This window comes from Bacillus cereus group sp. N12 (assembly GCF_016483575.1).
In the GTDB taxonomy this organism is placed as follows: Bacteria; Bacillota; Bacilli; order Bacillales; family Bacillaceae_G; genus Bacillus_A; species Bacillus_A toyonensis.
Genome location: NZ_JAEHBO010000028.1, coordinates 1 through 57,299, shown reverse-complemented (window position 1 = coordinate 57,299; position 57,299 = coordinate 1). Strand labels below are relative to the sequence as shown.

The following is a 57,299-nucleotide window of genomic DNA, read 5'->3' as shown; positions in this document are numbered from 1 at the left end:
CTTCTAGCTTCGTCGGCAGCGTCAGATGTGTATAAGAGACAGAGTTAACAGATATCTGAAGAAGAGGGATTAATCATTTATTAGGTCAGAGAGTTGTTTGAAGAAATAATTGGTCTATAGATGATTGCAAATTCAGTATTGACTTTTATCATTGGGAGGGTTGATAGCTGTGTGATTAGCATATGAGATACCTATCAACCATCAATACAATTTAAATAAGAGGAGAGGAATGCTTTATGAAAAAACGCAGTAAAATTACATGTGCCAGTCTAGCACTTTTAATAGGTGGAAGTTCCCTGTTATACATAACATCAAACTCAATTGTAAAAGCAGAATCTACGCAAAATGTATCTAGTTCGTTACAAACAAGTACTCAAAGCGATCGTACTTCCGTTAAGAACGCAATACGGGATGCACTACAACTTGGATACCCGGGAATACTCGCTAACATTTCTAAGGGTGGTAAAACTTGGAGTTATGCCGCTGGGATAGCGGATGTGAGAACCAAGAAACCAATGAAAGCAGATTTTCGCTTTCGTATTGGCAGTGTGACGAAAACGTTCATTGCAACAGTTCTACTTCAATTATCTGGAGAGAATCGTTTGAATTTAGACGACTCCATTGAAAAATGGTTGCCTGGTGTCATTCAAGGAAACGGATATGATGGTAACCAGATTACGATCCGGCAAATATTGAATCATACAAGTGGTATTGCTGACTATATGAATTCAAAAGACTTCGATATTATGGATACAAAAAAATCGTATACGGCTGAAGAATTTGTAAAGATGGGGATTTCACTTCCCCCAGAATTTGCCCCAGGAAAGGGTTGGTCTTATTCAAACACAGGATACGTATTACTGGGGATCCTTATTGAAAAAGTAACTGGCAACAGCTATGCGGAAGAGATTGAAAATCGGATTATTGAACCGCTTGATTTGTCAAATACATTTCTACCTGGTAATTCAAGCGTAATTCCAGGCACGAAGCATGCCCGTGGCTATATCCAACTAGACGGAGCAAGTGAGCTAAAAGACGTTACGTATATTAACCCAGGTAGCTCGGATGGGGATATGATTTCTACTGCTGACGATTTAAATAAATTCTTCTCATACTTACTCAGTGGTAAATTGCTGAAGGAACAGCAGCTAAATCAAATGCTTACTACAGTTCCTACAGATAGAGAAGGAACGGGATATGGTCTTGGAATCGTTGAATTTAAGCTTCCGAATGGTGTCTCGGTATGGGGACATAGAGGTAGCGTTCTAGGGTTTTCCACTTTTGTTGGTGGAACACTTGGAGGCAAACATACATTGGCCGTCAATTTGAACAGCTTTAACTTTAGTAATCCTGATCCTTTTAAAAGTATTTTACTTGCTGAATTTAGGAAGTAGGCAAAAAGGCGAAATGGATAAGTTTTGTCATAGGTTTATAGTTTAAAATATATCATTTTGGTGCAAAAAACAACTTGCTCTAAAAAATTTAATACTCGTAATTAAGTATAAAAGAACGCTATCGTTTTAAGAAAATATTTCAGGAGGGTTTTATGAAAAAGAAAATGATTACTGCATTTGGTGTTTCTGCTATAATACTGACTAATTTTGTAGGAAGTACTTATGCAGACTCGAAAACAGGAGTTTCTGTTACAGCTCCCTACAATAAAAATCAAATAGCGGAATGGTTAGAAATGCACGCGAAGCCTTTAAGAACAACGAATCCAAATTCACCTTTTAATGATTTAAAACCACTTAAGAATATGGTAGGTTCAGCTTCAATTGTAGGTTTAGGTGAAGCTACGCATGGGGCTCATGAAGTTTTTACGATGAAAAACCGTATTGTGAATTATTTAGTATCTGAAAAGGGCTTTACCAACCTAGTTTTAGAAGAGGGGTGGGACAGAGCTTTAGAACTTGATCGATATGTTCTTACTGGTGAGGGAAATCCAAGCCAACATCTATCACCTGTATTTAAGACGAAAGAAATGTTAGATTTACTTGATTGGATTCGGCAATATAATGCTAATCCAAAACATAAATCTAAAGTGCGTATCATCGGGATGGACATTCAATCAGTAAACGAGAATGTTTATAATAATATAATAGAATATATTAAAAGAACCAATTCAAAACTTGTGCCGAGGATAGAAGAGAAGATAAAAGGTCTTATTCCTGTAACAAAGGATATGAATACTTTTGAAAGTCTTACGAAAGAAGAAAAAGAAAAGTATATTTCAGATGCTAAACAAATTAGTGCTTTATTAGAGGGAAATAAAAGTTATTTAAATGGGAAATCTAAAGAGTTCGCATGGATAAAACAAAATGCTCGTATTATTGAACAGTTTACTACAATGTTAACGTCACCTCCTGATAAACCATCTGATTTATATTTGAAACATGATATCGCAATGTATGAAAATGCGAAGTGGACTGAAGAACATTTAGGAAAAACTATTGTATGGGGGCATAATGGCCACGTTTCGAAAACAAATATGCTTCCTTTTGTATACCCTAAAGTAGCTGGGCAGTATTTAGCAGAGTATTATGGAAAACGGTACGTATCTATTGGAACATCAGTTTATGAAGGACAATACAATGTCAAGAATAGCGATGGTGAATTTGGCCCATATGGAATATTAAAATCGGATGATCCAAACAGTTATAACTACATCTTTGGACAAGTTAAAAAAGATCAATTTTTTATTGATTTACGTAAGGCAAATGGCGTGACAAAAACTTGGTTGAACGAACAACATCCAATTTTCGCTGGAGTAACTACCGAAGGGCCTGATATACCAAAAACAGTTGATATATCATTAGGTAAAGCGTTTGATATACTTGTTCAAATTCAAAAAGTGAGTCCATCTCAACTACATCAATAAATTTAGAATAATGTGCCTTAATGAAGTGTTGTGTTGATGGTAGTGGACATTTCTTGAAAATGGTTCATAACGGAATTGAGTACGGAATGATGCAGGCAATCGCTGAGGGATTTGAAGTGCTAGATAAAAGTGATTTTGATTTCAATTATGAAGATGTTGCAAAAGTATGGGCGAACGGATCAGTTATCCGCGGCTGGTTAATGGACTTAACTGAAAAAGCATTTGCAGAAGATCCAAAACTGGATGGTATTAAAGGTGTAATGAACTCTTCAGGAGAAGAAAAATGGACTGTTGAAACTGCGCTTGAGTTACAAGCAGCGGCACCAGTAATCGCAATGTCATTATTTATGCGCTATCGTTCTCAAGAAGATGATACATTCCACGGAAAAGTAGTTTCAGCGCTACGTAATCAGTTCGGTGGACATGAAGTTGTAAAAAAATAAGTAATGCTTTTGAAAAGAAACTTGTGCATAAGCGCAAGTTTCTTTTTTTTATATAGTGTAAGAAACTCCTATTTTAAAAATACTAATCAACCATCGTTTTTTTACAAATGACAGCTTCAACGTTCATTGATTGAACAATGTATTCTATATGTTCATTTTGTACGGATTGTATCAAATATAAAGCGAAGCATGAAATATGTCCCAACATAAAAGTAAGAATAAATAAAATGAAGTTTTCATAAATAGTAAAAGGGTGCTTATGTCATCAGTATAGCTAAGAAATGTTGTTACATACGAGGAGAGCGTGTTAATAAAATATGAGGTGGTTAAATGGGAAATGAGCAAGTGAAGTCTGTAAAGGAAGAAAAAAAGTTATGTCTTTGTATGATCGTCAAAAATGAGTCTAGAATTATGGAAAGATGTTTAAATGCAACGAAATCAATTGTAGATTTTGTTTCTATTTGTGATACTGGATCGACGGATAATACGCCTGAAATTATTGAAAATTGGTGTAAGGAAAATGAGATACCTGGGACGGTTCATCATGAGCCGTTTAAAAACTTTGGTTATAACAGAAGTTTAGCTGTTTCATTAGCGCAAAAAACATATCCAGAAGCAGATTATTTATTAATATTAGATGCGGATATGATTTTAGAGGTTGATCCGAATTTCGATAAAACGAGCTTAACGGAAGATCATTATCTTACATTGCAATATGATGTTCATATTAAATATTGGCTTACACGTCTTTTGAAAGCTTCTTTACCATGGAAATCTGTCGGCGTTACTCATGAGTATTGGGATATAGATCGCTCAAAAGTTGGAGCGAATTACAATACGAGGGTAGATCGGTTAGAGACTCTTGTCGTGAATGATCCCGGAGATGGCGGGAGTAAAGCTGATAAATTTGAAAGAGATGAGAGGTTGTTGTTACAAGGAATAAACGACCCAGAAACAACGCCAGATTTGCATATAAGATATTTATTTTATTTAGCTCAGACTTATTTTCATTTAAGTCAATTTGAAGATTCGATTAAATGGTATAAAAAACGAGTGGAAGCAGGGGGTTGGGTTGAAGAGGTATTCTATTCGTTATTGCGAATAGGATTTTGTTATGAGCAGTTAGCAAATCGTTCAGCAAATAAACAAAATGAAGTGACAGATGCTGATGAAAAAGAAAATGTTAAAGGGCAAGAAGAGAAATATTTAGCATTAGCTGTTTTTTATTTTCAAAAAGCGTGGGAATATAGACCAACTCGGGCTGAACCATTATACCAACTTGCAAGGTTGTATCGATTACGATCTCAAAACAATATTGCTTTGATGTATGCTCTGCAAGGGAAGGAAATTCCTTTTCCAAAGGATGATCTTCTATTTGTAGATTATCATGTGTATGATTACTTATTTGACTATGAAATTTCTATTAGTGCTTTCTATATACCTCATAAAAAACATTTAGGGGCGGTGTCGCAAAAGTATTTGGAATCGATAAAAGAAGAGATTCCATTTCATATAGCAACTGTGGTAGAAAATAATGCGAAATTTTATTAAATACATTTCCGGTTAAAGGAGTAGTGGAATAATCATGGAATTAATACGATGGGCGATTGAACTTGGGGAATCGGTGCATGGAAATACGTATGAAGAATTGATGCCACTACTAGACTATTATTATGATCGTGATCATTTAAAAGCGTATTGTATCGCAAATCTTCTTTTAAACATGGATGTATTAGATGAAGATCGGGAAAGAATCGAATTAAGAAGATGCATCGCTGCTTATTATGCTGGATTATATAAAGTGGCAAGAAAACATGCAAATGAGTTGGTACTTAAACATCCGGATGTAGATTTATATAAAAATAATTTAAAATTAATGGAAGTTTATTTGAATAAAGAATATGATTATTGTCTTTTTATATGCCCGAAGACGTACGGTAGTTTCATAGATGTTGCGCGAGCTTTGAAATGGAGGTTGGAGCAGGAGGGAAATACAGTAATTATATCAGAAACAATACTGGGAAATGTAAAGAATACAGTTGTTTTTGGAGCGCATACATACGCTTATAACCCGAATCTCCTTCCGCAAGATGCAATTATTTATAATTTAGAACAGCTATACGAAGGAAGTCCATATGCGCACCCCCTTTATTTAATATTATTAAAAGATAGAGTGATTTGGGATTATAGTAAACAAAATATAGAATGGCTAAAACAAAAAGGGGTAGGAAAAGACATAAAACATGTAAAAATGAACTATGCTCCAACTTTGGAAATAAAAAAAGATGCATTTGAAGATGACATTACTGAAGATATTGATATTCTGTTTATAGGTGCTCTTAATCCGAGGCGGCAAGCTATTTTTGATCATCTAAAAGCGATTGCCCCAAATTTAAATATAGTTTTTAAAAATAATGCGTGGGGAATTGTTAGAAATGAATTGATTGCTAGAGCTAAAATTATATTAAATATTCATTTTTACTTATCAGGAATTCTTGAAACACCTCGCGTGTCTTATGCAGTCGCAAATAAGAAATTTATTATTTCTGAAAATAGTAATCCAGAAGATGAGGTAGAGTGGCCGGGAATTGTATTTACTCCGTACGAAAAAATAATTGAAAACGTAATGAAATATATAGAATTACCAGAAGAACGAAAAGAATTAGCGGAAAAAGCATATTACCATTTTGAAGCAAATAAAAGCATAGGTACAATAAGTCAGAATGGTGAAACAAAGTAATAGCGCGAAACTCATACGAAAGTATGAGTTCTTTTTTCGTGTATCATACTATTTGATTAAGGAAGTTCCCTCTTTATATTGTGTTTTGTATAGAAATTTCTGATAATATATAAGTAGAATTTGAAAACAAAGGGGAGAATTGTTTATGAAACTAGTCGTTATTAACGGTACACCAAGAAAATTAGGTAGAACTCGCGTTGTGGCAAAATATATTGCAGATCAATTTGAAGGGGAGTTATACGATTTAGCAATAGAGGAATTGCCTTTATATAATGGCGAAGAATCGCAACGTAATTTAGAGGCAGTAAAAAAATTAAAAGCGTTAGTGAAAGCAGCAGACGGTGTAGTACTATGTACACCAGAATATCATAATGCGATGAGCGGAGCGCTGAAAAACTCGTTAGATTACTTAAGTAGTAGTGAGTTTATCCATAAACCTGTCGCATTACTAGCTGTTGCGGGGGGCGGTAAAGGAGGAATTAACGCATTAAATAGTATGCGAACTGTTGCTAGAGGTGTTTACGCAAATGCAATCCCAAAACAAGTAGTACTTGATGGACTTCACGTACAAGATGGTGAACTTGGAGAAGATGCAAAACCATTAATTCATGATGTAGTTAAAGAATTAAAAGCATATATGAGCGTATATAAAGAGGTGAAAAAACAACTAGGAGTGGAGTGATATGTCCTCGCTTTATCATGATTCTCGCTTGTATTACATTCTAGGAGCCAATAGTTTATCAGCTATTGGTTCCGGGATTGTTATGATTACGATCCCATGGTTGTTAATTAAAGAAGGTGGGGGAGAGACAACGTTTGGTTATGTTTCGATCGTTGCAACCCTCATTATGTTTTTATTCACACCATTCATTGGGCAAAGCATTGATCGTTTTTCAAGAAAATCTTTATTGTTATGTAACGAAGGTATAGGGATAGCCGTTATAGGAATGATGACTATATGGGGATTTGCCGGGCAATCTTATCATTCTATTCATTACATTATTATTTATATAGCAGGGTCATTCTATTATCTATTATTCTATCCTACAATTTTTGCATTTAACCAAGAAATATTTCAAGCAGAACATTATAAAAGTTTAAGTGGAACGATGGAGATACAAGGACAGTTAACACAAGTTATTTCAGGAGCAGCTGCGAGTTTTTTAATTGAAATTGTTTCTTTGAAATGGATCTTGTTAGTAGATATGTTAACTTTTGCAGGAGCATTTTTTCTTTTCTTATGTATACCGTACGTAAAGAAAAAAGAAGTGAAACGGAAAGTACCGTTTAAGAAGCAATTGTTCGAAGGAATTCACTTTATGAAAAAGTGTCCTAAGCTTTTTTGGTTTTTACTTGCCACTTATATGCCGTTTATCGGTGTTATGATGGCAAATTATTTAATACCAGTTTATATTTCAGATATACTTAAAGCCAATGCTTCTGTATACGCAGTAGAAGGTATGATGTACGGTGTCGGAGCGGTTATTGCGGGAATCAGTATTCCACTCATAATGAAGTATGTCAAAACAGAAGTTTCAATCGTTTTGACGATGATCATTTATGTAATTTCAATTACCATAATGATCATTGAACCGTCCGTAATGCTGTTATATGGACTAGCGATTTTTCATGCGATTGGAAACGCTGGAACAAGAGTGGCGAGAAATGTATTGATGATGGAGGAAATCCCAAACGAAGTAATGGGACGAGTGGACAGCTTATTTCGCTTAATTGGTACAGGAATACGAATAGTATTATTAATGGTGTTTACAGCAGGTGTATCTAAAGTTGGGGTAATGCTCCCATTTTACCTATTAAGCTGTATATTGATCCTATCATTAGGAATCGCTCTTTACTATGTGATATCACAACGTAAAATCAGAGCGGATGTTCCGAATAAATCACTCGTTTAAAAATTACTTCTGCCTCCCTTTCTTTTTCTATATAATAAAAAGAAAGGGAGTGTTAACTTATTTATGAACAAATGGATATTACTTATAATCTTATTACTACCGCCACTATACATTATTTATATGACGTTTCGAATGAATAAAGTTGCTCGTGAGAAATTGAGTAATCACTCTCCATACGTTCTTATATTAGGTGCAAAGTTATTTGGAGATAGACCGTCTTTATCACTTCAAAACCGTTTGGATGTAGCGTTGGAATATTTATATTCTCACCCTGAGGTGAAAGTAATTGTTTCAGGTGGTCAAGGAGAAGATGAAGATATACCGGAAGCTCACAGTATGAGAAACTATTTAATGGTACACGGTATAGATGAGAGTCGTATTTTAATGGAAGACCGTTCGACAAATACGTATGAAAATTTGAAGTTTAGTATGGATTTATTTGATGTAAAACATGCGGTAGTTGTCAGTAATACGTATCATTTATATCGAACAAAAATAATTGCGAGGCGTTTAGGAATAAAGATGGAGGCATTAGCTGCAGAAACGCCAATGCGTTCTAAGAGAAAAATGTATGTGCGTGAATATGCTGCTATTATGAAAACAATATTGTTCGACCGTTAGAGCTCAAATGTGAGCTCTTTTTTATATAGAAATAATGCGTATCATTTGAAATGAATTCCATATTCCATCAAAATAAAGGAAACAACAATAAAGGAGTTGTATTTGTGATTCAATTTAATCATGTGTCAAAAGCGTATGAAGATGGCACAAAAGCAGTGGATTCATTGTATTTAGAAATTAAAAAAGGAGAATTTTTTGTTCTCATTGGTCCGAGTGGTTGCGGGAAAACAACGACAATGAAGATGATTAATCGTTTGATTGAAACGACAGAAGGTTCAATTTTAATCGATGGAAAAGATATTCAACAATATAATATAAATGAATTACGTTGGAATATAGGATACGTGTTGCAGCAAATTGCTTTATTTCCACATATGACAATCGCTGAAAATATTGCAGTTGTTCCTGAAATGAGAAAATGGAGCAAAAAAGAAATAAAAGCACGTGTCGATGATTTGCTACAGATGGTTGGGCTCGATCCAGATGTGTATCGTGATCGTATGCCTGATGAATTGTCAGGAGGGCAAAAACAACGTGTCGGTGTCGTACGGGCATTAGCCGCAAATCCGAAAATTGTTCTTATGGACGAACCATTTAGTGCGTTAGATCCGTTAAGCAGGGAGCAACTTCAGAAGGATATCGTACAACTGCAAAAAAAGATTCAAAAAACGATCGTGTTTGTAACGCACGATATGCAAGAGGCATTATCACTTGGTGATCGCATTTGTGTAATGAGAGCAGGAAAAGTTGTTCAATTAGATACACCTGAAGGTATTATACATAATCCGAAAAATGAGTTTGTTGAGGAGTTCATTGGAAATCGTGGACGACAATGGTATGAGGGAATAATTATAGAAGATGTAATGCCACTAGACGATCATACACGAGTAGAAGGGGCTGCTTTATCTTTACATGCTCCTTTACAAGAAGCACTAGTCCGTTTACAAACTGAAGAATCAGTGCCGGTTGAAAAAGATGGTCAATATGTTGGTATGTTAACAAGTCGTCATATTGTCAATTATATTGTTGAACAAATGAAGGAAAGAGGCTAAACAGTGACTGATTTTATTCAAACGTTCCAAGAAAGAAAAATAGAATTGCTAAGTGCATTAAGTGAGCATTTACAAATATCGCTTATTTCACTATTTTTTGCAGTAATTATTGCAGTGCCACTTGGCATTATATTAACGAGAAAAGAACGAATGGCTGAATTTATAATAGGGACTTCTGCTGTTATGCAGACAGTGCCCTCACTTGCTTTACTTGGACTATTAATTCCGTTAGTAGGAATTGGAAAACTGCCAGCTATAATCGCATTAGTTGTGTATGCACTATTACCTATTTTACGAAATACATATACAGGAATACGGGAATTAGATGAATCACTTATAGAAGCGGCGAGAGCTATGGGGATGAATAGCTGGAAAAGGTTATGGAAGGTAGAGCTTCCGCTCGCGTTGCCAATTATTATGGCTGGTATTCGTACAGCGATGGTATTAATTGTTGGAACGGCTACATTAGCTGCTTTAATAGGTGCTGGTGGGCTCGGTAAGCTCATACTACTCGGGATCGATCGAAATGACCATGCGCTTATCATTTTAGGGGCCGTACCAGCTGCGTTACTCGCTTTATTCTTTGATATAGTACTGCGCATACTTGAGAGTCCAAAACGCTCTTCTAAGCGCGTTATATTGACGATATGTATAGTTGTAGTTATGATTGCTACTCCATTTCTATGGAATACACAAAAGAAAGATATAGTTATTGCTGGAAAACTTGGATCGGAGCCAGAAATTTTAATTCAACTGTACAAACAACTTATTGAACAGGATACAGATTTACAAGTAGAATTAAAGCCGGGTCTTGGGAAAACAGCATTTGTATTTGAAGCGTTAAAATCAGGTGAAGTAGATATATACCCAGAATTTTCAGGAACAGCCTTATCTACTTTCGTGAAAGAAGAACCGAAAAGTACAAATCGTGAGGAAGTATATGAACAAGCTCGCGTTGGAATGGAAAAAAAATATAATATGGTTATGTTAAATCCAATGGAGTATAACAATACATATGCACTAGCGATGCCGAAAAAAATAGCAGATCAAAAGAATATAAATACAATTTCTGATTTAGGAAATATTGCACAGGAAGCTAAAGTAGGATTTACATTAGAATTTGCAGATCGTGAAGATGGTTATAAAGGAATGCAAAAGTTATATAACTATAAGTTTTTAAATGTTAAAACGATGGAACCGAAACTGCGCTATAGTGCAATTCAATCTGGTGATGTGAACGTAATCGATGCATATTCAACGGATAGTGAATTGGAGCAATACGGACTTAAAGTGCTAAAAGATGATAAAGGATTATTCCCACCTTATCAAGGTGCGCCGTTATTAAGAAAAGAGACATTACAAAAATATCCTGAACTTGAAAAAGTATTAAATAAATTAGCTGGAAAGATTACAGATGAAGAAATGCGAAAAATGAATTATGAAGTAAATGTGAATGGTAAAAGTAGTGAAGAAGTAGCGAAACAATTTTTACAAAAAGAGAATTTACTTCGTTAATTTTACAAGAAATATACAATTTTATATGTTTAAAATGACCGCTCATTACAAAATGAGCGGTTTTTTTGTGCATACTTATACATTTTTTCAAAAAAGTATTCCATTTTTCTTCATTTTCTTTTAGAATAAGTAATGTTTTCCTGAAAAAATATAAGAGAAACGTCTATTAGAGAAAAAGGTGACTTTAATAGTTGAACGAACATAACACCTAGAATGACAGATGGGGTGGTACAAATAGAAAAGAAGTTAGGATTTTTTCCGTTAATCGCATTAGTAGTTGGAACGATGGTTGGTGGCGGTGTTTTTAGTTTACCGCATGATTTAGCAGTAGGAGCAAATAGTGGTGCAACGATAATTGGTTGGTGTATTACAGCAATGGGAATGATTCCACTTGCGCTCGTATATCAAACGTTAGCAAGACAAAAACCGGAGCTTGAGGGCGGAATTTATAGTTATGCACGAGCTGGATTCGGTGAATATATTGGTTTTAACAGTGCTTGGGGATACTGGCTGGCAGGGATTTTAGGAAATGTTGCAACAATTATGCTACTGTTTAGTACATTAGGTTACTTCTTCCCAATTTTTAAAGGTGGAAATAATGTTGCGTCAATCGTAGGTGCATCACTTTTACTATGGACACTTCATTTTCTAATTTTATTTGGAATTCGTGAAGCTTCCATTATGAATGTTATTGCAACAGTAGGGAAATTAGTTCCGATCTTATTATTTATTGTCGTAATGGTAACAGCGTTTCGCTGGGATACATTTACACATGATTTTTGGGGAGAAGGAACAATCTCACTTTCCGCTATTCTTGGTCAAGTGAAAAATACAATGCTTGTAACGCTATGGGTGTTCATTGGGGTTGAAGGAGCAGTTGTATTATCAGGAAGAGCAAAAAATAGTAGGGACGTTGGAAAAGCGACAGTACTTGGATTAATTTTAGTTATGTCTATTTATATTTTAATTTCTGTTCTGTCAATGGGAGTAATGACGCGAGGAGAACTTTCCGTTTTAGAAACTCCTTCAATGGGACATGTATTAGAACATGTTGTTGGGCCATGGGGTGCAATGGCAATTAATATTGGATTAGTTGCGTCACTTGTAGGTACATTAATTGGCTGGTTTTTACTTGTTTCGGAAATTTCTCACGTAGCAGGAAAAGATGGCGTGTTTCCGAAGGTCTTTACGAAAACAAATAAAAAGCAAACGCCACACATGGCATTATGGATTTCAAATATCGTTGCTCAAATTATATTTATAATTGTTCTGTTTTCAGAATCGACATATCAAATTATGTATTTTATTGCGTCAACATCAATATTATTACCATATTTATTATCAGCGCTATACCAATTCAAATTAGTAATTACAAATGAACTAAAAGATGCAAAAGTAAAAAATGGCTCGTTAGCTTTAATTGCCTCTATTTATTCTGTATGGCTTATTTATGCAGCGGGTTTAAAGAATTTATTACTCGTTTCAATCGTATATGGAATTGGGATTATCGTTTACATGTTTGCACGAAAAGAAAAAGGGAATCGTTGTTTTGTAGGTATAGAGAGATATGTGATGTGGGCAATTGTTGTCGCAGCTATCACATCACTTTATCTGTTGATAACTGGAACGATAAAAATGTAAAAGTCCTTTTCATTTAAAGGGCTTTTTTCTTTGTGTAGAGAATATTTAATACATAAGATATTCAGGAGGGATGAAAATGGAAGAAAAAGAACAGTTGTCTAGAATAATTGATTTAGCTAGTGAGTTAAGGAAAGTATTAGTACAAGAATCTTTTTTTAATCATCATCCTGAACTAAGGGGAGTAATTGAAAATTTAGCGAGTTCTGTTGAGAATTTAGCGGAGTTGCAGCAAAATAAAGATGAAAACGCTGAGGATCGATTACGATATGTACTGGCTAAAATGAAAATTGCTCACAATGCTATTTTACAAGAGAAAAAAGCATTTCCATCTCATTAATATACGTTTTAATTTTGAACCTGGCGGATAACGTCAGGTTTTTTATTTCTAGTTTTTTTTTTCTTTCATACACTAAGAATAGTATGAAAAAAGAAGGTGATTAAGATGAAATTACATAAAGCTCTTCAGCCAAGTTTTATAAAACGAATGTACTATATGAGGTTTATCGGGAAATTTACAAAAGCGGAGAGAGAGAAGAATGGAGAGAATTTTTTTGTACAATGTCTATCGCCAATACCATCTAATTTACAAGAGCAATTTACAAATGAACATTATATATTTGAAGGGTTATGTAGCAATAAAAAGAATGAAAAGATTTTTTCAGAATTAAAGAAGAAGAAATTAGAAAAGCAATTGGTTATGTTTCGTCTTTATTATGAAAGAGGAAATGTATACGTGGAGTTAATATGTACAGAAGAACCTAGAGAAATAGCAACTGGCTATAAAATGATTCCAGCACCTAAAGTTGCAGATAATAAAAAAAGAGAGTCTTTAGAACGAAAGCTTTGTAATGGTTATTTATCATTTCTTATGCCGAAATATCCAAAAGACTTTGAGTCTCCTGAATTACTGTGGCATGATGGAAGGTTATATGGAAATATATTGTTAAAGTCATCAATTAGTTCAATCGCGTATTTTGAACAAAATCGAGAATGTAAATATATAGACTTAAGTGACTGGATGAAGCATGTAGAAATTGCGGTAGAAGAGCAATTGTATTTCGTAAGTGATCAAGTGTATGAGCAATTAAAAAAACGAATAACGGAAGAAGGGAAGCTAGTTGAAGTAGAGGATATAAAAGTACACAAGGAAGTATGGGAATGGGATGAGCGTGAATCATCCTTTTTACAGTATGTACAAAGTACGGTGCGTAATAAAGGGATGTATTTGGACGAAACAGATATTTATAATTTTCATATAAGTGTAAAAACAAATATGTTAACGATTCTTGGTGGTATACCGGGAGTTGGAAAATCACGCTTTGTGCAAGCTTATGCAGAGGCACTTGGATTACAGTATGGAGAAGAATTGGTTTGGATTCCGATTTCTCCATCGTATCAAGAACCACATGATTTACTTGGATATCTTCACCCAAATGGTACTTTTATTGAAAGTGAAACAAAGTTAGTTAGAGCGTTAATGAAGGCAAAAGAAAATCAAAATCAATTGTATATAATCGTTTTTGATGAAATGAACATGTCACATATTGAGCATTGGTTTACTCCATTTCTATCTGTTCTTCAACTTGAAAAGGAAAATCGTATTTTGAATTTGTATGAGGGTGCGCAGAAATTAGAAAACCAAATTCCATCAACAATTGAAATTGGAGAAAATATTATCTTTGTAGGTACTGTGAATTTTGATGAAACAACGAAAGAACTCTCTGATCGATTATTAGACCGAACCAATTTAATTACGTTACAAAAAATTCCGTTTTGTGAGATGTGCATGGTACAAGAGAAAGGTGTATTACAACCACCTCTGAAAGTAACAGCGGGAGAATTTCGGATAAATTGGATCAGAAAGAAATCTATGATTGAAGTGTTTTCTGAAGAAGAGTTAGAGCTATTAGATAAGTTGCATGTTGTATTGTCATCACATGATGCGTCAAAGGGAATTTCTTTTCGATGTGCAAATGCAATTGCTATGTATTTGCAAAATATACCATTTCAAAATAATCATTCTTATATGATTAGCAGAGAAGAAGGTTTTGATTTACAAATAAAGCAACGTGTACTGACGAAATTAAGAGGTACTGAAATGATGGTTGGGTCATTACTTTCTGAAGAAGTAAAAAGGGGAGCGACTTTAGTACCTCTTTTGCAATCGCCACTTGCAAACAGAGTCTCTACATTTGAACACTCTTTAGCATATATAAGAGAAAAACGTAGAGAACTGGAGTTGTATGGATATGCGAAATGAAGAGCGGTATGAAACAGAAATTGTTGATACGAATGAAACGCTCCCTTTTGTATTAAAGTTAATCATAGGAACAGAGGCAAAAGGGGAGTATATTTTATTAAATCGTCTTTGCACATCTACTACAGCATTAGTTCAATGTATTTACAAAGTACAAGAATTAAAACCGATAAGATTGCATTACCATTACGAAAGTCCAATGAATATTACTTTCATATGGAATAAAGTGTATGAGGGCCAGAAAAATATAAAAGAGTCACAATACGAAATAAATGAAAAAAAACAAAAGGTACTAATTTATGAACATGGAAAAACGGAATTCTTTTATCCATGGCGATGTGGTTTATATCATTTTGAAGTTCGTATAGAAGACACAACGTATTATGGTGCTTTTCAAATCGTTCCAAAAAATTTTTTTGATGACCAATTTGAAATGATTCAAAACTATGTAAAGTCAATTTTAAATGAGTTGATTTTAGATAGAGGTTATTATAAAAAGACTTTCTCTGCCCTTAGTGATATTGAGGATTCTTCTTATTTAGTGTTACTTAGAAAGTTGCCGCAAAAAATGAAAAAGATAAAACAAGTTTTTAAAAAGATTGAATCAAGTTCAAAATTTATACATGAATATAAATGGGAAGTGAAGGAACGGAAGGCAACGAGAAAAGGAACAATAATGGCGGAAAGAAAGTCCTATACGAAATATTATAATCGTAAGTTTATTGAACAAAAAAATAGTAGAGAAAATGCATTTCTTAAATTTAAAGCGATGCAATTTTATCATTATTTACTTGAAGCCGAAAGTTTTTTACGTCAAACAATTGAAATATTAGAAAGAGAAAAAAAGAAAAAATTAGAAGAGTTTCAAGCTGTAAAAACGATTATGCAAACAATTGAGCGTAATGGATCTGTGACTGATAGAGAGAAGCAAAAATATAAAAATATACATTTACTAAAAGAAGCCGATTTACGTAAAAGCTCTGTGAAAATACAAGAATATAAAATATTAGCTCATATTGTACGTGAAAGTGTACAATACTTTAAAACTTTAATATATTCCCCCTTTTGGAGAGAAGTTTCTGAAACGGGTAATATGAACTCATACGATTTACCAATTCCACATCAACAATTACTACAGCATTTAAACTTACTTCCACAATATACAGATCAATCTCCATCTTTATTATTTGTATATAAACCAACGTTTTTAGTGTATGAATATTACGCTTTTTTTATCGTTATTTCTATGCTAGAGCAAATTGGTTTTAAAGCTAGAAATCCCATTCGTGAACAAATACAAGAGCATTTTTATGTAGATGGGTTACAAGATGGGACGACAGTAGTTTTACATCAAGATGATATGAAGGTCCATGTTGCATTTAATGACTTAATTGAAACACACCCCCTTATTGCATTAAGTAAAGGGAGTAACTTTTATAATGGCGAGGATACAAAAAAACCAGATATTCGCTTAGACTGTTATGTAAAGGAAGAAGGGAAATACGTATATAAATCTTCTATTATTATTGAAGTGAAGTATAGCCCAATGTACAATATTTTTCAGCACGTTGGAAATACGAAAGCGACTGAGCAAATGTATAAATACTGGTCTATAAAGTATGTAGAAGAACAGAATGGAAAGCGTGTTTTTCATCGACGGGCAATTTATGAAGTTATTTGTGTATATCCAGGAAGTCATATGCATAGTAAAAAAATTGAATCTGGGTGCGGTGTCTTTTTGCAATTATATCCATATAAGACGAAACAAGGAGAAGAGAAATTAGCAGGAAAACATGGGATGGTACAAATCTTTGAGAAGTGGTTAAAAAATAATAAGAAGTAAAAGAAATCCTTTTTCATAAAGGATTTTTTTAGATTAAGAAGAATTATATGCTGTATGGAAGTAGGTAGGATGTAATTTAAAAAGTGATACACATAGGTTATTAGAATAACTGTACATGTGAGGTAAGAGACGACGAAGTTGGAATTTAATTCATTTTGCAGAATATAATAAGTCATAAATATTTTTAGTTGCATACGAAGATTTGTTCTTATATGATAGATAGTGAAAGCGTTATCAAAACAGAGCGACGATGGGAAAGGTGGGGAAATATGTTCCAGCGTGTTCAAACAAAGGAAGAACATTTTTGGTTCGAGCAACTATGGGGAGATTTTTGTGAAGAAAGAAACTTAATGTTCGTAGAACGTAATTTAAATCCAACACGATTTTTATTAATAGAAGATGAGCATCATATAGGTACAGTGGAGTGTATTAAGTATACGGTACCCGAACAATCAAATTCTGAGTTTTTCTATCCGTTTTCTAAAAATGATTTAGTGAAAGATTTAAAAAATGTGTATGAAATAGGCAAGCTAAGTATTGCGAAAACGTCTCGTGGGAGAGGGCATTTCAAAAGGCTAACAGCTATTTTATTTGTGCATGCGTTAGAAACGAAAGCGGAATGGTATATTGCAGCAGTTACAAAAAGAATGTATATGTATCTACTAACACTCGGTTTTCCTATAGAGCCGATAGACAATCCATTTCAGTTTCATGATACTTTACAAGGTGTACCAGTGCGAATTCATGCTCGAAAAGGAGTTACGCATTTGTATTCTTTAAAAGAATTTCGCGATGTGATTCAAGGGAATGCTCATGCACAGGCATTAATCGCGGAATACAGTAAGAATATTATGTTAACAAAATAATTAGAAGTGAATATATATAATATAGAGAATGATATATTAATATGGCAGTATCCTTCATGAAAAAATGACCCTTATTGTTTTAATAAGGGTCTAAAAATCATAATCCAAATATACTAAAAATCATTTTGCGGCGCTTCGGTTTCTTTTCTCTTTCATATGTTGGTTTTGAATCAGGAGTAATATATATGGGCTCTTCTTTTTTGAGGGAAGCTTCTAGCTTTTGGATTCGTTCTAACATTTCCTCCATTTCACGACGGTGTTGCAAAAGTTGGTACGTAACGACATCATTTGCCTTATCTTGCATTTGCTCCTCCATTCGATCTAGCCTTCTTGTAATTGTGTGTAATTGATTAGCTAATTGTTCAAAATCATTTGATGATGTGTTTTGAACAATTGTGTTTACTTGAGTTTTTAATTCTTCAACATCATTTGATGATGTTTTTTGAGTAGGTTGGGAGTTTTGCGAATGCTCAATTTGAGAACGATGGTATTCTAACATTTGATCTACATCATCTTGTTTGAAAATAAAGTGACCATATTTATTTTTTTCTATCGTAAGATTTAATTGTTGTGCAATCCGGACAACAGCCTTGGGGCTAACACCTAACTTTTTCGCGATAAATGGTGTTTTATATTCCAAAATAATCCCTCCTATATATATCCTGTTGAATGATTTCGATTTATGAAGTAAGTTCCCTTCCGGTATGACAAAAGAAGTGTGGAATCGGCAAAGAAAGTGTTTTTTCACGAAATTAAGTTGTGAAGAATATATCGTTTATATAAAAATGATTCATCGTAAGATTTAGAATAATTTGATTTGACGAGGGGAAATGAATTAGATTATCATAATGATAAATATCTTTTTTATGTATGCATATAATATATAAAAAGGTGGTTGCTAATGTAGAATTTTGTTAGAGTATTAGAATGCTTACTTCACTTGAATAAAATTAAGTAGGAGGTGGCTTCCTTGCTTACAATGTAAGTAAGGAAAAGTATTTGGACATATATAGTATAAGTATAGTGATTGTTTTAATTGCCTTAACGGCATTTTTCGTTGCAGCAGAATTTGCAATTGTTAAAGTGAGGAGTTCACGAATTGACAATTTAATTGCAGAGGGAAATAATCGTGCAACTTCTGTCAAAACAGTCATTACAAACTTAGACGAATATTTATCGGCTTGCCAGTTAGGAATAACAGTTACAGCTCTTGGAATTGGGTGGTTTGGTAAACCTGCGCTAAAGCAAATGTTCGACACGCTTTTTGCAAATTGGAACATATCTACTCAGCTCGCAGATATTTTTGCTGTAATTTTAGTATTTTTGTTAATTACTTTTTTACATGTTGTAATAGGGGAATTGGCCCCAAAAACAGTTGCAATTCAAAAATCTGAACAAGTGAGTTTGCTTGTTTCTAAGCCGTTAATTTTCTTTTATCGTATTGCATTCCCATTCATTTGGCTATTAAATGGTTCAGCTCGAATCATTACGAAGCTGCTAGGGCTGAAACCGCCGAAAGGGCATGATGAGGTTCATTCGGAAGAAGAATTACGGTTGTTAGTTTCAGAAAGTTATAAAAATGGTGAGATTAATCAATCTGAATATAAATATGTAAATAAAATTTTTGAATTTGATGATCGGATTGCAAAAGAAATAATGGTACCTCGAACTGAAATGAATATTATAAGTAAAGAAATGCCCGCTGAAGAAGCTTTGCAAAAAATGTCTCGTGAAAAATATACAAGGTATCCAGTTGTTGATGGCGACAAAGACCACGTAATAGGTTTTGTAAATTTTAAAGATATTTTTACTGAGTTTGTACAGCATAAAGCTGTTAATAAAAAGACAGTAGAGCAATATGTTAGACCAATTATTTTAGTTATTGATTCTATTCCAATTCATGATTTGTTTTTAAAAATGCAAAAAGAAAGAACACATATTGCTATATTGATAGATGAATATGGTGGTACATCTGGGCTTGTTACTGTTGAAGATATTTTAGAGGAAATTGTAGGAGATATTCAGGATGAGTTTGATACGGATGAACAGCCAGAAATTCAACAAGTTAGTGAAACAAAGACGATACTAGAAGGAAAAGTACTCGTTAGTGAAGTGAATACGTTATTTGGTCTAGAGATTGATGATGATGGTGTTGATACAATTGGTGGTTGGATATTAACGAAGAATATAGAGATTGCTGAAGAGGATTCCATTGAAATTGAAAATTATAAGTTTTGTGTGAAAGAATTAGACGGGCGCTATATTAAAAGGTTAGAAGTTACAAAAACAGTAGAATCGATTGTCGTTTTAGAAGATGAAAAACAAATTTCTTTACAAGAGCAAATTAGCTCGTAAACTCTGCTATATAGCAGAGTTTTTTTGAGCATAATGTTTTTGGAGGAATACGGGCTATGATACAATTACATAAGTCAGACCTTTCACTAGGTGAAGTATTATTTTATACATATATTTGGAAGGGGAAGAAAGATGAAAAAGCATTTATATATAAATGGAGATTGGAAGTCAGTAAACACGTATAAACCATTATATGCACCATACTCTGAAGAAACGTTAGCGGAAATTGCACAAGGAACGGAAGAAGATGTTCAAGAGGCTGTTACTTCTGCAAAAAATGCAATGAAAAAAATGAATACATTAACTGCATACGATCGGGCAACTATTTTAGAGAAGGTTGCGCAAATAATGGATGAAAGAAGAGAAGAGTTTGCAGAAATTATTGCAAAAGAGGCTGCAAAACCAATACGTGCTGCAAGGGGAGAAGTAGATCGTACTGTTCTAACATATAAATTTGCAGCAGAAGAAGCGAAGCGTATATATGGTGAAACATTGCCACTTGACGCAGCACCTGGTGCAGAGGGGCGAATTGCCTATACGATTCGCAAACCAATTGGGGTTATAGGAGCTATTACGCCATTTAACTTTCCGTTAAATTTAGTAGCGCATAAAGTGGGCCCTGCAATTGCTGCCGGAAACACAGTAGTGTTAAAACCAGCTGATCAAACGCCATTATCTTCTTACGCATTAGTTGAATTATTTGAAGAGGCAGGGTTGCCAAAGGGAGCTTTGAATATCATTTCTGGTCCTGGTGCAACTGTTGGCGAGGCAATTGTTAAAAATGATGATGTTGCGTCCATTACTTTTACCGGAAGTCCGAAAATCGGAATCGGAATAAAGGAAAAGGCTGGATTAAAACGAGTTACGTTGGAATTAGGATCCAATGCTGCCGTTATTATTGATGAAGATGTAGAGTTAACTGATGAGATAATGGAACGCGTGAAATGGGGCGCATTTGTTAATAATGGACAAGTTTGTATTTCGGTACAACGTGTGTTTGTACACGAAAAGAGAATGGATGAATTTCTTTCGAAGCTAAAGAAAGCGATGGAAACAGTTGTTGTTGGTGATCCAATGAATGAGGAAACGGATGTATCAGCTTTAATTTCGAAAAAAGATGTAGAGCGAATTGACATGTGGGTGCAAGAAGCAATTAAGGAAGGAGCAACTGTTTTATACGGTGGTAAGAAGCGTGATGAAAGAATTTTCGAACCAACTGTATTAACAAATGTTCCAGAGCATGTATCTGTACAGTGCCAAGAAGTATTTGGTCCAGTTATGACAGTAAATACATTTAAAGAATTTGATGAGGCGATAGAGAAAGTAAATCATTCACGTTACGGTTTACAAGCAGGCGTATTTACAAATAACTTATTTAAAGCGATGCGTGCAATTGATGAGTTAGAGGTTGGTGGGGTTATGATTAATGATATTCCAACGTTTAGAGTAGATCATATGCCTTACGGTGGTGTGAAAGAAAGTGGCACGGGTCGTGAAGGAATTAAATATGCAATTGAAGAAATGACAGAAATGAAATTAGTGTGTATTAAAAAATAAAGCAAAAGGTACACTTGTTTAATTAAGTGTACCTTTTATTTTACTTCATTTCTTGTTTGAAAATAGCATCTTCTACATAAATTTGTTCTTTATCTACAGCTGTGCTATGAGATAATACTAAACCAATTGGTGTTTCTGTATCTTTATTTTGAACAATTGTAAAAGGAATATTTTTTTCGTTTGCTAATTTAATGTATTTTGATAAATGTGGGTAAGCAATGCCACCGTTTAGGAGGATTTGTAATGATTGAGAAGAGCGTATGCTACTTGCTACTTCAGTATATACATTACTTTGCATTACTTGACCGATAGTTAAAGCGATTTCTACGCGCTCACGTAATGTAGTTAAATACATATTACGTTCTTCTGGTTTGTTTTGCTTTTGGCCATAAATGCCTTCTTGGAGATAGTCTTCCACATTTTTATTTACCATATTTTTCACACCTTTCACTTCCTATTGTACGCAAGAATTAAAAATGATGCAAAAAAAGTCGTTTTGAATACGGAAATAATTAAAAAAATGAGAAGGAAAAAGAGAGATTTGAATATAAATAATTAAATAAGAAAGAAAAAAATAATTTTATCAACAGAAATTAACAAAATGTGACAATAATCTATTAACGAAACATATTTTTTGTGTTAATATTCAAAATATAAAGGGTATTCGTCGTATGGAAATGGAGTGAATGGAGGTTTTTCCAATCGATAAGGATATTAAAGAAGTATTTTGTTCACACTTGAAAAACAACAGGCACCAATTCGTAGAGAACTGGAAAAACAAAATGATAATTTCCGAAAAAGATCCATTTAAACTAGAAGTAGTTCAAAATGGAGAGGATTTATTAGAGTTAATAATCGAACTTACTATGGAAGATAAAGATATAAATTATCTTCAACCATTATGCGAGAAAATTGCAATTGAACGAGCAGGAGCAGATGCGAATATTGGAGACTTTGTTTATAATGCAAATGTGGGAAGAAATGAACTTTTTGAAGCGATGTGTGAATTAGATGTTAGCGCTCGTGAATTGAAACCAATTATGGCCAAAATACATACTTGTTTTGACAAATTAATTTATTATACCGTTTTAAAATACTCGGAAATTATATCGAGGAATTTAGAGGAAAAACAGCAATATATTAATGAAACACATAAAGAAAGGCTGACGATTTTAGGCCAAATGTCAGCTAGTTTTGTACATGAATTTCGTAATCCGCTTACTTCAATTATGGGATTTGTCAAATTATTAAAGGCAGACCATCCGAGTTTATCGTATTTAGATATCATTTCGCATGAATTAGATCAATTAAATTTTCGAATCTCGCAATTTTTACTCGTTTCGAAAAAAGAAATGTGGAATGAATCGGAACGTTTTTGGCTTAATGATTTGTTCCAAGATATTATACAGTTCTTATATCCGAGTTTGGTTAATGCAAATGTTTCGATTGAAAAGAATTTGCCGTATCCAATACCACTTGTTGGTTATCGGAGTGAAGTGAGGCAAGTATTTTTAAATATTTTAATGAACTCAATTGACGCTATGGAAGCAATGAAAGAAGAGCGGAAAATTATCATTGATGTTTTTGAAGAAGAGCAAGCTATTCGAATTGTGATAAAAAATAATGGACCGATGATTCCAGCTGAAAATGTAGAAACGATTTTTGAACCATTTGTAACTACTAAAAAATTAGGAACTGGTATTGGGTTATTTGTATGTAAACAAATTGTAGAAAAACATAAAGGGTCCATTATGTGTCGTTCAGATAGCGATTGGACAGAATTTCAAATTGCATTTCAAAAGTAAACAGTCTACACCAAATAAATGGTGTAGACTGTTTTAATTTGTAAGTATAACGGCTTCTAATTTAGGGTCTTTAGTTGAATAGCCTACTATTGAAATGGTATAAATTATATTCGGTTCAACATCGAATTTAGGTAAAGTTAACAGGATTTTTTTATTATCTGCGAGTGAAACTTCAATATCTGCTGTACCAGGGCTAACTTGTAAAAAATCTGTTATTTGTTTAAAGAGCACATTTTCAAATAAATGATCTCCACCTTTTAAATCTACGTTAACAACAGGGGTATCTGGAGAAAAATGCATAAATCGAATTTTGGCTTGCCCAGATGGTATATGTGTATTATCAAGTATAGGTTGTAATTGTAGGTGATTATCACTATTTATTGCGGCAAGTGTATACGTATGATTTCCCATTATCGGTACTAAAGCTGAAAAAATTGGAGTTTCGTTCCCGACAGGGACGATATCAATGCGATATTTACCTTGCACTAATGATAAATAGGGGCTAAATTGCTTAAATGAAATGTTTTTGATTACCTTTTTTCCATTTACTAAAATGTCAACCGCAGGCGTGTTTGGAGCAGAATGAAAAATTCTTATATGTGACGGTAAAGCGGCTTCTTGTGAATCTCTTTTTTCATATGCCTGTACAAGTTTTGTAAGTGCATCGTAATACTTCATATATAGTTCTACATATTTTTTGGGATTGCTATATTGATAGTAACGGGCGAGCTGATCGTAACGTACAGCTTCTTGTCCATATTTTTCGATTTCAGATTGAGACATGCACATTCCTCCTTTGTCATCATTAAAACTATATGCGAAGTGAGAAAGAGGTTATGCGAAAAACTTGTATTTCTGAATGGGAAAAGTAAAAGATTAAAAACATATTTTGGGAGAAGTATGTCTGAGTATTATTGGCTAGTAAAGTGGTACTAAAAGAGTTGTATATGGAGTTAGTTAAGTTGAATAGAAGCTTATATTTACTAGGAGTAATAAAAATATAAAAAGACTAAATTATAAGGGCATTTCAATCAACGTATCGAATACATGTATAAAAAATTTTTAGTAAAGGGATTTTTTAATTTATAGGCAAACACACATACAAAGGGATAATTGTCCTACATAATTTATAAAGGAAAGGTAGTTTAACTTCGGTGGAAGGAGTGGCACCTTGGGATGGGGATATCCCGATTATGATTGTGAATGAAGTTATGAAGGAATTTGTGTGAAAAATCGTTATATGACTGTTGAATTCGTAAAACGTATGGTTTTTTGATTTATTTTAGCGAGTCCCAGTAATATTGATAAAAGAGCGTCGTGTCGAACTGATTAATGTGGTTAATCGGTTCTTTTTTTATGTATAAACTGAAAATATTAAATGTGGAAAATTAGTTTCTATAAAAAGATTGTTATCATTGCGGCGAGATAATTGTCGAAATTTTTTTGGAAATATGCAATTTAAAGTAGGATAATAGGAAGGAGTTTAAAGGGAGTTCCGTCGAAGTTTACACAATGTCGGCATTTGAGGGAAGTTGGCATTATGTTAGGAAAACATTTAGTAATACGTTACTTTTATATAAGGGAGGGTTATTTGAGCGTATAGATAAGGATTGGTCTTAGTTTTAAGTTCTGAATTTTCTGTTTTCAAAACATTTATTAGCACTCATTTGTATATTTTATAATAGTATTTTGATAAATTCACTGCTTGTGCAGAGGATTCTTTTTTATGAAAGAAACGTCAATTTTCTTCATATACATATACAAATTGAAGAAATGGGGGAGCGCTATGCGCGATTACTTAATTAAACCACTTGTTGGTCAGCCGTATCCAATGATTTCACATGGAAAAGGTGTATATTTGTATGACCAGAACGGAAATAAATATTTTGATGGTTCGTCAGGAGCAATTACGGCAGGTATTGGACATGGCGTAAAGGAGATTGCAGATGTTATTAAAAAGCAAGCAGAGGAGATTGCTTTCGTATATAGATCACAGTTTACGAGTGAACCAGCTGAAAAACTAGCGAAGAAGTTAAGTGATTTAAGTGTAGGAGATTTGAACTGGAGCTTTTTCGTAAATAGTGGTACGGAAGCAAATGAAACAGCTATGAAAATTGCAATTCAGCATTTTCAGGAGCGCGGTATTCAAGGGAAACATAAAATTTTGTCACGCTGGATGAGCTATCACGGTATTACGATGGGAGCCTTATCAATGTCTGGGCATCCGCTGCGCAGACAACGTTTCGTATCTATTTTGGAAGATTATCCAACTATTCCAGCCCCATATTGTTTCAGGTGCCCTGTACAAAAGGTATATCCAACTTGTCAGCTTGCTTGTGCAACTGAACTAGAAAGATCAATTGAAAGAATTGGTGCGGAGCATATTGCAGCTTTTATTGCTGAACCGATTATCGGAGCAGCTGGCGGTGCGGTTGTACCGCCGAAAGAATATTATAAAGTAATTAAAGATATTTGTAGTCATTACGATATTTTATTCATTGCGGATGAAGTAATGACTGGGCTTGGTCGTACTGGTGCATGGTTTGCGATGGAGCATTGGGGTGTAGAACCGGATATTATGACGCTTGGTAAGGGATTAGGAGCGGGATATACACCAATGGCTGCGACGATTGTTAGTGACCGAGTTATGGAGCCGATTTTACGTGGGTCACGTTCTGTTATGAGTGGTCATACGCTAAGTGCAAATCCATTATCTGCAGCAACGGCTCTAGCTGTTATTGAATACATGGAGAAACATAATCTACCTGAAAAAACAGCGGAAAAGGGAGAATATTTAATTAAGGGACTACAGAAAGTTCAGCAACAATCGACAATTATTGCGGATGTGCGTGGAAAAGGGTTGCTGATCGGAATAGAATTGCAACCGTTTACAAAAGCTTCGGAGCTTATTTCGGTTGCAGCTAAAAATGGTCTTCTTTTATACCAAGCTGTTTCAGGGCAAGCAGGAAAAGAAGATAGCGCACTGCTTGTGGCACCGCCAATGACAACTACATATTCCGAGTTAGATGAATTACTTTCAATTTTTGCAAAAAGTGTAGAAGAGATGATGCAAAAAGGAGGGCATAGTATCGTATGACAACAATTACAAATACATTCAATAAATTAAAAGAGATAGAGGAAGTAATTTCTTTGTTCCATGATGATATGACATTAATGTTTGGAGGGTTTGGGGGGATTGGATCCCCTCCAACTTTAATACAGGCTATTTTAGAAAAGGGAGTTACAAATTTAAATTTAATAGGAAATGACACGGGCTTTCCTGATGTAGGAATCGGTCGTCTTGTTACAAATGAACGGGTTAAGTCTTTAGTTACTTCCCATATTGGTTCAAATCCAAATGCAGGAAGACAGTTAAATGAAGGACGATTACAAATTGAGTTTTCCCCGCAAGGAACATTAGCAGAGCGTATTCGCGCTGGAGGCGTAGGGCTTGGTGGTGTTTTAGTTGATGTTGGTGTTGATACGATTGTTGAAGATGGAAAACGAACAGTCGAAATGAATGGCAAGACATACTTAGTTGAAACTGCATTAACTGCTGAAGTTGCGATTGTTTATGCGAAAAAAGCTGATCCGTTTGGTAATCTTGTATTCGACAAAAGTGCGCGGAATATGAATCCTCATGTTGCTATGGCTGGGGACATAACGATTGTAGAAGCAGAAGAAATTGTTCCACTTGGAAGTTTAGATCCTGAGGAAATTGTCGTTCCAGGTGTTTTCGTAAATTATATCGTACCGTCGGAAGGAGTGAATTGGAAATGGGTATGGGCGTAGAAGTGAGAGATAAGATTGCTAGGCGTGCGGCGAAAGAAATACAAAATGGCATGATTGTAAATTTAGGTATTGGCATTCCATCGCTTATACCGAATCATTTGCCTGACGATATAAATGTAATGTTTCATGCAGAAAATGGAATCGTCGGTATGGGGCCAACGCCAAGTAAAGGGAATGAAGACGAGAATTTATGTAATGCAGCAGGTTTACCGACTTCGCTTATTACAGGAGCGAGTTATTTTGATAGCTGCACTGCGTTTGGGATGATTCGAAAAGGTTTACTAGATATAACGATTCTTGGGTCATTACAAGTGAGTGAGAATGGAGATTTAGCAAACTGGATTGTACCAGGGAAACGTGTGCCCGGTATTGGGGGAGCGATGGATTTAGCACAAAAAGCGAAGCGTGTCGTTGTTGTGATGAATCATGTTGATAAATACGGAAATGCAAAAATTGTTTCAGAGTGTACATTGCCATTAACGTCAAAGAAATGTGTAGATTTAATTATTACAGATATGGCGGTTATGGAAGTGACTTCGAGTGGACTCATTTTACAAGAATTAATGAGCCCGTATACAGTAGAAGATATAAAGCGACATACGGAAGCTGAGTTTCAAATTGGCTCTAACTTACTAGTTATTGAATGAGGGGAGATGTAATATATGAAGCAATTAAAAAAGCAAGTTTGTGATTATATTGAGAGTCATGAAGAGGAAAGTGTGAAATTTTTAACACGGTTAATTCAAGAAAAAAGCGTATCTGGTGATGAAAGTGGTGCGCAGGCAATTGTGATTGAAAAATTACGTGAGCTAGGTTTAGATCTTGATATTTGGGAACCATCTTTTTCTAAAATGAAAGATCATCCTTATTTTGTATCACCACGTACAAGTTTTTCAGACAGCCCGAACATTGTGGCAACTTTAAAAGGAAGCGGCGATGGAAAATCTATGATATTAAATGGGCATATTGATGTAGTACCAGAAGGCGATGTGAATCAATGGGACCATCACCCATATAGTGGTGAGAAAATAGGGAATCGTATATATGGCCGCGGAACGACGGATATGAAAGGCGGCAATGTCGCACTTATGCTTGCGATGGAAGCGATTATTGAATCTGGTGTTGAATTAAAAGGAGATATTTATTTTCAAAGTGTCATAGAAGAAGAAAGTGGCGGGGCAGGGACATTAGCGACTATATTACGAGGATATAAGGCAGATGGTGTCATTATTCCAGAACCGACTAATATGAAGTTTTTCCCGAAGCAACAAGGGTCAATGTGGTTCCGTCTACATGTAAAAGGGAAAGCTGCACACGGTGGTACACGTTATGAAGGAGTAAGTGCAATTGAAAAAAGCATGTTTGTTATAGATCATTTGAGAAAATTAGAAGAGAAGAGAAATGGTCGAATTACTGATCCGTTATTTAAAGGAATTCCGATTCCAATTCCAATTAATATTGGAAAAATTGAAGGTGGTAGCTGGCCAAGTTCTGTTCCTGATTCGTTAATTTTAGAAGGAAGATATGGTATTGCGCCGAATGAGACTATAGAGGCAGCAAAAGAAGAGTTTGAGAGTTGGATCGCTGAATTACATGATGTGGACAATTGGTTTGTTGAAAATCCAGTAGAAGTAGAATGGTTTGGAGCGAGATGGGTTCCTGGTGAACTAGAAGAAAACCATGAGTTAATTACAACACTTCAGCATAACTTTGTTGAAATTGAAGGGAAGGAACCAATCATTGAAGCATCTCCGTGGGGGACTGATGGAGGTTTATTTACACAAATCTCAGGTGTACCAACGATAGTATTTGGTCCGGGAGAGACGAAAGTAGCACACTATCCAAACGAATATATAGAAATTGATAAAATGATAGCTGCCGCAAAAATTATTGCATGTACATTACTAGATTGGTGTGAGGTGAAAAAATGAAATACTATGAATCTTTTAGAGAGCAGACAAATTGCCATACAGTAGAAGGAGTTTTAGATTATTTTAATAAACGTATTCGAATAGATCACTATACAGGAAATGTTGAAAGTATTATACAGACAATTGACGGACTAGCAAAGAAACATTCTTTCACTAAATGTATTATTAAAGGAAAGGGAGAGCATGTTTCAACATGGCTCTCTTTCGGTTTCTTATTGGAAGCGACGATACCTCATTATTTTCAAGGACACGATGCATACTTCTTTGTGAAATATAATAATGATGAAAGACGAAATAGTATTCATTGGTCTGAGGAAGATACTATTTTAAGTGGTGTAAAAGCAAAAGAAGTAAAAGAAAAAGTAGTCCCGGAGAAGTTTCTGTTAAGAAAAGCGACTGAAGAAGATGCAGAAGAATTAGCAACTGTCTTTGGAAAAGTATTTGAAGTGTATCCGACACCTTTAAATGAAGCGAGTTATGTATTACAGACGATGAAAGAAGACGATACAATTTACTACGTATATGAATTTGAGGGGAAAATCATTAGTACAGCGTCTGCAGAAATGAACGTAAAGGAAGGCAATGCAGAATTAACGAATTGTGCTACTTTACCTGAATATCGTAAACATGGGTTTATGAAAAGTTTGCTCATTAAGTTAGAAGAAGAGCTTCAAGAAAAATCTATTTTCTGTTCCTATACAATTGCTCGATCGCTATCTTTCGGTATGAATGCTGCCTTTCATCAGTTAGGCTATACATATACAGGAAGACTGGCGAACAATTGCTACATTTTCGATAAGTTGGAAGATATGAATATATGGGTAAAAGATTTATCTAGCTATTCGAAAGCATGAAGGCTCCCGCCTCAAAATTCGGCTGTAAAGTAAAAAAGTTAGGTGGGAATCTGGCTGCTCGTAAAAGCCCGACTAATTAAAGTTTTACTTTATCTAATCAAAAATAAATTTCATCAAAATATTAGAACGGAATCGTCATGCTTATAATCGCACATAGATATGCCGGAAATTCGGCATAGTATTTGCTGAATTTTCGGCAAAAGGGGGGATGACATTGCTAGCAGTTTCGACACAAGAAGTCATTGAAGCGATTTTGGGCAGTATTGATGAGGCTATACACGCAGTAGATGAAAATGGTATTACAATTTTTTACAATACAGTTGCTGCGAAACACGATGGATCCAAAATTGAAAAAGTGTTAGGAAAGCATTTGTTAGAGGCGTTCCCATCTTTAACTAGGGAAACGAGTACATTGATGAAAGTTTTAGATACAAAAAAACCAATTGTACATCAAGTGCAACATTATCAAAATTTAAATGGAGAAGATGTTTGTACCGTAAATACGACGTTACCTATTTTTATAGATGGGAATATTGCTGGTGCTGTTGAAATTGCGAAAGACTACTCTACAATTCAAAAGCTAACTGATACCATTGTCGATTTACAGTCGAAAATAAAGCGATCGTCTAGAAAAAAAGTGATTAAAAAGCATGCTGCATTTGAGACGATAGTGACAAATGATTCTCGCTTTAAACAGACGAAAGAGTTAGCGCAAAAAGTAGCGCCAACAGATGCAAACGTTTTAATATATGGTGAAACGGGAACAGGAAAAGAACTGTTCGTGCAAGCAATTCATGAAGCTTCTAAAAGAAAAAACAAGCCATTTATTGCACAAAACTGTGCAGCTTTACCAGAATCACTATTAGAAAGCTTACTGTTTGGAACGACAAAAGGTAGCTATACAGGGGCGATTGAACGGGCAGGCTTATTTGAACTTGTAGATGGAGGAACATTATTTTTAGATGAACTGAATTCAATGCCGCTCGATTTACAAGCGAAAATGCTACGTGTATTAGAGGATGGAGTCATTAGACGAATCGGTGATAATAAGACGAGGAAAGTAGATGTTCGCGTGATTACCGCGATGAATCAGCCGCCAGAAGTATGTTTACGAGAAAATAAAATTCGCACTGATTTATATTATAGATTAAATGTGTTTTCATTATATATCCCGCCACTACGTGAAAGAACTGAGGATGTATTACTATTAGCTTCTTATTTCTTGAAAGAATATAATAAAAGCTATAAAAAAGGTGTACTTCAAATTGATAAGGAAGCGAAAGAAAGACTACAAGCTTATCAATGGCCTGGAAATGTTCGTGAGTTAAAACATACAATTGAACATGCTGTCATTATTGCGGAAGGAAATGCATTAACCGCAAATTGTTTACCTCGTATATTTAAGAAAGAGAAACTTCCAAAGAAGAAAAGTATATTACCGCTTCGGGAAGCTCTTCATCAAACAGAAAAGGAATTAATAGACCAAGCGTTGATTGAAACGGAAGGAAATATTTTGCAAGCAGCAAAAATGTTAGGTATTCCGCGTCAAACGCTTCAATATAAACTGAGCAAGTACGACAAAACCGCCGAATAATCGGCGGTTTTTGTGTGTTTGCACCAATAAAAGAACGTTTACATATATAAAAGGTAATGAATATGATAGTTAATATTCTGTTATTACTGCACTTGAAAATATTTTTTCTCCTATATAATAGGGTATTTCGCACATTTACTTATCAAGAATATGAAGTTGGCATAACAATTGCTTATATAAAGGATGAGCGTATAAAAAGGGGGAATAGCAATGTTACATGATGTATACAAACCAAATCGTCACTGGAAGGATATCGAATTATGGAAAGATGTTACTGAAGAGCAATGGAATGATTGGGTTTGGCAATTAACGAATACGATCAAAACGTTAGATGACTTAAGGAAAGTGATTAACTTAACACCTGAAGAAGAAGAGGGCGTTAAAATTTCAACGAAAACGATCCCGTTAAATATTACACCGTATTATGCTTGGCTAATGAATCCTGATGACCCACGCTGTCCGATTCGGATGCAATCTGTACCGATCTCGGAAGAGTTATATAAAACGAAATATGATTTAGAAGATCCACTTCATGAAGATGAAGATTCACCAGTTCCAGGGCTAACACATCGTTATCCTGACCGCGTATTATTCTTAGTAACGAATCAATGTTCTATGTATTGTCGTTACTGTACACGCCGTCGTTTTAGTGGACAAATTGGAATGGGTGTACCGAAGAAACAATTAGACGATGCGATTGCTTATATTAGTGAAACACCACAAGTACGTGACGTTTTAATCTCTGGTGGTGACGGTCTTCTAATTAATGATAAAATTTTAGAATACGTATTAAAAAATTTACGAGAGATTCCGCATGTTGAAATTATTCGTATCGGAACGAGAGCACCAGTAGTATTCCCGCAACGTATTACAGAAAACTTATGTAACATTATTAAAAAGTACCATCCAGTATGGTTAAATACACATTTCAACACTTCTATTGAAATTACAGAGGAATCGAAAAAAGCATGTGAAATGCTAGCGAACGCGGGTGTTCCAATTGGAAACCAAGCGGTAATTTTAGCAGGTATTAACGATAGCGTTCCAATTATGAAAAAGCTAATGCATGACTTAGTAAAAATCCGTGTACGTCCATATTATATTTACCAATGTGACTTATCTGAAGGTATTGGACATTTCCGTGCACCAGTTTCTAAAGGTCTTGAAATTATTGAAGGCTTACGTGGACATACTTCTGGCTATGCAGTACCGACATTCGTTGTGGATGCACCGGGCGGAGGCGGAAAAATTGCGCTTCAGCCAAACTATTTAATTTCACAAAGTGCGGATAAAGTTGTACTTCGTAACTTTGAAGGGGTTATTACGACGTATCCAGAACCAGAGAGCTACATTCCAGGAAGAGCTGAAGGTTACTTTAAAGAAATTTATCCGAACTATGAAGAAAAACGTTCAGATGTTGGTATTGCAGGTCTTATGAGCGATAAGAAATTTAACCTTGTTCCAGATGATTTACAGCGTATGAACCGTCGTAAAGACTATGAAGATAATGATACGCATGCATCTTTAAAAGATAAACGTGATAAGCGAGACCAATTAAAAGATAAAAAATATCAATCGCAAATGGCTAAATTAGAAGAAAATGACAAAAAAACTGAGGGTGATGCAGTATGAATTGTATGTGGTGTGACAGTACAGAAGCGAAAGAAAGCTTGAATACTGTGTATTGGGAACTACCAGATGGTACGAAAGCCATTGAAATCCAAAAGACACCATGTATTTCTTGTTCCTCATGTGGAATGGACTATCAAGCAGACCATACTGTAAAAGAAATTGAAGATCAGTTGTTTTTAATTTATACGAAAGATTTGCCAAAACAACTAACATATGAAGAGTTAATGGGAAGACCAAGACTATTAAAAAGAAATTATTTTGACTTTTAACCAGCTTTTATGCTGGTTTTTTTCTTTTTTGCCTTGTATAATGTACCCAAGTTAGAAAGGCAGGGAATATTTTTGAAAAAGACATTTTACCATTATATGATGAAGCATCGCGCAGCTTTATTTAGAAATGAAATTTCAGATTTAGCAGAGGCAATGTATGATGATTTAAGTTTTCCGAAGCAATCTGAAGACTATGATGAAATTAGTTCATACTTAGAGTTAAGTGGAATGCTAGAAAGTATGTCTATATTTGATGAAGCGTGGAATTTATACATACAAGAAGGATAAAAACGATTTGAAAACATACAGAATACATTACTTTTTGAAAGTGAAGTATTCTGTATGTTTTTTTATATGAAATGTCTTGATTTAAAGCTAGTCTATTTACTAGCTTTTTTGCGTTTCACATAAATTTTATGTAGTGATATTTTTTTATCGAAAAAATTTATGAATATAAGCTTCTGTGATAAGCGTTTTTAAGTAGGTTGCATATACTGTTATCAAAATCACGACGTCAAAAAAAGGAGAGATAGAGATGGCAAGAAAAAAACAACCTAAATACAACGTAGGGGACATAGTCGTGATTACGCTATATGGAACCGTTGGTAAAATCACAAATATGAAAGTTTTAGATGGGGTTTATGTATACGAAGTCAATAATCACGATGGATTTTATGTAGAACAAACATTGCAGCACGTTACAGAGCAAGAAATGAAAAAGGGCGATACGGAGTGGATTGAATTAAATTATAATTTCACCTTTGGTGATCTCGTGCAAGTGACTGGATATGATAAAGATGTTTTCCGTATTGTTGGTTTTCGTACAGAGGTATGGAGATACAAAAATGACGCATGGGAAGATACGATATATGAGTTATCACGAATTACGGATGGTGAATGGTTAGAAGCGGATGAATCAGATTTAACTTTACTTGCCAATGCTCAAACGGCAAATGCAATTTTGAAGAAAATGAAACAAGATAAAGCCGGCATGAATAAATTGGATTTAGGAAAATTAAAGTCAATTAACAACTCGAAAAAAGTGAGTGTTAAGACAAATCGTCAAGAAATCATAGATGGGTTACTTGATATTTATAACGATTATCAATTGTTATTTGATACATTTAAAGATGAAGAATATAAAATTGTTATGGATGTTGTTCATAATTATTTAGTTAAATTGACAGAGAAAAAATAGTTAACTAGACAGAGAGAATAAATTGAACAACAACATATGCAGTATAAGGTATGCCTACAATTATTAAAAAAATAAAAAGCCATTTAATAAGAGAGTCTGCCCATTGATCTTCATGCATGAACTCTTCTTTTGTTTGTTCTACTTCGTATTGGTATTCCATTATTATTTCCCCCTTTTGGATAGCTTGTACTACCATCGTATGCACCTCGTCCAAATGATATGACCTATAAAAAAAGAAAAACTATTTTTCTAATCTCATATACATAATTTTGAGATTTTTTCATAAAACAGAAATAAAGGAGTGATGCTCATGAAGGAAATTGAAGTCGTAATTGATACGGAAGAGATTGCGGAGTTTTTTTATGAGCAACTAATTGAAAGGGGATACGTCCCAAAGCGAGAGGAAATTGAAGATCTCGCAGATATTACATTCGAGTATTTATTAGAGAAATGCATGATTGACGAAGTTTTTGATGAAGAGGAAGATTGAAAGTAACGGCGGGCTAAACTCGTCGTTTTTTACTCTTTACAAACTTGTCACAAATGTGCTTATAAATTATTGGTATAATTAAGAGAAAATTTTACTAAAGAGGTGAAGGGATGTTCAAAAAAATTATTGATTCTTTATTAGGAAAGAAAAAAAATCGTTCGTATTCGAGTAGTGATTATCGTCATAGAGGGCGCTCTTATTCAAGTAGTGACTATAAGCGACGTTCTTCTGGTTATGGACACCAACATTATAAAAGAAAACGTAAAAGCCGTAGCTTCTTTTCAAGTAGCTGATGAAATGGCATCGTGTACTAGCTTTATTTGATAGACCACTGCGAAAAAATACAATTGTAGCAGAACGTTATAAAATTGAATCAGTAATTGGAATGGGCAGTTATGGGGTTACATATGTCGTTAATGATTTACAAATAAATAGATATAAAGTCTTAAAGCAGTTAAGACAAAGTAAACAAAGATATGAGTCTGGTAGAAAATCATTTGAGCAAGAGAAAATGATTTTACAAACATTGAATCATCAAGCAATTCCTAGTCTCTATGATCAGTTCTTATGGGAGAAAAAAAGCTTTTTTGTGATGGAATATATGCCTGGTGAAAATTTTGAAGATTATATTTTCTCAGATGGGCGTGTATATAAAGAACGTGAAGTTTTTGAAATTTTATATGAAATATTAGGAATTGTTTCAGTTTTTCATAGTAAAGGTATTATTCACCGAGATTTACGTATTCCGAACATATTAATGAAAGAAAATCAAATTAGTATTATTGATTTTGGATTAGCTAAATATAAAGGTGAGGGTGATGAGCGAGCTACAACGTATGAAGGTGAACAAGCTTTGATGCGAGAAGTTCACTTTCGTAGCGATTTTTATGCGCTTGGCCATTTCTCGTTATTTTTATTATATGCAGGATATGAATCGATTGAAAAACATGAAAAGCCATGGTATGAAGAGTTAACTTTGAAAAATGATAATCGTGAAATATTGATGCGAATGTTACAAATAAAAACACCGTACTATGAGAATGTACAAGATTTAAAAAAAGATATAGCTTTTGCTTTAGAAAGGATGGAGACTCCATGTTTCAAAAGTTTTTAGCGAGTGTTGGCATTGGTAGTGCAAAAGTAGATACTGTTCTTGAAAAAGAGGGGTATGTAGTTGGAGAAACGATAGTAGGGAAGGTTCGTATAACTGGGGGATCAGTTAGCCAACAAATTGAAAGCATTTACTTAACGTTATCTACATCATATGTAAGAGAAGTGGATGATAAAAAAGTAACAGCAACGTTTGACTTAGAGCGAGTTCGTTTAACAGATCCATTTTCTGTAGAGCCAAATGAAAAGAAAGAAATTCCATTTTCATTTAAGATGCCAATTGAAGCACCACTAACACTTGGAATGAAAACGGTTTGGGTTCATACAGGCCTTGATATTAAAAATAGTATTGATCCAAGTGACCGTGATTACATTCAAGTGTTGCCAAATGCACTATTGAACAGTGTATTAGAAAGTGTAAATCAATTAGGTTTTAAAGCGCGTCATATAGAATGCGAAGAATTACCATATCGATTACGTAAGCAAGTACCATTCGCACAAGAGTTTGAGTTTATTCCTGTTTCAGGACAGTATTATGGGAAATTAGATGAATTAGAATTATTAATCTTGCCAAGTTCCCACGATCGGTTAGAAATCATTATGGAAGTAGATAGAAAATCACGTGGATTGGCAGGTTTATTTGCAGAAGCACTTGATCTGGATGAGAAGGTTATTCGCTTTACAGTAACGAATGAAGATATCCCAACGATGCAGCAAAAAATTAACAATTATATTTTTTAATAAACTATGCATAAAAAAGAAATGGAGAGGAAAACTAAAACAACCGCTCCATTTTTTTGCATAGTGAGGTTATGTATGTGAAACGATATCGACATTTATACTTGTTAAGCTTTACTCTACTCATTTGTTTTGTCGCACTATCACTTTCGTATCATACCGCTTGTATTGAGAAATTTGACAATATAGTCGCACACTTTATTCAAAGTTTTCGAAACGATTATTTGACAACCTATTTTACTTGGGTGTCCTTTATCGGTTCCAAAAGAATATATTTTCCGTTACTCATTATTCTTGTAATGTATTTTCTCGTTAGAAAAAAGTTGCTTAGTGCATTACTTCTAACAATTAATTACTACGGATCTCGTTATTTAAACAGTATGCTTAAACTATGGTATGAACGGGCAAGACCTGATGTAACGCAGCTTGTTACTGCAACTGGATATAGTTTTCCGAGCGGTCATACGATGAATGCTACTGCTTTTTTAGGATTTATTGCATACGTCACAATTACTGAAGAGCGTATTTCATTGCATAAAAAACTGTTGATTATTCTTATAGCAAGCTTTGTTGTATTATCTATTTCAGTTAGCCGAATATATCTTGGCGTGCATTTTCCATCTGACATATTAGCAGGATGGGCAGCTGGCGGTAGCTGGCTCGTTTTATGTGTTATATTTCATAAAGCGTTTATAAAAAAAGAACCTATGTCATAATAGGTTCTTTTTCCATTGGTTCAACATGAATGTGGGCATGGTAAATTCCGAATTTTTTTCGAAGCATGGCTTCGATGTTGTCAGTAATACAGTGACTTTCTCCAACATCCATACGAGCGTCTACCTCGATTGTAATATCAACGTACGTTTGATTCCCGTACATACGCGCTCGAATATCTACAATGTTTTCCACACCAGAAATATGCTCAATAGCATCAGCATATTCTTCCATTTTATTAGGATCAATGCCATCTGTTAGCATATGAGAAGCTTCTACGAAAATTTCCCATGCAGTTTTACAAATAATAAGGCCGACAATTAGAGCGGCAATAGGATCTAAAATAGGCATTTGGAACTGTGAGCCGACAATGCCTACAACTGTACCAATACTTACGAGCGCATCTGATAAATTATCCTTTGCGGCAGCTTCTAATGATTTACTCTTTGTTCGAAGTGCAATCTTTTTCGTATACCTAAATACACAGTACATAACGACAGCAGAAAATAAAGCTACCCATGCAGCAAGTACATTGGGCGCAGCTTGTTTCGGATTTAAAAATGATTGAATGGCACTAATAACAACTTCTAATCCGACCGTTGCCATAATGAAAGAAGCAACAAGCGAAGCTATTTGTTCTGCACGCGAATGCCCATATGGATGATCTGGATCTCGAGGTTTACGAGAAATTTTTAAACCGATTAATATTGCTAAAGAGGCACCAATATCCGTTAAGTTATTCAAACCGTCAGCACGTAATGCGCTAGAGAGGGTAATATAACTGATGATAATTTTCATAGAGGATAAAAATATGTAGGCCATAATGCTGACAATAGCACCTTTATCAGCTTCTTTATGAGAAAGAGTATCCATTTTAATCACGCACCTTTCTTTAAAGGAATTTCTTTCTATACATAGAGTATCAAATGAAACTCGTGTGGGTCTATACAAACATTGTTGACACTTTATAGCTTTTTAAGTAGGGGGTAACAAAGTTTCGTTAAGGAAAAATATGTTGAAAAGTACAAAGTGAGGGTATGAATATAATTGGGAATCATTCACAATGAAAGGGATAAGATGGTAGGTGGATGTAGAAACGAATACTTTTCTTACTATGTATTTTTCTAATAATGACTGGATGTAATTCATCAAATGATGAAATTGTGAAGAAGTATTATATTTCTAAATGATCAATATCTACATGTAAAGGATACGGTGGAGTAAATGAAAGATATGTAATGAACATAGAAAACAAACAAATAATCAATGGGGTTCATAACTTGTGGATTGAAATGAAAAAACAAAAGGAAAGTGGCGAAATACCACAATACGATATATTAATTACATATGAAAGTGGTGATACGAACGTATACATCTATACTTAGGGGATGAAGGGGGAAAGGAGTGTAATTATGTACATTGGTCATGAAGAAAGAGCTACGACAATAATTGTGAAAAAAGATGAAAATCCTCTGAAAAATATTTTTCAGAGGATTTTCATCTTAGTATGCTTCTAAAAACTCAGTAACTTGCTCTTCAGTTTTTGCGTTAGCACTATGTAAGTGGCCTAGCTTCTCACCATTTTGGTATACAAGTAAACTTGGAATACCCATTACTTGATACTCTTCAGCGATACTTGGAAACTCATCTTTATTAATAGAATACCATTCAAACTTATTGAACTCTTCCATTACCTCTCCGATAAAGTTGTCCATACGTACGCAATCCGGGCACCATGTAGTAAAGAACTTAACAACTACTGGCTCCTCACTTGCGATGATGTCTTTGAATTCTTTTTCAGACTTGATTTCTCTCATATTTTTGACTCCTCTCAATGTTACACGGATAAGCTAGTATTTGTATGCGAAATCCGTAATTGCAAACATTAGTATTTTTGAAATAGATTGTTTGCAAAATCTTCGACTGCTTTTTCTTGTAGGTCTGGTACAACTTGTGAGTAGGTGTCTAATGTGTTGCCTACTCTTTCATGTCCTAATCATTCGCTTACGATCTTTAGTTAAATACATTATTGCAACATTAATGTTAAGGGATTGCTTTAGATCATGAAACCGAATATCAGGAACCTCACTTTTCTTTATAAGCTTTTTCTTCATTTTTTGCAAGTAGCTGGGATGGCATGATTAGAAATTTCTTTAGATATTTATGGGGAAGTATCGTTAATAGAGTGACATTAAAACTAAATGGACTAGATAATTAGAAAGTGAGAGTGATTCATAATGAATTTTTCAAAAGAGAATACAAAAAAGATTCCGTAACTGAAAAAATGGGTTGCGGTTTTTTCTTTACTTGAATTTTATTATATTAAATTCGGTATGCGAAAAGATTTTAGATGAATTGGTGCCTTATTTGTCTGCACTTGGTATGGACTTAGGTATATGGACAGACCATGAGAAAATCTCTGAATATACTAATAAAAAAGGAGATGTTGAGTAATGGCACGTTATAGTTTACATGGAGGACACAATAGTATTGTACAAGGGGCTAACTGGGGAAATCGGAAAGAGCATATTTTGGATCGTCAAGTTAAAGATGCGGTTGCAGCCAAGTTAAAAGCTTTAGGACACACAGTCTATGATGATACGGACGAAGTAGGAAGCACTCAAGCTCAAAATTTAAATAATATTATTCGTAATAGTAATTCACATGTTGTAGATTTGGCTATTGCTTTTCACCTTAATGCAAGTGATGGAACTGGGCAGGGTGTTGAAGTGCTGTATTATGATCAGAATGAACTAGCGTCTAAAATTTCAGCTCAACTAGCAAAAGATATTGGATGGCGTGATCGTGGTGCGAAACAACGTAAAGATTTAGCAGTATTGAATGGGACTAAAGCACCAGCTATTCTTATCGAATTAGGATTCATTGATAATGATTCCGACATGGCAAAATGGGATGTTGATAAAATCGCTAATTCAATCGTTTTTGCTTTAACTGGACAATCTGGTGGAGGTAGCCAACCACCTCAAAAACGTAATATTGTCGAAGTTGGTGGAATAGGTAAAGAAAATTTGGCTGAATTAGTAAGTGCTTTAAACTCAGTTAAGATGACAGGTAACTTAATTCTTAGAAGTGATGGCTATGTTTATCCTGTAACTGATCCAACTAGCGATACTCAATTAAAAGCATTCACTGATTATCTTGATCGTAAAGGCTGGGCATATACTGTTAAGTAAACATACTATGTAAATGCAAATAAGCCTATGTAAAGCGAAAAAAGAGGCCTACTCGTATGATGAGTAGGCTGCTTTTTTATTTTATAAAATAAATTAATTTGAATAGAGGTTTTCCTCAAGCATTTATTAAAGCTACGAATATTTATAAGAATATGAGTATGGAAACAGGTCTAATTTTGGAATAGCGGAGGAGATTGTTGTGGACATAACTCAAAGTGTGGCAAGAATAGTAGTAAATGGGAAAGACCTTCCGTTCACTTCAGTTCAAACCTCTGCGTGGAATAATGGTCCTGTATATGATGTAACTGTTTCAACAAAGCAGAGAGTGAACGAGCTTTATCAATTTATGTGGTCACAGGTACCAGTTACACTTACGATGTATTTTCTTCAAGGAGCAGACTTAATGCGATTTGTAAGGATTACTGGGATTAATGAAAGTGTAATGGGAGAATATATATATCATTTTTCTTGGGGATAAAAGCAATTTAAAGTAGCCTAAAAGCTACTTTTTATTTTGTAAAGGAATTAATTATCAGGAGATGGATAAATTGGGATAGTTAAGGAAAATAAGCATAGACTGTGAACGTGTATAAGAAGCTCAATAAAGAAAGAACAGCGAGACATGTTTAATGTCTCGCTGTTCTTTCTTTATATTATTCGCAAATAGTTCCGGTTGCTATACCAGTTGGAGCAACACCTACTGGGACCGTATCAATAACCGTATTTGTCGCAGTATTTATGACAGAGACAGTATTACTAGCTTGATTTGTAACATAGGCACGAGTGCCATCTGGTATGATAGTTACTTGATCAGGGGATAGAGCAACAGGAATTGTATCAATTACAGTATTTGTCGCCACGTTTATTACTGATACATTATCGCTAACTTTATTTACAACATAAATACGGGTGCCATCTGGTGTAATAGCAATACCAACAGGTTCGGTACCTACGTTAATTGTATCAATAACGGAATTGGTAGCGGTGTTAATAACAGAAACGGTATTGCTATTTTGATTTGTGACATACGCACGAGTGCCATCTAGTGTGAAGACGATTATCCTAGGGCGAATACCAACAGGGATGGTAGCGCTAACTGTATTTGTCGCAGTATTTATAACGGAAATTGTGTTACTTAATTCGTTTGCAACATATGCAAAGGCTCCATTTGGAGAAACAGTGATTCCTTGCGGAGCGTTGCCAACGGGAATGGTATCAATAACTGTGTTAGTAGCAGCATTAATAACAGAAACAGTATTATTACCATGATTTCCAACATAAACAGTTGTGTTATTTGGAGAAACAGCTACGCCAATCGGATTAGATCCAACAGGGATGGTAGCAACAACTGTATTAGTGGCAGTATCAATAACGGAAACGGTATTAGAAAAAATATTAGTAACATAAGCGCGAGTCCCATTTGGTGAAACCGTTACTTCAAGAGGTGCATTATCTACAGTAATTGTAGCAACGACTGTATTAGTTCCGGTGTTGATTACTGATACTGTATCATCTGCAGGATCATCTATGGTTCCTGCGTTTGTAACATAAACAAGGAAATTACATGCAGGTCCGGTTGGTCCAGTTGGTCCAGTCGGACCTGTTGGACCTGTTGGACATTCACAATCTCCAGTCGGTCCCGGTGGTCCTTCTGGTCCCTGAATCCCTTGCACACCTTGAGGACCAGTAGGCCCTTCCGCCCCTTCTGGTCCTTGAATCCCTTGCACACCTTGAGGTCCAGTAGGCCCTTCCGGTCCTTCCAGTCCTTGAATTCCTTGCACACCTTGAGATCCAGTAGGCCCTTCCGGTCCTTCTGGTCCCTGAATCCCTTGCACCCCCTGAGGTCCAGTCGGTCCCGGTGGCCCAGGAACTCCCATTCCAGTCCCAGAACCAGTCGGTCCCGGTGGTCCCTGAGGTCCTTGGATCCCTTGCACACCTTGAGGTCCTTCTGGTCCTTCTGGTCCTTCAGGCCCTTGAATTCCTTCAACGCCTTGAGGTCCTTGAGATCCTTCTGGTCCTTCAGGTCCTTGAATTCCTTGCACACCTTGAGATCCCTGAGGCCCTTCTGGCCCTTCTGGTCCTTGAATCCCTTGCACACCTTGAGGCCCCTGTGCTCCTTTAGGTCCTTGAATCCCTTTTGGTCCAGTAGGCCCAGTCGGTCCAGTACTACTTAATAATGAACTATTCAAGATTCCTTGTAAAATTAAGTTGAATGTTTGTTGTAACAATGGGTCTGAAATATTCGAACAACTAATAAGTGAAGATAAGTTTTGGAATAGGAATTGGAACAGTGCTGAGATTTGAGTGAGGGATGCAGTAGGTAGAGAATTAATTAATTGATTTATAGTTCGAATGACTAAATTTCTATTTGGAGTATTTGGTTGTACTGCAATTAATAAATCATTTAATGCTTGTAATGCTGATTGGAGTATTTGAATAGTTATTGGATTTGGTGTTGTAAAGAAAGAAAGGATAGCTTCGTTTAATTGGTTAATTAATTGTAATAATTCTTGTTGCTGAGAATTTGAGAAAAAGACAGGTGTACAACAATTAGTTTGATCACAAGGGGATATAGAAATAAAGCAGGGGACCTGGAACTTTTCGCACGGATTTGTTGAGTTTGAATTTTGATTATATTTCATAAATACCTCCTTTTAAAAAAATATTAAGTACGTCTTGATAACTACTATTTGCTTCTAAATTTAAAGTGATTTTGAGTATATGTTTAATGTGAAATATTCAAGAATATTTTTTCTTTTAAGTATATGTCAACAAAATAGAGATGTTCTTATGGGGTGTCCATTTAAAATGCGATATTTAATTGAATATTGTGATAATGTAAAAGTTTAAAATGAATAACGTGCTAAAGGCTAGTAGACTAGCTTTTAGCACTCACTAAAATAATTATACATAACATACTTTGTAATAACTTATTCGGAAGTGAGTTGAAATTAATGTTTTATTCATATGTGGATTCTCAAGTTGGCATACGACCAGCGTATGGTACGGCTATAACGTATAGCGGGGCACAAAGTACAGTTCAAGCTGTTCAACAAGCATTGCAAATGCAACAACAAATGCAAATGCAGCAAGGTATACAACCGTATTATTCCTCTATGGAGTATTTTTACCCAACGCAACATTTTACACCATACGGAATTGCTTTTACTTCAATTCCATATGGAACAGTATTCAATTTATAAATATAGAGGAATAAAATGAATACAAAAGGGTGCAAGTAAAAAGCACCCTTTTAAAAATAAGAATAGCTAGTCCAAACCTCTCTAATCAATCTTGCATAATATGTAGTAATAAGCTTGAAAGGGGAACGAGTATGTCTTGTTATTACTACTGTAAGTATTGTAAGGATTATAAAAAGAAGCAACATGATTGTCGTAATAACACTAGTAAGTGTCATGCCAACAAGGATAATCTTGTTAGGGCATCAGCATTTAGAGCTAGAAATACTGTAAATCAAAATGTTCCTGCTAATACTTTTGTGAAAGTGTTATTCCAAAATGAACAATTTGATTTAGCAAATGAGTATAATCCAGCAACGTCTATTTTTATGCCGAAGACGAAAGGCGTATATTCTATTATTGGAACGATTGGTTTCTTTCCAAACGATACAAATTTAAATTATAGAGCTCGTGTAGAAATTCGTGTGAATGGAAATGCAGCAATAGCTATAGATAATGACTTTTTTGGTCCAATAGGTTTTGGAAATGTTGTAAGTGTTTCAACAATCATTCAATTGAATGCAGGAGATATAGTTGAGATTTATGCACAAAGTAGTATAGATGGTGTTTTAAGCCCCTTAGAAGATGGTTCGCACTTTGAAGCGGCAAGATTTCCGTCTCCTACTAAATAAAGTAGGTAATTTAAAAATGAATAGAAGTTTAATAATAGATCCTCACCAAACAGGTGGGGATTCATTTTTTTATTAATAATAGTAACAGCTCATCCAAGCTTTTCTAATCAATTTTGCATAGTATGTAATAATAAATTTAAAGGGGGACTTACTACGTCTTATTATTACTGTAAGTATTGTAACGAGTACAAAAAGAAGAGTCATGATTGTTATAGGAAAAGTAGTCAATGTGATGGGAAGTATGTAAAAGTAAATTGTTGTGGTAATAAGAAAGAGGAGCTTGTAAGAGCGTCGGCATTTAGAGCTGTGAATACAGTTAATCAACCTATTCTGGCAAATACGTCTGTTAAAGTGTTATTTCAAAATGAACAATTTGATTTAGCAAATGAATATAATCCAGTAACATCCACTTTTATGCCTAAGACTAGAGGGGTGTATAGTGTATTAGGGAATATAACGTTCTCACCAAATGATATTAATGTGAATTACAGAGCTAGAGTAGAAATTCGTGTAAATGGAAATACAGCAATAGCTATAGATAATGATTTCTTTGGGACAGGGGTATTTTTTAATAATGATGTTTCAGTCACTTCTATTCTTCAATTAGAAGCAGGGGATGTAGTTGAAATTTTCGCAGAGAGTAGTATTGATGGCGTTATTGTACAAAACGTTAATGGTTTAAATACTGTTCATTTTGAAGCGGCAAGGTTTCCTTCTCCAATTGAATGAAGTTGATAAGTAGATGTTTTATAGAAAGTTTGTTAAGACCCTCACTAAATAGTGTGGGCTTTTTATTGTTTTTCTAAAATATATAAGCAAACAGATTTAATTTCGTTTATTATATGAGTGTTTTATGAATTAGATATAATGTTTTAATAGAAGAGAAATGAATGGTAATAGTGAGAGTATAATATATAGAAGGTTATTGTCGAGTCCACACGATGGATATAAAAAAAGAGCATACATAAAAAGTATACTCAAAAGAAAGATAGGTTTTATGAGTGGATAATCTCCATACGATAATATATGCGTGTTTAATGAAAACGTGTAAAGAATCAATAAATTATCAATGGAATATCATGAAATGAGTAATTTTAGTTTAGGGATGTAGTTGTTTTCTTTCGAAATAATCTAGGTAAAAAAGTTGTGAAAATCGTGCATGATGGGGACTAACAATGGGATAATGATCGTACTTCAGTTACATATTTCTTAAAGTTTGGATATTGCGTGATAGTTTGGCATTTAGGGGTGAGTAGTTGATTAATTATAGAAACATTTGTAATTACTTCGTTACAAGGACCGAAAAATGTAACTTTTAGTTTTGAATTCGGTGGAACTTTGAACACGATAGGTTCTTTTTTCATGAAATCAGCTCCTAATATTCCACATTATATGTGCTTCACCTTTTGATTTAAATGATTATTAAGGTGTATTTATATAATATGAAATCTTTGTTAAGTTGATTATAATATAGAACCTCATTGTCGTATAAGTACATAAACATGTGGGGAAAAGCGGAGAATACTCTATGAAATGTATAATTAATATAATATGAAAAATGATTTAACTATCTAATGCATTTTATGTCCTGATACATATTACGGTAGTAAGAATAGTATGAGGAGGTAATAAAAGAATGCAAGAAAATGTACAAGCTCAGCCACAGCTTTCACCACTGTGGATCACATATTTTAATGAACTAAGAAATTCAATTGGTGTTGATCCAACAGTTACAGTGGGGCCACTTATTCCGGTTGGCGGGAATTATATTATTTTAGTGCATGCGTTAAGTAATGAAAAAGCGAGAGCATTAGCAACGCTTCTAAAATCTTCTGTACAATTTGGAAATGTAAGTGTAACCATTATTGAAACGAATAATGAAAATGAAATTGTAAATCCATTTCCTTGTCCACTAGATGCATTTGAAATTGCGTATTTATTTCAAGTAGCGTTAGAGAATAATCCTTATTTTGAACAAGTTGTGGTACAACCTCAGTTCCCTGGTGGAGTGAATGTTGTATTTCCAGTTTTTAAAGCGGAAGTGATCCAATTTTTTAATGATGATATTTCAAATCTATGTCAAACGTTTACAGGTGTTGCTGCAAATGTGTTTCGTGATGTAATGCAGGAGGATGTTTGTGATATCCCAATTTTATTTTCCACAAGTTGCGTTATGAGCAGTGAAAATCCACAATTACAAAATACAGATTTAGAACCAAAGTTGTTTTATTAAGATGCAAAAAGACATTTTCAAAAATCGGAAATGTCTTTTTTATGTATTAATATTATTTTGTACCAAAATTTATTGGCTGGAAATCAGTGGTAAAATGTAAAATAATTATAGTTTTACTCAATTTTAAATAGGCTGGATAGCGTATGGAATTGTTGATTACAGATAGAAATGAAATAAACAATGAGTGTTAGGCTAGACTATTATAAAAAGATAGTTCACATATAGGGGTTTTCTACGTACAGGCAAATAAACATAGGACATATAGAAGATTTATTATTATCAACAGAAAAATCATTTTAAATAAATTGATATTTTCACGCCTAATTATATGAGTTAGAGGAGAGATTGAAAGAAGTAGTTTTAAAGATTATATATTTCAAAAAATAAAGATTTCTTCTTATTTATATTATAGATAGATAGTAATAGGTATATGTGGATTACGCTAAAACAAGCTTTGAATATGATAATAAAAAGGAGTTGAATTGTAATGGGTTATATTGTTGATATTTCAAAGTGGAATGGAACTATTAATTGGGAAATTGCAGCGCCTCAACTAGATTTAGTTATTGCTAGAGTGCAAGATGGTTCAAATACGGTGGATTTTATGTATCAAAACTATGTGAATGCAATGAAGAAGCATAGTGTTCCGTTTGGTAATTATGCATTTTGTCGTTTTATTTCTATTGCAGATGCAAAGAAAGAGGCACAAGATTTTTGGAATCGTGGCGATAAGTCTGCTGCGTTTTGGGTGGCGGATGTTGAAGTACAAACGATGGTAGATATGCAAGGCGGGACACAAGTATTTATAGATGAATTACGTCGTTTAGGTGCGAAAAAAGTAGGTTTATATGTTGGGCATCACACGTATGTATCGTTTGGAGCGCGTAATATTGATGCTGATTTTGTATGGATTCCTCGTTATGGAGGGAATAAGCCGGCATATCCGTGTGATATTTGGCAATATACGGATTCGGGGAATGTTCCTGGGATCGGGAAATGTGATTTGAATCAATTAATAGGAAATAAGTCACTTTCCTGGTTTATAGATTCGAATCAAGAAAATCAATCTAATGTAGTGGATTTGCAGCAATCAAGTGGTATTGGTATTGCAGTTTCAAAATATCCTGATGGATACGGCATAAATATATATGAAAATCCTGTGAACCCCCAGTATACAGGTGCAATCACTAAGAAAATCCCGTATTTAATTTTAAACAGTTATTGGGGAGGCGGCGATAAAGATATGATTTGCTTAGGGAATGATAAGCAGTGGGTATATTTAAAACATTTTGATGTGAGATGGTATTATGCTTCTTCAAAATATCCTGTTGGGTACGGAGTGAATTATTATGGAGAGCCTGAATGTATTAATTATAAAGGAAATATAGATGGATCAACATCTTACCGTGTGTGGGGAAGAGTAAAAAATGCGGTAGATATCGGACAAAGTAGTTGGATACCGGAAAAACATTTAATCATTAAGTAACCTTAGTCGTTAAATGTTTTTGAGGCATTCGTAAAGAGTCTTCTCATTAATAAATAGTGAGAAGATTTTTCATATTTGTGTATAAAAAATATGATACATATTTGATTCAAATGAAATGAATTACATATGGAAAACACACTGTTTTCACAATATCGGTGTATAGTTACGTTGCATAATAATAAAAGTGAGGTATTTGAATTGAAAAAGAAAAAGCTATTTTTGGGAACAATTATTTCATGCGTGGTACTCGCATTATCTGCATGTGGTTCCTCAGACAACGTAGTAACATCAAAAGTAGGAAATGTTACAGAGAAAGAGTTAAGTAAAGAATTAAAACAAAAATATGGAGAAAGTACATTATATCAAATGGTATTAAGTAAGGCGCTGCTAGATAAATATAAAGTTTCAGATGAGGAAGCAACAAAACAAGTAAAAGAAGCAAAAGATAAAATGGGTGACAATTTTAAAGAGACTTTAGAAAAACTTGGGTTAAAAAACGAAGATGAATTAAAAGAAAAAATGAAACCAGAAATTGCATTTGAAAAAGCGATTAAAGCGACTGTCACAGAAAAAGATGTAAAAGATAACTATAAACCAGAAATGAAGGTAAGTCATATTTTAGTAAAAGATGAAAAAACCGCTAAAGAAGTAAAAGAGAAAGTGAATAATGGTGAAGATTTTGCCGCTTTAGCGAAGCAGTACTCAGAAGATACTGGTTCAAAGGAACAGGGCGGGGAAATAGCTGGTTTTGGACCTGGGCAAACTGTTAAAGAATTTGAGGAAGCTGCGTATAAATTAAATGCAGGACAAGTAAGTGAACCAGTTAAAACATCTTACGGTTACCATATTATTAAAGTGACCGATAAAAAAGAGTTGAAACCATTTGAAGAAGTGAAGGATAAGATCCGTAAAGATTTAGAACAACAAAGATTACAAGATACGACAGGTAAATGGAAACAGCAAGTAGTCAATGATTTATTAAAAGATGCTGATATTAAGGTGAATGATAAAGAATATAAAGAGACATTTAAATTTCTAGAAAAGAAATAATACGGATAGAAAAAACAGAAATGTAGCATTTTGCTAGACTTCTGTTTTTTGTTTTTTTGAAAAAAGAATGCAGACTTCTTCGGTAAACACAATCATACTAGAATGATTCGGATAAGTAAAAAACAAAAAACTAAATAAAATAAAATTTCGCATCTTCATATGAAATTTTTAAAGGTAAAACTCTAGAAGTATTATGTAACTTTAATTAGAAAAGGGAACTCATATTGAGTTCCCTTTTCTAATTAGTGTGTGTGTTATAAAAAAGATAGTAAGACAATATAATATTACATTTAAATATTAAGAATTACAATGGAAAATTGTAGGAAAATGAAATAGGAAATAATAATCGTTTTAAAAAATGTTGATATAGTAATGTTTTGATTATTTTATTACATATAAATTAAGTATATAAATTTTTATAGTGGATCAACATAATTTGAAGAATAGTACATATAATATTTTTGAATAAACATTTGCAATATTATAGGAAGTGAAAAGTTGAGCATTCTATTAAAAAGGATGTTCTTTTTGTTATGAATATTTCTAAATGTATTATTTACTAGATGAATAAATGAAAGTGGGGGAGAATATATGAAAGTGATTTTTCAAAGAGAAGACGGAGGGAAAGTTTTTGAATCGAATGATGAAAATATAAGTGATTTATTAGCTATATTAAAAGAAACGAAAGGGATTAAAATTGGGATGGTTGAGTATGAAGTGTTAAAATATGAAATAGAGTATTTTCGTCATCCGAAAAGAGGAGAAACGGAGAGAGAGTTACATATAACCATACATCCTAAATATATGTAATGAATGGTAGCAATATCAAACTATTATGAAAGCAAAGGAGTATTTGATATTGTAATATGATATGTACGAAAAGAGAGTGTGGAAATCGCCCTCTTTTCACAGAAAACCTATAAGGAATAAATTGAGTTACATTATAAATTTCTTAAATTTTGTGAGTTCGTTCATTATAATGTATGTTTGCGTTTAAGAATGGTTCATGCAAAAAAAATAAAGCTTTGTAGTGTAGGCAGGGATTTTATATTCAATTAAACGAATGTAATGTTGTAGTTTGTTGACGAATAATAAATGAAACTTTCATTCAGAAAGAAAGCTAGTCAAGATAAAAAAATAAATTTGAAAATATAACGTATTAGAAAAAACGATTTCACTTTATGTGAAATCGTTTTTTATTCGCTAAATGTGTAGAGAGTGAAAAGTTTGTTTTAAGGGAAAAAAATATAAATATGCCCCTTCTCAAAAGAACATAGGTTCGTGTATAATTAGAACGAATGTTCTTTTTGATGCAGACCTTATACAATTTAGAAATAAATACGAACTTAGTAATTACTAAAAATGATGGAGTAACAGTATGTGTGAAATAGAGTGGATAAATGATCAAGGAGATAAAGAAATGAATCATGTAAAGAGGCAGAAAGAAGAAAGAGAGTGGGTTCCATTTACAGTAATGTCGGAACAATTGTTAAGTATGAGAAAGGTTATTGGTGAGAAATTAAAAGTGCAAAGGCCGATAGTAACAAATGAAGAAAAAGAAAGAATTTCTGATAAATTGCTAACGGCATTATTGTCTGAGCAAGAAATATTGGTGACATATTTTGAAGATGGCTACATACTTACAAGTTATATGACAGTCGTTCATATAGACCCGGTAAGGCAGATTATAATGTGCACAGACGCATTTTATAAAACTCACGTAATGAGTTTTACAGATGTAATTGAAATAATGTAATAGAAGCTGAACTTAAATATCCAGCTTCTATTATTTCTGATAGATGGAAGAAATAATGCGAAATAGCAGCTAGCTTCATGCTAACTGCTAAGCCCCAGGGAAAGGGAGAAAAAGATAGGGTACTCCAACATTCAATAATAGCTGTGAAACAGCCTGATTATAGTATAGACAAATCTAAAATTCCTATACAGAAAGATGAAAAATAGGGTTAGGCTGTACCCACTTGATTTTGATCTGCAAGGTCCGAATCAAACGTATTAGTCGCACTAACACCGTTAAAAGTATTAACAACAAAACCAACGTTTGATGCGCCAGATCCATTGTAAGCTTTTGTATTTTCTTTGGGAGAAACGTTGTAGAAATCACCTAAGTTAAATGATCCGTTACTATTTTGTACAACTAAATTCCCTACAACTGAGGGCATAATTTTCACCTGCTTTATAATGAATTGTTAACATTACTATATGGGAGTAAAGTCCAAATGGTTCATGTAACAAAAATTGTGGAATAGTAAAACGTTTCAAGCGTGGCTTTCAATAAAAGTGTGTTAAACTTAATATGAGTTGGATAATAAAAAAGAAATAATTTGTATAATTAATATATACGAAAACAAAGGAGGCAAAATGTTATGAATAACGTTATAAAAAAAGTAGATTTATCAGATGCAAAATCAAGTAATCTTGTTGCGCTTATTTATAGCAATGAAGTTATATTGATTGAAAACGCATTTTGTCCAAATGAAATAAAATTAAAGTTTAATGAGATTGCAATTTTATCTGCAATTAAAACAGCTCATATTGCAAAAGTGTCCATCAGAAAAGAACTTGAAGCGCTTTTTCATGATACAGGAGTATTACTGGTGAAACAAAGTGCTGAAGTTGGTAGCAGTCAATCTATAACAATGCATTTTGAGCAATTCAAAAAATTACAATATGAAATTGAGCTTTTAAATAAAAGTATGTAATCAGGCTAGTTGAAGGTTCTTTCACAAAAGTGGACTGTGTTATGTTGAAAAGTGGATTGGAAATTATTTGGATGAATCGCACTATAAACATAAATATAGTTTTATGAAAATGCAGGATAATGAGGCTATTAAAGCAGGTAAATTAGGTACAGTTTATATGTATCGTTTTGAAAAATGTGGGAAAGAGAAGTTGAAATTTAAAAGTAATAATGAAATAAGCAACGAATTTTTAAATATGTAAACGGGAGTAACCACTATGGTTACTCTTTTGTTTATGTGTGCAGTATTAAAAATACTTCTAAAGTATGAAGTGTTTTTAATACTTTAGTAAATAGTTAAATGAAGGTTAAAGGAGTAAAATATGGTAAAGGGAGGCGAGGAATTGAAGCGAAATGACATTAGAAAACTCGTAATTATTACAGGAGTGACACAAGGATTAGGACGCGCGATGGTTGATCGATTTCATGAATTGGGATGGAACATATGTGGATGTGGACGTTCAAAAGATAAAATTGAAGAACTAAAAAAACAATACGGTAATACACATGATTTTCAAATAATTGATGTTTCAGATTCGCAGCAAGTTAGTAGTTGGGCAAATGATATCCTTACTAAATATCGGACTCCCGACTTGTTAATAAATAATGCATCCATTGTGAATCAAAATGCACCAATTTGGAAAGTTACCGCTGGGGAATTTGAAAATGTAATGAATGTAAACGTGAATGGTGTAGTAAATGTAATAAGAGCATTTGTCCCAGCAATGGTAGATAGAAAAGAAGGAATTATTATTAATATGAGTTCTAGTTGGGGAAGAGAAGGTGAGGCAAATCTTGCACCATACTGTGCCTCGAAGTTTGCAATTGAAGGTATCACGAAATCTATGGCACTGGAATTGCCTGATGGCGTGGCTGTAGTTGCTTTAGATCCTGGCGGTGGTATTAGCACTCCAATGCTGTATTCATGTGCACCACAGTATGTTAATGAATCACCCACACCTGAAATGTGGTCACATAATGCGATTCGATATATATTGAATATAACAATAGATAAAAATGGAGATTCATTGACATGCCCAGCATGTGTTTAAAAATAAGTATCTATTACTCAATGTAATTTCAGTGATATACGCTTTGGCTAAAAAAGTACCTTTAAGGTACTTTTTGTATTAGTAACACATTATAGAATGCACAAAATTACATATGGAAAATAAAATATTTGATTAAGAGTGACTTTTGGTTATTTCGAAAGCACGAGAAAATATCAAAATAGGTGATGAAAATGAATCCAAGCAGTTTAAAAGTGACAGGAGCATGGTATCAAGTAGGAGGAAATCTTACAGCTGCTATTGGAACGACAAGAGGATTTATTGGGGAAGAGAAAATTGAATCGGACCTTGTTATTATAGGAAGCTCATTGCAAGCCTTCGGGTATATTTTACAAATTATAGCGAGTAATTATACCGAAGATGAAGAAGTAGAAAATCGAAATATATGTTTGCAGAATGAAAGTGAAACACTGGATAAAATGGGAATTGAGTTATTGGCATTAGGGAATATATCAAATGTAATAGGAACATATTTTAATAAAAATGAACAATTAACAGAGAATGATTATCTTATCATTGTCGGGAACAGTTTACAATCGATTGGTGCTTTTTTAGGAGTAGAAGCAGCTTTGATTGAGATGAAAGTAATACAGCGAATCATTGTACTAGGAAATTCTATGCAAAGCTTAGGGGCCGGACTACAAGCGTATCAAGGCATAATTAATTTATCGAAGGATGAAATAGAAAACGAAGATCGTATTCTTGATAAGAAGGATGAGAGGATAATAGCACTGATTGGTATTTGGATACAGGCAATAGGAACGGTAATTTCTGCGATTGGATTAACTGCAGTAGAGAAAGAGAAAAGTTTTGAAAATAATAAGGATTTTAAAATGCTCATTGAAAGAGTGGATGTAAAATGTAATTAAATAGGTAGGAAGAGTTTGGTCTAGTAGGTTTTTTTGCATATGGATAGAATATATATATAATAGAAGAAATGTTATAATTGCTTAATTGAAATTTGTGTAACTTCAAAATCAAAGAGTGTGCTTGCATATGAAAAGAATTTTTATAAAAAATCCAAAATAAGGAGTTTTCAAGAGATGATGTACTTATTGGCAATTCTACTTCCACCTGTAGCTGTATTATTTTGCGGAAAGCCATTTCAAGCAATAATTAATTTCATATTAACTTTAATATTTTGGGTTCCAGGCGTCATACACGCGATTTTAGTCGTACATGATAAAAAGGCGGATCGGCGAGTGAGAAAACAAATTCAAGCATATGATGAAATTAATAAGAGGAATAGAAGATAATTCGTCTGTGAAAATAGTATAAAAAGAAAGGGGGATTTACCTCCTTTCTTTTTATTTGGTGCTTAAGTTTAAATTTTAGTGTAGCGGAAAGAATTTTTAATGTAAGTTTTATGGTAATAGCTTTTAGATTGTGCATTTAATAAGCCATTGTAAATGCTTTCAGGTACATTAAAGAAATCATACATGCCATTTTTTAATTGGATTCGTAAAATCATAGAAAAGGGATTATAACCAACAGCAATCAAATTTTTTGATATAACAGGAGATAATTTCATAAGCATACAACTCCTTAATTTTATTTGTAAATTACTTTAGAAATGAGGATTAGGTTGTTGAAATATGAATATGTAAAGCAGCAGTAATACGGATAGCCAATATATTAAATCTTTGTTATACCTATTTATAAAGAAGTTCACACGAAGTTCATATCGATATGCTATTTTTATCTCACCTTTGATGAAATTAATAAGAAAATATTGACCATTTGAAAAAAAGGTATATTATTTATACGAGGTATTAAAATTTTATCTCTTCCATTTTATGCGTAATGGGGCAGCTTTATTTGAAGGAATAGAGGTAAAAAATAATTTGTTTAAGAGTATCTAAAATTTATAATCTGTGAATTAGGAAAATATTGAATGCTTCCGATGAACACACTTTCTAAATGTAAAGATATTTGGGAAGGTGGCCTCAATATTTTTAGTAAATCAACGGGAGAATTGAAAGGCAGGAGAAAGTAACATGTCAGAAAATTATCGTTCTCGAGAGGAGCGACGACAAGTTAAAAAGAAAAATCAGCCAGCTTCTAAAAAACAAAAACCAAAGGGTAAAACATCATTTTTCCGTAAGTTTTTAATTAGTTGTTTATTACTTGGTATTGTAGGTTTAGTGGCGGGGGTTGCTACCTTTTTTGTAATGATTAAGGACGCGCCAAAACTTGAAAAAGCAAAACTTGTTAATCCGTTATCCTCAAAAATTTATGATAAAAACGGAGAATTGGTATATGAATATGGAAAAGAAAAGCGAACAAACGTTACGTATGATCAAATTCCTAAATTAGTTGAAAATGCTTTTTTAGCAGCGGAAGATGCTCGTTTTTATGAGCATAGTGGTGTGGATTTTAAAGGTACTGCTCGTGCAGTTTTAGTTAGTTTAAAGGGAGATTACGGCTCGCAAGGCGGAAGTACAATAACGCAGCAAGTTATTAAAAACTACTTCTTATCAATGGATAAAACGCCAAAGCGTAAGGCGCAAGAAGTGTATTTAGCTTACAAGCTAGAACAACAGTATTCAAAACATGAAATATTAGAGATGTACTTAAACAAAATTAATTTAGGAAACCGTTCATATGGAATCGCAACAGCAGCACAAAACTACTATAAAAAAGAATTAAAAGACTTAACATTACCAGAAGTTGCGATGCTTGCAGGTTTACCGAAAGCACCAAATAATTACGACCCGTCGAAACCACAAAATATTCAAAAGGCAACAGAAAGAAGAAATGTTGTACTAAAGTTAATGAATCGACATGGTTATATTACAAAAGCAGAAATGGAAGAAGCGTCGAAAGTACCAGTAGACAAAGGTGTTGAAAAGGCAGCTGAATTACAAGCGATGCCATATCCTGCATTTATGGATGCAGTTGTGAAAGAAGTTGAAAAAGAATTACCTGATGCTAATATTGGTTCTGACGGTTTAGAAATTTATACAACATTAGACACAGAGGCACAGAAATTGGCTGATAATATTTTAAATACAAATATTATTGATTATCCAAATGAGAAATTCCAAGGGGCTTTCACATTTATGGATACGAAAACAGGTGAAGTACGTGCTATAGGTAGTGGGCGTGGTGAAAATAAGGCTGTATTTAAAGGTCATAATATGGCAACTGAATTAGATCGCTCAGCAGGTTCAACAATGAAACCAATCTTTGATTATGCTCCTGCAATTGAATATTTAAAATGGGCTACTTATCATCAAGTCGATGACTCGCCATTTAAGTATACTGGTGGTCAAGATGTCAGAAACTCAGATAGAGGGTATTTAGGACAAATTACAATGCGTGAAGCATTAAAATTATCACGTAATGTTCCAGCTATCAAAACTGCAAAAGAAGTAGGAATAAATAAATCAAAAGCTTTCTCTGAAAAGTTAGGTATTACATTTAATGCACCACCGACAGAATCAACAGCGATTGGTACAAATGAAGTATCGCCAACTGAGATGGCAGGTGCGTATGCTGCATTTGGTAATGACGGTAAATATACGAAGCCGCATTTTGTTAAAAAAGTGGTTTATCCAGATGGTAAATCGAAAAGTTTTGAGCAAAAGTCAAAACGAGTGATGGAAGATTATACAGCTTATATGATTACAGATATGCTTCGTTCCGTTGTAACATCTGGTACTGGTACAGCTGCTAATATAAGTTCTTTAGATGTAGCTGGTAAAACAGGAACAACGAACTATTCTTCGGAAAAAGCAGCGCAATATAAATTACCAGACAGTGCGACTCGTGATAGCTGGTTTGCAGGATATACACCGCAGTATACGATGGCAGTATGGACCGGTTA

The 57,299-nt window shown here is 34.1% G+C and carries 58 protein-coding genes and 3 pseudogenes; 49 read left to right on the top strand and 12 right to left on the bottom strand.

All coding sequences use genetic code 11. The features are described from left to right. The first annotated feature begins 236 nt into the window (after nt 1-236). From JDS92_RS15040 to JDS92_RS15030, 3 genes and pseudogenes are all read left to right on the top strand, one after another. Nucleotides 237-1,394, top strand: a complete 1,158-nt coding sequence (locus JDS92_RS15040; RefSeq protein ID WP_000747390.1) for a serine hydrolase domain-containing protein — start codon at nt 237-239, stop codon at nt 1,392-1,394. A 152-nt stretch (nt 1,395-1,546) separates the two neighbouring features. Beyond that, nucleotides 1,547-2,878 carry an erythromycin esterase family protein gene (locus JDS92_RS15035; protein WP_000728396.1) on the top strand — a complete coding sequence of 444 codons (1,332 nt, stop codon included), beginning with the start codon at nt 1,547-1,549 and terminating at the stop codon, nt 2,876-2,878. 38 nt (nt 2,879-2,916) lie between these two features. Beyond that, nucleotides 2,917-3,321, top strand: a pseudogene (locus JDS92_RS15030) (hypothetical protein); the annotation flags it as partial. A gap of 82 nt (nt 3,322-3,403) precedes the next feature. Here the strand turns inward: JDS92_RS15030 and JDS92_RS15025 are convergent. Beyond that, nucleotides 3,404-3,481 (bottom strand): annotated as a pseudogene (locus JDS92_RS15025) (DUF2711 domain-containing protein); the annotation flags it as partial. A gap of 170 nt (nt 3,482-3,651) precedes the next feature. On the opposite strand from JDS92_RS15025, the gene JDS92_RS15020 reads away from it, so the two are divergent. The 12 genes from JDS92_RS15020 to JDS92_RS14965 all read left to right on the top strand — a co-directional run bounded on the left by JDS92_RS15020 (nt 3,652) and on the right by JDS92_RS14965 (nt 17,769). Further along, a complete protein-coding gene (locus JDS92_RS15020; RefSeq protein ID WP_199632098.1) occupies nt 3,652-4,872 on the top strand; it encodes a tetratricopeptide repeat-containing glycosyltransferase in 1,221 nt (406 codons plus the stop codon). A 34-nt stretch (nt 4,873-4,906) separates the two neighbouring features. Further along, nucleotides 4,907-6,061: a CgeB family protein gene (locus tag JDS92_RS15015; RefSeq protein WP_097956798.1), complete on the top strand. Its 1,155-nt coding sequence runs from the start codon at nt 4,907-4,909 to the stop codon at nt 6,059-6,061. Between the two features lie 145 nt (nt 6,062-6,206). Continuing rightward, entirely contained in the window at nt 6,207-6,743 is a 537-nt protein-coding gene (locus JDS92_RS15010) for an NADPH-dependent FMN reductase (protein WP_199632097.1), read from the top strand. Between the two features lies 1 nt (nt 6,744). Continuing rightward, entirely contained in the window at nt 6,745-7,974 is a 1,230-nt protein-coding gene (locus JDS92_RS15005; RefSeq protein WP_097872742.1) for an MFS transporter, read from the top strand. Between the two features lie 63 nt (nt 7,975-8,037). Further along, entirely contained in the window at nt 8,038-8,595 is a 558-nt protein-coding gene (locus JDS92_RS15000; protein ID WP_001045784.1) for a YdcF family protein, read from the top strand. 104 nt (nt 8,596-8,699) lie between these two features. Continuing rightward, entirely contained in the window at nt 8,700-9,647 is a 948-nt protein-coding gene (locus JDS92_RS14995; RefSeq protein WP_199632096.1) for an ABC transporter ATP-binding protein, read from the top strand. Between the two features lie 3 nt (nt 9,648-9,650). Beyond that, entirely contained in the window at nt 9,651-11,162 is a 1,512-nt protein-coding gene (locus JDS92_RS14990) for an ABC transporter permease/substrate-binding protein (RefSeq protein ID WP_199632095.1), read from the top strand. Nucleotides 11,163-11,375: 213 nt separating this feature from the next. After that, on the top strand, nt 11,376-12,803 hold the full coding sequence (locus JDS92_RS14985) for a basic amino acid/polyamine antiporter (RefSeq protein ID WP_087971277.1): 1,428 nt from the start codon (nt 11,376-11,378) through the stop codon (nt 12,801-12,803). A gap of 76 nt (nt 12,804-12,879) precedes the next feature. Continuing rightward, nucleotides 12,880-13,140 (top strand): hypothetical protein, encoded by a 261-nt coding sequence (locus JDS92_RS14980; protein ID WP_000391448.1) that lies wholly within the window; start codon nt 12,880-12,882, stop codon nt 13,138-13,140. 105 nt (nt 13,141-13,245) lie between these two features. Next, a complete protein-coding gene (locus JDS92_RS14975) occupies nt 13,246-15,063 on the top strand; it encodes an AAA family ATPase (RefSeq protein WP_000766165.1) in 1,818 nt (605 codons plus the stop codon). Next, nucleotides 15,053-16,903 (top strand): hypothetical protein, encoded by a 1,851-nt coding sequence (locus tag JDS92_RS14970; RefSeq protein ID WP_001243344.1) that lies wholly within the window; start codon nt 15,053-15,055, stop codon nt 16,901-16,903. The genes JDS92_RS14975 and JDS92_RS14970 overlap by 11 nt, the downstream gene beginning before the upstream one ends. 269 nt (nt 16,904-17,172) lie before the next feature. Then, nucleotides 17,173-17,769, top strand: coding sequence for a hypothetical protein (locus tag JDS92_RS14965; protein WP_000487809.1), 597 nt, complete (start codon nt 17,173-17,175; stop codon nt 17,767-17,769). A 97-nt stretch (nt 17,770-17,866) separates the two neighbouring features. On the opposite strand, the gene racA is transcribed toward JDS92_RS14965, so the two are convergent. Then, nucleotides 17,867-18,409 (bottom strand): chromosome-anchoring protein RacA, encoded by a 543-nt coding sequence (gene racA / locus JDS92_RS14960; RefSeq protein WP_097956792.1) that lies wholly within the window; start codon nt 18,407-18,409, stop codon nt 17,867-17,869. A gap of 359 nt (nt 18,410-18,768) precedes the next feature. On the opposite strand from racA, the gene JDS92_RS14955 reads away from it, so the two are divergent. Both JDS92_RS14955 and JDS92_RS14950 read left to right on the top strand, forming a co-directional pair. Further along, nucleotides 18,769-20,124 (top strand): hemolysin family protein, encoded by a 1,356-nt coding sequence (locus JDS92_RS14955; RefSeq protein ID WP_087971273.1) that lies wholly within the window; start codon nt 18,769-18,771, stop codon nt 20,122-20,124. Nucleotides 20,125-20,256: 132 nt separating this feature from the next. Beyond that, entirely contained in the window at nt 20,257-21,681 is a 1,425-nt protein-coding gene (locus tag JDS92_RS14950; RefSeq protein ID WP_199632094.1) for an aldehyde dehydrogenase family protein, read from the top strand. Between the two features lie 40 nt (nt 21,682-21,721). Here the strand turns inward: JDS92_RS14950 and JDS92_RS14945 are convergent, their stop codons facing one another. Next, complete coding sequence (locus tag JDS92_RS14945; protein WP_000247576.1) at nt 21,722-22,114, bottom strand: YueI family protein; 393 nt, start codon at nt 22,112-22,114, stop codon at nt 21,722-21,724. Nucleotides 22,115-22,367: 253 nt separating this feature from the next. Here JDS92_RS14945 and JDS92_RS14940 point away from each other — a divergent pair, with 253 nt between their 5' ends. Continuing rightward, complete coding sequence (locus JDS92_RS14940; protein ID WP_199632093.1) at nt 22,368-23,486, top strand: BA2291 family sporulation histidine kinase; 1,119 nt, start codon at nt 22,368-22,370, stop codon at nt 23,484-23,486. 33 nt (nt 23,487-23,519) lie between these two features. Here the strand turns inward: JDS92_RS14940 and JDS92_RS14935 are convergent, their stop codons facing one another. Then, the gene (locus JDS92_RS14935; RefSeq protein WP_199632092.1) at nt 23,520-24,269 is read right to left on the bottom strand and encodes a DUF4397 domain-containing protein; all 750 of its coding nucleotides are present in this window, start codon (nt 24,267-24,269) and stop codon (nt 23,520-23,522) included. 1,003 nt (nt 24,270-25,272) lie between these two features. Between JDS92_RS14935 and JDS92_RS14930 the strand changes: the two genes are divergently transcribed. The 10 genes from JDS92_RS14930 to JDS92_RS14885 all read left to right on the top strand — a co-directional run bounded on the left by JDS92_RS14930 (nt 25,273) and on the right by JDS92_RS14885 (nt 34,756). Further along, nucleotides 25,273-26,583 carry an aspartate aminotransferase family protein gene (locus JDS92_RS14930; RefSeq protein ID WP_001205888.1) on the top strand — a complete coding sequence of 437 codons (1,311 nt, stop codon included), beginning with the start codon at nt 25,273-25,275 and terminating at the stop codon, nt 26,581-26,583. Next, nucleotides 26,580-27,278 carry an acetate CoA-transferase subunit alpha gene (gene atoD, locus JDS92_RS14925; protein ID WP_000208114.1) on the top strand — a complete coding sequence of 233 codons (699 nt, stop codon included), beginning with the start codon at nt 26,580-26,582 and terminating at the stop codon, nt 27,276-27,278. The genes JDS92_RS14930 and atoD overlap by 4 nt, the downstream gene beginning before the upstream one ends. Continuing rightward, nucleotides 27,263-27,925 carry a CoA transferase subunit B gene (locus JDS92_RS14920; RefSeq protein WP_000525263.1) on the top strand — a complete coding sequence of 221 codons (663 nt, stop codon included), beginning with the start codon at nt 27,263-27,265 and terminating at the stop codon, nt 27,923-27,925. Before atoD ends, JDS92_RS14920 begins: the two co-directional genes overlap by 16 nt. 15 nt (nt 27,926-27,940) lie before the next feature. Further along, entirely contained in the window at nt 27,941-29,209 is a 1,269-nt protein-coding gene (locus JDS92_RS14915; protein ID WP_199632091.1) for a peptidase, read from the top strand. Further along, on the top strand, nt 29,206-30,063 hold the full coding sequence (gene ablB, locus JDS92_RS14910) for a putative beta-lysine N-acetyltransferase (RefSeq protein ID WP_061529947.1): 858 nt from the start codon (nt 29,206-29,208) through the stop codon (nt 30,061-30,063). Before JDS92_RS14915 ends, ablB begins: the two co-directional genes overlap by 4 nt. 208 nt (nt 30,064-30,271) lie before the next feature. Then, on the top strand, nt 30,272-31,657 hold the full coding sequence (gene rocR / locus JDS92_RS14905; protein ID WP_002038616.1) for an arginine utilization transcriptional regulator RocR: 1,386 nt from the start codon (nt 30,272-30,274) through the stop codon (nt 31,655-31,657). A 210-nt stretch (nt 31,658-31,867) separates the two neighbouring features. Beyond that, nucleotides 31,868-33,289 carry a lysine 2,3-aminomutase gene (gene kamA / locus JDS92_RS14900; protein WP_000902144.1) on the top strand — a complete coding sequence of 474 codons (1,422 nt, stop codon included), beginning with the start codon at nt 31,868-31,870 and terminating at the stop codon, nt 33,287-33,289. Next, nucleotides 33,286-33,558: a YokU family protein gene (locus JDS92_RS14895; RefSeq protein WP_000995765.1), complete on the top strand. Its 273-nt coding sequence runs from the start codon at nt 33,286-33,288 to the stop codon at nt 33,556-33,558. The genes kamA and JDS92_RS14895 overlap by 4 nt, the downstream gene beginning before the upstream one ends. A gap of 72 nt (nt 33,559-33,630) precedes the next feature. Continuing rightward, complete coding sequence (locus JDS92_RS14890) at nt 33,631-33,846, top strand: YozE family protein (RefSeq protein ID WP_097956784.1); 216 nt, start codon at nt 33,631-33,633, stop codon at nt 33,844-33,846. Nucleotides 33,847-34,093: 247 nt separating this feature from the next. Then, nucleotides 34,094-34,756, top strand: coding sequence for a hypothetical protein (locus tag JDS92_RS14885; RefSeq protein WP_000101503.1), 663 nt, complete (start codon nt 34,094-34,096; stop codon nt 34,754-34,756). Between the two features lie 4 nt (nt 34,757-34,760). Here the strand turns inward: JDS92_RS14885 and JDS92_RS14880 are convergent, their stop codons facing one another. Next, nucleotides 34,761-34,916, bottom strand: a complete 156-nt coding sequence (locus tag JDS92_RS14880) for a DUF3930 family protein (protein WP_000456536.1) — start codon at nt 34,914-34,916, stop codon at nt 34,761-34,763. Between the two features lie 150 nt (nt 34,917-35,066). Here JDS92_RS14880 and JDS92_RS14875 point away from each other — a divergent pair, with 150 nt between their 5' ends. The 5 genes from JDS92_RS14875 (at nt 35,067) to JDS92_RS14855 (ending at nt 37,810) form a co-directional block, all read left to right on the top strand. Then, entirely contained in the window at nt 35,067-35,246 is a 180-nt protein-coding gene (locus JDS92_RS14875) for a YozD family protein (RefSeq protein ID WP_000658452.1), read from the top strand. Between the two features lie 110 nt (nt 35,247-35,356). Beyond that, nucleotides 35,357-35,539 (top strand): hypothetical protein, encoded by a 183-nt coding sequence (locus tag JDS92_RS14870; protein WP_000473369.1) that lies wholly within the window; start codon nt 35,357-35,359, stop codon nt 35,537-35,539. After that, on the top strand, nt 35,539-36,360 hold the full coding sequence (locus tag JDS92_RS14865; RefSeq protein WP_097953463.1) for a serine/threonine protein kinase: 822 nt from the start codon (nt 35,539-35,541) through the stop codon (nt 36,358-36,360). Before JDS92_RS14870 ends, JDS92_RS14865 begins: the two co-directional genes overlap by 1 nt. Next, entirely contained in the window at nt 36,342-37,097 is a 756-nt protein-coding gene (locus JDS92_RS14860) for a sporulation protein (RefSeq protein WP_199632090.1), read from the top strand. Before JDS92_RS14865 ends, JDS92_RS14860 begins: the two co-directional genes overlap by 19 nt. 77 nt (nt 37,098-37,174) lie before the next feature. Continuing rightward, nucleotides 37,175-37,810 (top strand): phosphatase PAP2 family protein, encoded by a 636-nt coding sequence (locus JDS92_RS14855; protein WP_002093763.1) that lies wholly within the window; start codon nt 37,175-37,177, stop codon nt 37,808-37,810. Here the strand turns inward: JDS92_RS14855 and JDS92_RS14850 are convergent. The 3 genes and pseudogenes from JDS92_RS14850 to JDS92_RS30875 form a co-directional block, all read right to left on the bottom strand. Then, nucleotides 37,800-38,681: a cation diffusion facilitator family transporter gene (locus JDS92_RS14850; protein WP_140158651.1), complete on the bottom strand. Its 882-nt coding sequence runs from the start codon at nt 38,679-38,681 to the stop codon at nt 37,800-37,802. The two genes, JDS92_RS14855 and JDS92_RS14850, sit on opposite strands and share 11 nt — an antisense overlap. A gap of 629 nt (nt 38,682-39,310) precedes the next feature. Beyond that, nucleotides 39,311-39,625 carry a thioredoxin family protein gene (locus tag JDS92_RS14845; protein ID WP_001206937.1) on the bottom strand — a complete coding sequence of 105 codons (315 nt, stop codon included), beginning with the start codon at nt 39,623-39,625 and terminating at the stop codon, nt 39,311-39,313. 68 nt (nt 39,626-39,693) lie between these two features. Further along, nucleotides 39,694-39,946 (bottom strand): annotated as a pseudogene (locus JDS92_RS30875) (site-specific integrase); the annotation flags it as partial. Nucleotides 39,947-40,261: 315 nt separating this feature from the next. Here JDS92_RS30875 and JDS92_RS14840 point away from each other — a divergent pair. Continuing rightward, nucleotides 40,262-41,002, top strand: coding sequence for an N-acetylmuramoyl-L-alanine amidase (locus JDS92_RS14840; protein ID WP_098227503.1), 741 nt, complete (start codon nt 40,262-40,264; stop codon nt 41,000-41,002). Nucleotides 41,003-41,201: 199 nt separating this feature from the next. Then, nucleotides 41,202-41,480, top strand: coding sequence for a hypothetical protein (locus JDS92_RS14835; protein WP_199632089.1), 279 nt, complete (start codon nt 41,202-41,204; stop codon nt 41,478-41,480). A 175-nt stretch (nt 41,481-41,655) separates the two neighbouring features. Here the strand turns inward: JDS92_RS14835 and JDS92_RS14830 are convergent, their stop codons facing one another. Continuing rightward, nucleotides 41,656-43,644 carry a beta-propeller fold lactonase family protein gene (locus JDS92_RS14830; protein WP_098001045.1) on the bottom strand — a complete coding sequence of 663 codons (1,989 nt, stop codon included), beginning with the start codon at nt 43,642-43,644 and terminating at the stop codon, nt 41,656-41,658. A 312-nt stretch (nt 43,645-43,956) separates the two neighbouring features. Between JDS92_RS14830 and JDS92_RS14825 the strand changes: the two genes are divergently transcribed. The 3 genes from JDS92_RS14825 (at nt 43,957) to JDS92_RS14815 (ending at nt 45,602) form a co-directional block, all read left to right on the top strand. Beyond that, nucleotides 43,957-44,205 (top strand): DUF3947 family protein, encoded by a 249-nt coding sequence (locus tag JDS92_RS14825; RefSeq protein WP_000500114.1) that lies wholly within the window; start codon nt 43,957-43,959, stop codon nt 44,203-44,205. A gap of 131 nt (nt 44,206-44,336) precedes the next feature. Beyond that, complete coding sequence (locus JDS92_RS14820; RefSeq protein WP_097881184.1) at nt 44,337-44,873, top strand: ABC transporter permease; 537 nt, start codon at nt 44,337-44,339, stop codon at nt 44,871-44,873. A gap of 117 nt (nt 44,874-44,990) precedes the next feature. Then, a complete protein-coding gene (locus JDS92_RS14815; protein ID WP_199632099.1) occupies nt 44,991-45,602 on the top strand; it encodes a hypothetical protein in 612 nt (203 codons plus the stop codon). Nucleotides 45,603-46,042: 440 nt separating this feature from the next. Here the strand turns inward: JDS92_RS14815 and JDS92_RS14810 are convergent, their stop codons facing one another. Next, complete coding sequence (locus JDS92_RS14810; RefSeq protein ID WP_000712072.1) at nt 46,043-46,237, bottom strand: hypothetical protein; 195 nt, start codon at nt 46,235-46,237, stop codon at nt 46,043-46,045. Between the two features lie 272 nt (nt 46,238-46,509). On the opposite strand from JDS92_RS14810, the gene JDS92_RS14805 reads away from it, so the two are divergent. From JDS92_RS14805 to JDS92_RS14785, 5 genes are all read left to right on the top strand, one after another. Then, nucleotides 46,510-47,106, top strand: coding sequence for a hypothetical protein (locus tag JDS92_RS14805; RefSeq protein WP_199632088.1), 597 nt, complete (start codon nt 46,510-46,512; stop codon nt 47,104-47,106). A 487-nt stretch (nt 47,107-47,593) separates the two neighbouring features. Then, complete coding sequence (locus JDS92_RS14800; RefSeq protein WP_199632087.1) at nt 47,594-48,592, top strand: glycoside hydrolase family 25 protein; 999 nt, start codon at nt 47,594-47,596, stop codon at nt 48,590-48,592. Nucleotides 48,593-48,790: 198 nt separating this feature from the next. Beyond that, nucleotides 48,791-49,642: a peptidylprolyl isomerase PrsA gene (locus JDS92_RS14795; protein WP_000727478.1), complete on the top strand. Its 852-nt coding sequence runs from the start codon at nt 48,791-48,793 to the stop codon at nt 49,640-49,642. A gap of 591 nt (nt 49,643-50,233) precedes the next feature. Further along, nucleotides 50,234-50,452 (top strand): hypothetical protein, encoded by a 219-nt coding sequence (locus JDS92_RS14790; RefSeq protein WP_000864289.1) that lies wholly within the window; start codon nt 50,234-50,236, stop codon nt 50,450-50,452. Between the two features lie 610 nt (nt 50,453-51,062). Continuing rightward, nucleotides 51,063-51,398: a YolD-like family protein gene (locus tag JDS92_RS14785; RefSeq protein WP_033658415.1), complete on the top strand. Its 336-nt coding sequence runs from the start codon at nt 51,063-51,065 to the stop codon at nt 51,396-51,398. A gap of 208 nt (nt 51,399-51,606) precedes the next feature. On the opposite strand, the gene gerPF is transcribed toward JDS92_RS14785, so the two are convergent. After that, nucleotides 51,607-51,822, bottom strand: a complete 216-nt coding sequence (gene gerPF, locus JDS92_RS14780; RefSeq protein ID WP_001141565.1) for a spore germination protein GerPF — start codon at nt 51,820-51,822, stop codon at nt 51,607-51,609. 204 nt (nt 51,823-52,026) lie between these two features. Between gerPF and JDS92_RS14775 the strand changes: the two genes are divergently transcribed. The 5 genes from JDS92_RS14775 to JDS92_RS14760 all read left to right on the top strand — a co-directional run bounded on the left by JDS92_RS14775 (nt 52,027) and on the right by JDS92_RS14760 (nt 54,726). Beyond that, nucleotides 52,027-52,362, top strand: coding sequence for a hypothetical protein (locus tag JDS92_RS14775; protein WP_001066863.1), 336 nt, complete (start codon nt 52,027-52,029; stop codon nt 52,360-52,362). 34 nt (nt 52,363-52,396) lie between these two features. Next, nucleotides 52,397-52,603, top strand: a complete 207-nt coding sequence (locus JDS92_RS30870; RefSeq protein WP_242475999.1) for a hypothetical protein — start codon at nt 52,397-52,399, stop codon at nt 52,601-52,603. A gap of 120 nt (nt 52,604-52,723) precedes the next feature. Then, nucleotides 52,724-53,452, top strand: coding sequence for an SDR family oxidoreductase (locus tag JDS92_RS14770; protein ID WP_000238410.1), 729 nt, complete (start codon nt 52,724-52,726; stop codon nt 53,450-53,452). A gap of 191 nt (nt 53,453-53,643) precedes the next feature. After that, on the top strand, nt 53,644-54,339 hold the full coding sequence (locus JDS92_RS14765) for a DUF6944 family repetitive protein (RefSeq protein ID WP_199632086.1): 696 nt from the start codon (nt 53,644-53,646) through the stop codon (nt 54,337-54,339). A 174-nt stretch (nt 54,340-54,513) separates the two neighbouring features. Beyond that, on the top strand, nt 54,514-54,726 hold the full coding sequence (locus tag JDS92_RS14760; protein ID WP_000990226.1) for a YqaE/Pmp3 family membrane protein: 213 nt from the start codon (nt 54,514-54,516) through the stop codon (nt 54,724-54,726). A gap of 68 nt (nt 54,727-54,794) precedes the next feature. On the opposite strand, the gene JDS92_RS14755 is transcribed toward JDS92_RS14760, so the two are convergent. Beyond that, complete coding sequence (locus JDS92_RS14755) at nt 54,795-55,001, bottom strand: KTSC domain-containing protein (protein ID WP_000777817.1); 207 nt, start codon at nt 54,999-55,001, stop codon at nt 54,795-54,797. A gap of 466 nt (nt 55,002-55,467) precedes the next feature. Here JDS92_RS14755 and JDS92_RS14750 point away from each other — a divergent pair. After that, on the top strand, nt 55,468-57,299 hold a 1,832-nt coding region (locus tag JDS92_RS14750; protein ID WP_199632085.1), incomplete at its 3' end, for a transglycosylase domain-containing protein.

Excerpts from the sequence above, each read along its gene's own strand:
- JDS92_RS15040 (WP_000747390.1), top strand. The coding sequence starts at position 237 with ATGAAAAAACGCAGTAAAATTACATGTGCCAGTCTAGCACTTTTAATA.
- JDS92_RS15035 (WP_000728396.1), top strand. The coding sequence starts at position 1,547 with ATGAAAAAGAAAATGATTACTGCATTTGGTGTTTCTGCTATAATACTG.
- JDS92_RS15020 (WP_199632098.1), top strand. The coding sequence starts at position 3,652 with ATGGGAAATGAGCAAGTGAAGTCTGTAAAGGAAGAAAAAAAGTTATGT.
- JDS92_RS15015 (WP_097956798.1), top strand. The coding sequence starts at position 4,907 with ATGGAATTAATACGATGGGCGATTGAACTTGGGGAATCGGTGCATGGA.
- JDS92_RS15010 (WP_199632097.1), top strand. The coding sequence starts at position 6,207 with ATGAAACTAGTCGTTATTAACGGTACACCAAGAAAATTAGGTAGAACT.
- JDS92_RS15005 (WP_097872742.1), top strand. The coding sequence starts at position 6,745 with ATGTCCTCGCTTTATCATGATTCTCGCTTGTATTACATTCTAGGAGCC.
- JDS92_RS15000 (WP_001045784.1), top strand. The coding sequence starts at position 8,038 with ATGAACAAATGGATATTACTTATAATCTTATTACTACCGCCACTATAC.
- JDS92_RS14985 (WP_087971277.1), top strand. The coding sequence starts at position 11,376 with ATGACAGATGGGGTGGTACAAATAGAAAAGAAGTTAGGATTTTTTCCG.
- JDS92_RS14980 (WP_000391448.1), top strand. The coding sequence starts at position 12,880 with ATGGAAGAAAAAGAACAGTTGTCTAGAATAATTGATTTAGCTAGTGAG.
- JDS92_RS14975 (WP_000766165.1), top strand. The coding sequence starts at position 13,246 with ATGAAATTACATAAAGCTCTTCAGCCAAGTTTTATAAAACGAATGTAC.
- JDS92_RS14970 (WP_001243344.1), top strand. The coding sequence starts at position 15,053 with ATGCGAAATGAAGAGCGGTATGAAACAGAAATTGTTGATACGAATGAA.
- JDS92_RS14965 (WP_000487809.1), top strand. The coding sequence starts at position 17,173 with ATGTTCCAGCGTGTTCAAACAAAGGAAGAACATTTTTGGTTCGAGCAA.
- JDS92_RS14950 (WP_199632094.1), top strand. The coding sequence starts at position 20,257 with ATGAAAAAGCATTTATATATAAATGGAGATTGGAAGTCAGTAAACACG.
- JDS92_RS14945 (WP_000247576.1), bottom strand. The coding sequence starts at position 22,114 with ATGGTAAATAAAAATGTGGAAGACTATCTCCAAGAAGGCATTTATGGC.
- JDS92_RS14940 (WP_199632093.1), top strand. The coding sequence starts at position 22,368 with ATGGAGGTTTTTCCAATCGATAAGGATATTAAAGAAGTATTTTGTTCA.
- JDS92_RS14935 (WP_199632092.1), bottom strand. The coding sequence starts at position 24,269 with ATGTCTCAATCTGAAATCGAAAAATATGGACAAGAAGCTGTACGTTAC.
- JDS92_RS14930 (WP_001205888.1), top strand. The coding sequence starts at position 25,273 with ATGCGCGATTACTTAATTAAACCACTTGTTGGTCAGCCGTATCCAATG.
- atoD (WP_000208114.1), top strand. The coding sequence starts at position 26,580 with ATGACAACAATTACAAATACATTCAATAAATTAAAAGAGATAGAGGAA.
- JDS92_RS14920 (WP_000525263.1), top strand. The coding sequence starts at position 27,263 with ATGGGTATGGGCGTAGAAGTGAGAGATAAGATTGCTAGGCGTGCGGCG.
- JDS92_RS14915 (WP_199632091.1), top strand. The coding sequence starts at position 27,941 with ATGAAGCAATTAAAAAAGCAAGTTTGTGATTATATTGAGAGTCATGAA.
- ablB (WP_061529947.1), top strand. The coding sequence starts at position 29,206 with ATGAAATACTATGAATCTTTTAGAGAGCAGACAAATTGCCATACAGTA.
- rocR (WP_002038616.1), top strand. The coding sequence starts at position 30,272 with ATGACATTGCTAGCAGTTTCGACACAAGAAGTCATTGAAGCGATTTTG.
- kamA (WP_000902144.1), top strand. The coding sequence starts at position 31,868 with ATGTTACATGATGTATACAAACCAAATCGTCACTGGAAGGATATCGAA.
- JDS92_RS14895 (WP_000995765.1), top strand. The coding sequence starts at position 33,286 with ATGAATTGTATGTGGTGTGACAGTACAGAAGCGAAAGAAAGCTTGAAT.
- JDS92_RS14885 (WP_000101503.1), top strand. The coding sequence starts at position 34,094 with ATGGCAAGAAAAAAACAACCTAAATACAACGTAGGGGACATAGTCGTG.
- JDS92_RS14880 (WP_000456536.1), bottom strand. The coding sequence starts at position 34,916 with ATGGAATACCAATACGAAGTAGAACAAACAAAAGAAGAGTTCATGCAT.
- JDS92_RS14875 (WP_000658452.1), top strand. The coding sequence starts at position 35,067 with ATGAAGGAAATTGAAGTCGTAATTGATACGGAAGAGATTGCGGAGTTT.
- JDS92_RS14870 (WP_000473369.1), top strand. The coding sequence starts at position 35,357 with ATGTTCAAAAAAATTATTGATTCTTTATTAGGAAAGAAAAAAAATCGT.
- JDS92_RS14865 (WP_097953463.1), top strand. The coding sequence starts at position 35,539 with ATGAAATGGCATCGTGTACTAGCTTTATTTGATAGACCACTGCGAAAA.
- JDS92_RS14860 (WP_199632090.1), top strand. The coding sequence starts at position 36,342 with ATGTTTCAAAAGTTTTTAGCGAGTGTTGGCATTGGTAGTGCAAAAGTA.
- JDS92_RS14850 (WP_140158651.1), bottom strand. The coding sequence starts at position 38,681 with ATGGATACTCTTTCTCATAAAGAAGCTGATAAAGGTGCTATTGTCAGC.
- JDS92_RS14845 (WP_001206937.1), bottom strand. The coding sequence starts at position 39,625 with ATGAGAGAAATCAAGTCTGAAAAAGAATTCAAAGACATCATCGCAAGT.
- JDS92_RS14840 (WP_098227503.1), top strand. The coding sequence starts at position 40,262 with ATGGCACGTTATAGTTTACATGGAGGACACAATAGTATTGTACAAGGG.
- JDS92_RS14830 (WP_098001045.1), bottom strand. The coding sequence starts at position 43,644 with ATGAAATATAATCAAAATTCAAACTCAACAAATCCGTGCGAAAAGTTC.
- JDS92_RS14825 (WP_000500114.1), top strand. The coding sequence starts at position 43,957 with ATGTTTTATTCATATGTGGATTCTCAAGTTGGCATACGACCAGCGTAT.
- JDS92_RS14820 (WP_097881184.1), top strand. The coding sequence starts at position 44,337 with ATGTCTTGTTATTACTACTGTAAGTATTGTAAGGATTATAAAAAGAAG.
- JDS92_RS14810 (WP_000712072.1), bottom strand. The coding sequence starts at position 46,237 with ATGAAAAAAGAACCTATCGTGTTCAAAGTTCCACCGAATTCAAAACTA.
- JDS92_RS14805 (WP_199632088.1), top strand. The coding sequence starts at position 46,510 with ATGCAAGAAAATGTACAAGCTCAGCCACAGCTTTCACCACTGTGGATC.
- JDS92_RS14800 (WP_199632087.1), top strand. The coding sequence starts at position 47,594 with ATGGGTTATATTGTTGATATTTCAAAGTGGAATGGAACTATTAATTGG.
- JDS92_RS14790 (WP_000864289.1), top strand. The coding sequence starts at position 50,234 with ATGAAAGTGATTTTTCAAAGAGAAGACGGAGGGAAAGTTTTTGAATCG.
- JDS92_RS14785 (WP_033658415.1), top strand. The coding sequence starts at position 51,063 with ATGAATCATGTAAAGAGGCAGAAAGAAGAAAGAGAGTGGGTTCCATTT.
- gerPF (WP_001141565.1), bottom strand. The coding sequence starts at position 51,822 with ATGCCCTCAGTTGTAGGGAATTTAGTTGTACAAAATAGTAACGGATCA.
- JDS92_RS14775 (WP_001066863.1), top strand. The coding sequence starts at position 52,027 with ATGAATAACGTTATAAAAAAAGTAGATTTATCAGATGCAAAATCAAGT.
- JDS92_RS14770 (WP_000238410.1), top strand. The coding sequence starts at position 52,724 with ATGGTAAAGGGAGGCGAGGAATTGAAGCGAAATGACATTAGAAAACTC.
- JDS92_RS14765 (WP_199632086.1), top strand. The coding sequence starts at position 53,644 with ATGAATCCAAGCAGTTTAAAAGTGACAGGAGCATGGTATCAAGTAGGA.
- JDS92_RS14760 (WP_000990226.1), top strand. The coding sequence starts at position 54,514 with ATGATGTACTTATTGGCAATTCTACTTCCACCTGTAGCTGTATTATTT.
- JDS92_RS14755 (WP_000777817.1), bottom strand. The coding sequence starts at position 55,001 with ATGAAATTATCTCCTGTTATATCAAAAAATTTGATTGCTGTTGGTTAT.